The sequence below is a fragment of the Phenylobacterium sp. J426 genome (genome assembly GCF_024699945.1).
Lineage (GTDB): Bacteria > Pseudomonadota > Alphaproteobacteria > Caulobacterales > Caulobacteraceae > Phenylobacterium.
Map to the genome: position 1 here is coordinate 2268999 of NZ_JAJOMY010000001.1, position 56051 is coordinate 2325049.

Here is a 56051-nt window from a genome sequence, read left to right on the forward strand (position 1 = left end):
GGCCTCGGCCGCGCCCAGCGCCTGCCGCAGCGCCTGGCCGCTCAGCGCCTCGTGGGTGTCGTGTTCGTGTTCGCAGTGCTGATGCGACATGGCTCTTGAGCTAACCCGGTTCCGAAGGGGCGGCAATGGCTTGACGGCTCGTTATGTTATTTCATAACAGTGCAACCTTGTTTCAAGTCGAGGTGTTTCTTGCCGATGTCGCGGACGTTCCTTCTCGCCACCGCCGCCGCCCTCGCGATCGCCCCGAGCGCCGTCGCCCAGACGAAGGAGGTGCAGGAGGTCGTGGTCACCGCCGCGCCCTACGCCGTGACTCTGGACTCCGCCACCACCAGCGTCGACATCCTGAAGCGGGACGAGCTGGACCAGGCGCCGGCCGGCGGCCTCGGCGACGTCCTGGCGGGTGTCGCAGGCGTGCGCTCCAGCGCCTTCGGGCCGGGCGCCAGCCGCCCGGTGATCCGCGGTCTGTCGGGCCCGCGCGTCCTGGTGCTCTCGAACGGACTGGGCCAGGTGGACGCCAGCGCGCTGTCGCCGGACCACGCGGTCGCCACCGATCCCCAGGAAGCCGAGCGTATCGAGGTGCTGCGCGGGCCGTCCGCGCTGGCGTACGGCGGCTCCGCCATCGGCGGGGTGGTGAACATCATCGACGATCGGATCGCCGATGCGCCCCTCGCTGGCGTGCAGGGTCGGCTACTGGCGTCGGGCTCCAGCGTTGACGACGGCTGGCAGACCTCGGGTGCGCTGCGGGCCGGTGTCGGCAACTGGGTGCTGAGCCTCGACGGCGTCCGGCGCAAGACAGAGGACTACGAGGTCCCGACCGCGCCGGAGTCGCGGCGGATGACCGAGTCCGAAGGTGAGGCGTGGGGCGGTCCCGTGTCGGGCAAGGTCGAGAACACCTTCACCGACCTAAAAGTCTATGGCGCGGGCGTGTCCTACGTGGGTGATCGCGGCTACCTGGGCCTGTCGGTCAAGCGGACCGAGACGGATTACGGCGTTCCGGGTCACGCACACGAGCATGATCACGCGCATGACGGGGAGGACGAACATGACGAGGCCGAAGAGGCCGCTGTCGCCATCGACCTCAAGCAGACCCGCTATGACCTGCGCGGCGAGTACCGGATCGACCTCGGCCCGTTCGAGACAGTGCGCTTCGCCGGCGGGTACGCGGACTATACCCACAAGGAGCTGGAGGACGACGAGATCGGCACCCAGTTCTCCTCCGAGGGCTGGGAAGGCCGCCTCGAGCTGATCCAGCCGAACCGCAACGGCTGGCAGGGCGCCTTGGGTTTCCAGGCGCTCAAGCGGGACTTCGAGGCGGTCGGCGAGGAGGCTTTCGTGCCGCCGACCAAGACCACGGAATTCGGCGTCTTCACGCTCCAGCGTTACGACCAGGACCGTTGGGGCATGGAAGGCGGCCTGCGGCTGGAAACGCGGAAGCTGGAAAGCCCCGGTGAGGAGCGCGACTTCACCGCCATCTCGGGCTCGCTCGGCGGCTTCATCCGGCCTGCGGACGGCTGGTTCTTTGCGCTCAGCGGTTCCCGGACCGAGCGGGCGCCGTCGCAGGAAGAACTGTTCGCCGACGGCCCGCACCCGGCGACGCGGGCTTATGAGCGCGGTGACGCAGACCTCGACGCCGAAGTTTCGTACTCCCTTGATCTGACGGGCCACTACGGCGCAGGCGCGTGGGACGTGGACGCCCATGTTTTCGCGGCCAAGTACGAGGGCTTCATCGACCTGCGGCCAACGGGCGATGAGGACGAGGACTCCCACCTGCCGATCCACCAGTTCGTGCAGACCGACGCCACCTTCTACGGCGCCGAGCTCGAGGGCTCGTACAGGCTCTGGGAAGACGGCGCCCGCAGCTTCCGGCTGGAAGCGAGCGCCGACTATGTCCACGGCAAGACCGACCTCGGTCCGCCCGCGCGCATCCCGCCCTGGTCTGTGGCCGGGCGGGGCGTGTTCGAAGGCGGCTGGTGGACGGGGCGGCTCGAGGTGCGGCGCGTCGGCGGTCAGAACCGCGTTGCCGAGTTCGAGCTGCCGACTGACGGCTACACCATGCTGAATGCGTCGCTGGCCTTCCGGCCGCTCAAGGACCGGGACTTCAGGGTTTTCGTCGAAGGCCGCAACCTGACGGACGTCGAAGCGCGCGAGCACGCCTCGTTCCTCAAGGACATCGCGCCGCTGCCGGGCCGCAACGTGCGGGTCGGCATGGGCTATCGCTTCTAGAAGAAGAGACGACCCCAAAAGAACTAAGGGCCGGCGTAACCCCAGCCGGCCCTCTTTCCATGTTCACCGCTTTCGATCGGGGGGCTTAGGCCCCCTCAGTCTCGCCGCCAGGGGCCTCGCCCGCTTCGAAGCTGCGTGGACGACGGCGTCGGCGCGCGGGGCGCTCCTCGCCTTCAGCGGCTTCTGGACGCGGCTCCGGCCGAGCCTGCAGGAACGCCGGCGCGTGACTCTCGCCGCCCTCGGCGTCGCGCAACACGGCGCCGCGTTCCTCGCGCGTTTCGACGCGCGGGCTATCGCCCTGCGGTTCGATCACGGTCAGCGGATCCCGCTCGGGACGGTCGCCGCGATCGTTCCGTTCGCCGCGTTCCCGCCGGTCCTCTCGGTCGCGACGCCCCTCACCCTCGCGACGCTCCTCGCCTTCGCCGCGCGGGCGGTCGTCACGGTCGCGACGATCACGCCAACGGTCGCGACGACCTTGCCGGCCCTCGCCGTCGCGGCGTTCGCCGTCACGGTCACGGGCCTGCCACTCGCCCCGATCTCCGCGGTCGCGATCACGGTTGTCCCGCTCACGGCTGTCACGATCACGGTTGCGGTCGTCGCGACGCTCGCCGCCATCGCCGCGGGCGTCAGCCTGGCCTTCGCCGGCCTCGTCAGCGGCCTCGGCCTGGGCCTGGGCGCCTTCATCTTCGAAATCGATGTCGTAGCCCGAGGCGAACTGGTCCCGACCCAGGATTTCGGCGGCGGGGCGCTGCGGCTGCAAGGCGCGCAGGAGGCGGAAGTAGTGTTCCGCGTGTTGCAGGTAGTTCTCGGCAAGCACCCGGTCGCCGGCCGAGGCGGCATCGCGCGCCAGTTGCTGGTACTTCTCGAAGACGTGCTGAGCGTTGCCACGCACCTTCACGCCATCCGGGCCGTTCGAGTCGAACGCGCGATTCGCGTTCTGCGGCTTGTTCCCGCCGCCGCCGCCGCCGCCGCGGTTGCGACCGCGCTGACGCTTCATACCCTTGAAATCTCTCATATTCGAAACCGTTCGGCTCTTCCTTGAGCGCCCACCGGCGACCTTCGCCTTCGGAAACGGGCGTCCGCCCGGCTCGAGTGTTGATGACGCTGTTTTTCCCCGTCTTCCGCCCGGAAGCTTTCAGCGAGAGGCTTTGGCAAGCGTCGCGCCTGCCGGGGGCGGGCGGCCGTCCTTCATCGGGACGCGTCTGCCTTTACACCGGCGATTTGGGTGGAGACGTCCAAGGATGTAGCGACTCGGAACCTAGTTTCCAAGGGCTTTCTTCGCACCTGCGACAACCCTGTCGCGATCGGACAGGTCCCGGATCGTCCTAACGTCGTCGGCGCCGGCCGCGTGGAACAGAGCCTCGACGGCCTCCTTCTGGTCATGGCCGATCTCGACGGCGAAGCGGCCGCCGGGCCTGAGCACCCGCAGGATCTCGGGCGCGAGGATGCGATAGGCGTCGAGGCCGTCGGCCCCGCCTTCCAGCGCCAAGCGCGGCTCGAAGTCCTTCACCTCAGGCTCCAGGGTCTCCAAGACGTCGGAGGCGATGTAGGGCGGATTGGAAACCACGAGGTCGAAAGCGGCGTCGGCGAGCCCCGCGGTCCAGTCGCCGCGCAGAAGGGCAGTGCGGCCGGCCAGCCCGAGGGCGGCGGCATTGTCGCGGGCGACGGCGAGCGCCTCTTCCGAGGCGTCGATGCCGAGGCCCTTGGCGGCCGGGCGCTCGGCGAGGAGCGCCAGCAGGATGGCGCCAGAGCCGACCCCGAGGTCGAGGATTGACCACGCGGCATGTTCGGGAAAGTCGCGCAGGGCATACTCGACGACGGTCTCGGTGTCGGGGCGTGGGGTGAGCACGTCGGGCGTCACCTGCAGCATGATCTTCCAGAAGCCCTTGCGTCCGAGGATATGACTCACCGGCTCGCGCCGCTCGCGGCGGGCGAGGTAGTCGGCGAGGGTGGCCTCCTGTTCGGGCGTAAGCGGACGGTAGGGATCGGTTACGATATCGGTGCGGGTTGCGTCGGCGGCGGCCTCGACCAGCAGGCGGGCGTCGATGACGGGGCCCGCGAGGCCCGCGGCCTCGAGGCGCTGCTTGGCCTGGCTCCAAGCCTGGACGAGATTCAGGCCCATTCTGGTTCTCTCGCTGGGGCTTCGGTGGCCGGAGCGGTCACGGCGTCGCCGAGAGCGACGCGGCCGGCCGAGGTGATGTGGACATAGATGCCGCAGTTCATGTGGCCGTAATTGTCGAAGAGCGCCTTCACGACATCCAGGTCCCGCTCCGCCGTCGTCGGGTCGACGTGCGTGGCGGCGCAGCGGACGATCGGCTTGAATACGGAGGCCCGGGCGAAGCCGGCCATCAGCGGCTTGCCGCTCCACCCGTTCTCGATCCAGGCCGGCCAGCCATCGACGTAGAGGTTGGCGCGGAAGCGCAGCGGATCGATTTCGACGCCCATCTTCGCCGAGAGGTCGCGGACGCTCGCCAGATTGATGATCGAGACCTCCCCCTTCGGATGATCGAAGAAGCGGAAGGCGCCCGTCGCCTCGACGACATTCAGGGGACCGCGGATGTCGTCGCCGAGCAGATCCGTGAGCCAAGCGGCGAAGGATTCGCGGCCAGCCGGGGTTTTCAGCGATCCGGAGAAGGCGGGGGCCCCGGGGGCTTCGGCGGTCAGCGCACCCGTCGTGTCATCGTAGCGCGTGCGCGCGGCGGCGACCTTGGCCAGGTTCATCAGCACGGTGAACTTGGTCTTGGGCAGGAACGCCGGCGCCGCCGGATCGTACCCCGAAGGCCCGTTCTCAACGGCGAAGATGCGGTCGCACGGCACGCCGGCTCCTGGCGTCAAGTCGACGTGATCGAGGCGCTCGGGCGTGAAGCCCTTCACGGGATGGCGGTAGATCGCCGCGACATGTCCGGTCATGCGGCTGCTTGTGGCCAACGCTCTGCAGACTGGCAAGGCGGAACGGCGTCGCGCCCCCCGTGTTCAGGCTTAGCTTGGGGCGTTGGAGGATCCGAGGCGTTGGCGTTGGCGGAGAAGAAGCCTGGAGGCATGGCGCGGGCGGCCGTAGCGCTCGCGCCCTGGGCCGTGACCGCGGCCGTCGCGGCCGCCTGGCTCTCCACCCAGCCCCGGAAGCTGCCGCCGCCGCCGCCGCCTCCGCCCGAGGGACCGCCGCCACCGGGCCTCAGCGAAACCCTCGTCACGACGCCCGAGCACTTCGACGACCTGGAACCCGGTCGAGGCCGGGCGGCCCCGACGCCGCATCACATCCCATGGCGCGGCTGGAAGGACGTGCTCTGGCGCACCTACCGGGAATTCCAGGCCGACAACCTCATGTATGTCGCCGGCGGCATCACGTTCTTCACCCTGCTTGCGATCTTCCCGGCGCTGGGTGTGTTCGTTTCGCTGTATGGCCTGATCGCTGACGTCGCGGCGGTGCAGCAGCAGATGGCCCAGATGGCCATCGTCTTCCCGCCCGACGCGGTGCGGTTGATCGGCGATCAGATGCTGCGCCTGGCCACGGAAAGAAGCTTCAATCTGTCGGCCGCCTTCCTGGTGAGCTTCGTCTTCTCGATCTGGACCGCCAACGCGGGCATGAAGGCGCTCTTCGAGGGCCTGAACATCGCCTACGACGAAGTCGAGAAGCGCAACTTCTTCTATCGGACGGCCCTGACCTACGCCTTCACCTTCGCCTTCCTGACCTTCCTGACGGTCGTGACCGCGATCATGGTTGCGCTGCCGATCGTCGTGCGCGCGGCGGGACTGCCTGACTGGATCCTCGCCGGTCGGTGGCTCCTGCTGTTCTGCGTGGTCGCGGGGTCGTTCGCCATCGCCTATCGGTACGGCCCCTGCCGACGCCGGGCGCGCTGGACGTGGCTCTATCCAGGGGCCCTGGTGGCCGCGTTTATCTGGATGGGCGGCTCGGCCGGCTTCTCCTGGTATATCAACAACGTCGCGCACCTGCAGGTGACCTATGGCTCCCTGGGCGCGGTCATCGGCTTCATGCTGTGGGTCTGGTTCTCGGTCCTGATCGTGCTGATCGGCGCCGAGCTGAACGCCGAGGTCGAGCATCAGACGGCGATCGACTCGACCGTGGGGCCGGACAAGCCGATGGGCGAGCGGGGCGCGGCCATGGCCGACACCGTGGGATTGCCGTTCATCGGCGTGCGCAAGGGCGCGAAGATGCTGTGGGGGGCGTCGCGCCGGCAGGTCGGCAACCTCGTCCGGCACAAGCGGCGTCCGGACGGCTCGCGGCCAGGCTAGCCGAACTCGTCCTCGAGCGCGGCCAAGCGGGCGGCCTGGTCCTCGGCGATCAGCGGATTGATCACGTCGTCGAGCGCCTCGCCCTCCATGACCTTCGGCAGGTTGTAGAGCGTCAGATTGATGCGGTGGTCGGTGACCCGCCCCTGCGGAAAATTGTAGGTGCGGATGCGCTCGGAGCGGTCGCCGGAGCCAACCTGGCTCTTGCGCGCTTCGGAGCGGGCGCTGTCCAAGGCCTCGCGCTGCATGTCGTACAGCTTGACCTTCAGCGCCTTCATGGCTCGGGCCCGGTTCTGGTGTTGCGACTTCTCGGACGACGTCACGACGACGCCGGTGGGCAGGTGGGTGATGCGAACGGCCGAGTCGGTCTTGTTGACGTGCTGGCCCCCGGCCCCGGACGACCGGTAGGTGTCGATGCGCAGGTCCTGGTCTCGAATCTCGATCTCAACGTCCTCGGGCTCCGGCAGCACCGCGACGGTGGCGGCCGAGGTGTGGATGCGACCCTGGGCCTCGGTGGCGGGGACGCGCTGGACGCGGTGCACGCCGCTCTCGAATTTCAGGCGGCCGAACACGCCCTCGCCGGTGATCGAGGCGATGATTTCCTTGAACCCGCCGGCATCGCCCTCCGAGATCGAGTCGACCTCCACGCGCCAGCCGCGGCTCTGGGCGTAGCGCTGGTACATGCGGAACAGGTCGCCGGCGAAGAGGGCCGCCTCGTCCCCGCCGGTGCCGGCGCGGACTTCCAGGATCGCTGAGGCGTTCTCGTCCTTGTCCTTGGGCGCGAGCAGCAGCGCCACCTCATGCTCGAGCTCGGGCAGTCGCTCCCGGAGGGCGGCGAGCTCGTCACGGGCGAGGGCGGCCATCTCAGCGTCGCCGGCCTCGGCCATCTCCTCGAGCTCAGGCCCCTCGGCCCGGGCGCGTTCCAGCGCCTGCACGGCGTCGGCGACAGGCTTCAGTTCGGCGTGCTCCTTGGATAGCCGGACGATCTCGGCCCCGTCGGTCGCCGCGCCCATGCGCGCCTCGATCTCGCGGAAGCGGTCGAGCACCTGATCAAGCCTGGCCTGGGGAAGTCGCAAGTCTGGGGGTCCCGTTCGCGAAGGGCCGCTTCTGTAGCGGAGCCGGCGGCCTTTTCCAAACGCGAAGCCAAACTCCGCCGTGCGCGACGGAACGCGGTTCCCGATCCGCTCGTTTGGGGCGGCGTGGCCTTGAGGAGACTATGAAATGGCAACCGAACGAGTCACCGAGACCAGTGACGGCCTGACCCGCGAACGGGTCATCGAGCGCGACGCCGGCGGCGGCACGACCTATGTGGAGCGCGGCGGCTCGGGCATGGGCGGCGTGATCATCGGGATCGCCGTCCTGGCGCTTGTGGCGATCGTTGCGTTCTTCCTGCTGCAGTCCAGCCGCAACGACGCGATGCGCACCGACGCGGTCGCCGGGGCCGCCTCGAGCGTGGCGGAGAGCGCCAGCAGCGCCGCCGATAGCGTGGGCGACGCCGCCCGCAGCGTCACGCCGAACCCCTAGTCTGTTTCCGCGGACAGGAAAAAGCCCCGGCCGAGAGGCCGGGGCTTTCGTGCGTCAGGCGCAGGCAAGAGCCTTAGACGCGCTCGCCCTTCAGCGGCGCATTGCCGAACGCGCCGAGCTTGACGTTACCGGTCATGGTGTCGCCGGACACCGTGGCCTCGAACTCCAGCGTCATCGGCATCGGGCTGGTGATGGCCGAGCTCCAGGTCAGCTTGTCGCCGTCCACCTTGCCGGTGATGTCCTGCGAACCCATCGGGCTCTTGGTCGTACCGGTGAAGGTGTCGCCGCTCGTGGTGATGTTGGCTTCCACCGTCTGGGGCCCATCGGCGTGTTGATGGTGATCTTCCAGTTGCCGTCCGCGGACATCATGTCCCTCCCATGGAATGGAGCGCCACCTAACCGCGTCGAACGGCTCGCGGCAAGAGTGACGCGGGCGTCAAGTTTGCGCCGAGCCCTTCAGGCGTGCAGCAGGGCGCTCAGCGTGCTGATAAGGTGGGGCGCGGATACCGGCTTCTGGAAGCGTGGAATGTCCCGGTAGGTCTCGACGATCGCCCTCTGGTCGTAGCCTGTCGCCAGCACCACGGGGATCTGGCGCTCCCGCAGTTTGTCCACGATCCCGTAGCTGAGCTTGCCTGCCAGGTTCAGGTCCAGCAGGGCGAGGTCGACCCCCTCGGTCGCATCCAGCGCCGCCATCGCGGCGTCGACGGTGGCGAAGGGGCCGATCACCTCGGCGCCCGCGTCACCGAGCTGGCGCGCCAGATCATCGGCGATGAAGAACTCGTCCTCGAGGACGAGGATGCGGCGGTCGTCGAGACGTCCGGGCGGAGTTTCAGCCATCAACCGGCTCGCCGGCGCCCCGGCTCTGTCGGCGAGAGCTGAAGCGCGTAGCCGCAGGCCTCGGCGAGGCTCGTTCGGTCGGGCAGCCCGATGCTGCCGGCCCGGTAGGTCAGCAGGCCTTCGCGGCGGAGCTGTTGCAGGGTTCGGTTCACGTGCACGATCGAGAGGCCGAGCAGGTCGGCCATGATCTCCTGGGTGATCGGCAGCTGGAAGCCGTTGGCCTGGGCGAGCTTCACGCGAACCAGCCGCTCATGGAGCTCCAGCAGCAAATGCGCGGTGCGTTCGTAGGCCGACAGCCGGCCCAGCCGCACGACATGATCCAGAACGGCGCGCTGCTCCATCCGGCGGGCCTCGGCCCACGCGGCGTGCAACGCTGGGGCGGCCCGCGGATCGCCGAGCCGGCTTAGCAGCGCGGTCGCGTCGAGAGTGCGCGACGGCGCCAGGGCCGAGATGACGTGATTGGCGGTGTAGCCGGGCGTCAGGATATCGCCGGGCAGCCGCAAGGCCACGATCTGCCGCCGCCCATCGCTCAACAGCCGCGCCTCGCCCACAAGACCTGCCGTGACCAGCCGCGTCTCGCCCTGGCCAAGCGACAGCTCGGCCCCAGCGGCATGGGCGTGATCGTCCGCGCCCAGCTCGCTCAGCGGTGCGAGATCGTCCGCCTGGAGGGGACGGAAGCTCGACAGGCGCCGGGCCAACAGCTCGGACGGCGCGCAGGCTGGCTTGGCGGCGATATTCAAGTGCTCGGCGTCCTGGGCGTATCTTCTAGTCTTTCCGCGATCTAAGCATGACCCCTGCGGCGCCGCTCCGCACATAGGTTAAATTCAGGGCGCTTTCGCTGGCGCGTCCGGCGGCCCGGCCGCGTGATCCAGCGGGATCGCGATCTGGGCGACCACCCCGCCCGGTCGAAAATCAAGCGTCGTCTGTGCGCCAAGCTCGTAAGCGAAGGCCTGTTCCAGCAACCTTCGGCCAAAGCCCATCCGCGTCGGCGCCAGATCCAGCATCGGGACCCCGCTCTCCTTCCAGGTGAGCACGAGAGTCTTGTCCTTGCGTCCCTTTACGCGCCACCGCACCGAGACCCGCCCGCGCGGCGTCGACAGGGCTCCGTACTTCAGCGCGTTGGTGGCGAGTTCGTGCAGGCCAAGGCTCAATGTCTCGGCGGCCTTACCGGTCAGCCGCACCTCGGGACCGCCGAGGTCGACCTGGTTCTCCTGGGCGGCGACGGACAGGAATTCGTCGTGCAGCATCTCGGCCAGATCGACCGAGACGTCCGCACTGCGGCTGGTCGCGGTCTGGGTCCGCGCCATGGCGGCGATCCGGCCCTGGAAATGGGCGAGGAAACTCTCGAGGTCTTCGCTCGTCTCCGATGTGCGCGATGCGATACCGCGGACGACGGCCAGCATGTTCCGCGTTCTGTGCTGCAGTTCGGCCAGCAGGATCTTCTGGCGTCCCTCGGCAGCTCGCCGGCCATCGACGTCGATGTTCATCCCGACCCACTTCAGGATCGCGCCGTCGCTGTCGCGGATCGGGGTGGCTCGGACGTTGGTCCACCGCCAGCTGCCGTCGGCGCGGCGGATCCGGAACTCGGCGTCGACGTCGCGGTCGGCGGCGACCGCCGCGCGCCATTGTGTCTCTGCGTGGGTTCGATCGTCCGGGTGCACGGCGTCCAGCCAGCCGTAACCCAGCCATTCGTCGAGGGACTGCCCCGTGTAGGCGCGCCAGGAGGGGCTGTCGGTCACGATCACGCCGGCGGGATCTGTTTCCCAGACAGCCTGCGCCAAGCCCTCGAGTAGTTGCCTGGCGCGGGTTTCGGCTTCGCGGAGCGCAGTCTCGGCTCGAGCCCGCTCCGCGGCCTCCCAGGTCCGCTCCGCGACCTCCTGCAGATCCCCCGGCCGCGCCCGACGGCCAGACATGCGGTTGCGCGCTCGCGGCGGTCATCGTCGCCACCAGAACGCCGCCCTTAACGAGCGGCGCACAGATGAAGGCGCGTATCCCTAGCGGCCTGTAGGCCTGACGCTGAGTTTCGGTGAAGTGCGGATCGTTTTCGACGTCGTCGCAGACCATCGGTCGGCCGCGTGTGAGCGCCTCCAACGGCTGGGGAAAGCTCTCCAAAGGATGTTCGCCAACCGCGCTGAGCCCCCCGGCGGGACATGGTCGCGGGTGACGACGAACCGGCCTCGCGCATGGTCGACGTCGGCGTAGTAGGCGCGTTCGGCGCCCATGCGTTCGGCGACAAGTCGACAGGCGGTGACCTGGACATCGCCCGGCGCGCGGAGCGGGCGCAGCGCGTCGCTCAGGCGCAGCATGAAGGCCTGTCGCGACTGAGCCCGCAAGCGGGCGGCTTCGGCGCGGATCCGGTCGGTGGTCTCGAAAAGGGTGACCAGCACGCCGGACACGGCTCCGGTCTCGTTCCGCAGCGGGCTGTAGGTGAGGGTGAACCAGACGTCCTCCAGGGTCCCGTGCCGGACGAGCGGATAGAGCGCGTCCTCGAATGTCACGGTCTCCCCCGCCCAGACGCGCTCGTAGATCGGCTCGTTGATGTGCCAGACCTCCGGCCAACATTCGCGCGTCGCCTGGCCGAGCCCTCTCGGATGCTGGGCGTCCATCACCTGGCGATAGCCGTCGTTGTAGATCTGGATGAGGTCCGGGCCCCACAGCACGATCATGCCGAACCCGTTGGCCAGGGTCAGATCGACCGCGGTCTTCAGGCTCTGGGGCCATCCGGAGACCGGACCCAGCGGTGTTCTCGACCAATCGAACTCGCGGATGCGGCGGGCCATCTCGCCGTCGCCGGCAGGCCACTTAGATCGCTCCGGCGCACTTTGTTTCATCGATCCAGCAACGCTCAGACCTCCCGAAGGCTCAAGCCGCTTTCCGATCGCGCTATTCCGCGGCCTGGAGGTTCGCCTTCACCGCCTTGTCGGCCTCGATCTGGGCGGCGCGAGCCTCGACCAGCTCGACGATGTGGTCGACCATCCGGTCGTTGTCGATCTTGTGGTCGGGCTTTCCCGCCAGATAGACCATGCCCGCCCCCTTGCCGCCGCCGGTGAATCCCACGTCGGTCATCAGCGCCTCGCCGGGACCGTTCACCACGCAGCCGATGATGGACAGGCTCATGGAGGTGGAGATGTGCGCCAGACGCTGCTCCAGCTTCTCGACCGTCTCGATAACGTTGAAACCCTGACGCGCGCAGGACGGGCAGGCGATGATGTTGACGCCACGGTGGCGCAGGCCCAGGGATTTCAGGATGTCGAAGCCGACCTTGATCTCCTCGACGGGGTCGGCGGCGAGGGACACGCGGATCGTGTCGCCGATGCCGGCCCAAAGCAGCGATCCGATGCCGATAGCGCTCTTCACCGTGCCGGTGCGCAGGGCGCCGGCCTCGGTCACGCCCAGGTGGAGCGGGCAGTCGATGGCTTCGGCCAGCTGCTGGTAGGCGGCCACCGTCATGAACGGGTCCGACGCCTTCACGCTGATCTTGAACTCGTGGAAGTCGTGGTCCTGCAGGATGCGGGCGTGGTTCAGAGCGCTTTCGACCATGGCTTCGGGGCAGGGCTCGCCGTAGCGCTCGAGGAGCTCGCGTTCCAGCGAGCCGGCGTTGACGCCGATGCGCATGGAGCAGCCGTGATCGCGGGCGGCCTGGATGACTTCCCGCACCCGGTCGGGGCTGCCGATGTTGCCGGGATTGATCCGCAGGCAGGCCGCGCCGGCCTGCGCGGCCTCGATGCCGCGCCGGTAGTGGAAGTGGATATCCGCCACCAGCGGGACCCTCGCCTCGCGGGCGATGGTCCGGAACGCGGCCGTGGACTCCTCGTCCGGGCAGGAGACGCGGACGATGTCGGCGCCGGCCTCCTCCAGCTGGCGGATCTGGCCGAGCGTCGCCGCCGCGTCGGCGGTCAACGTGTTGGTCATCGACTGGACGGTGATCGGCGCGTCGCCGCCCACCTCCACCGGACCGACGCGGATCTTGCGCGAGGCGCGGCGGTGGATCGCCCGCCAGGGACGGTGATGGTTCGGATCGGCGCTCATGGCGCGCGGAAAATAGGCTCTTCGGGCGGAAAGCCCAAGTGCGCTAGGGCCGCGGCGGCGTCGATGGTCCGGCTGGCGCGGCGGAGGCAGGGGGCGCGGGAGCGGTGGCGGGCGGAGCGACCGGCCGGGGCGCGGTGAGCACCGGGGCGGCGACGGGCGCGGCGGCCAGTTTGGAGGCCAGAACCTGACGGGCGGGCAGCACGCCCTTGGACTGGCCGCCCACGAAGACCTGGAAGTCGTAGGGCTCCGAGACGTCGATGGTCAGGCCCGCGACGTTGGGCACCTTGTAGGCCTCACCGGCGGCGAGCTGGCGAGCGAAGTAGACCGACCCGTCGCCGCCCCGGATGATCAAGCCGCCGCCCTTCAGCGCCTGGATCGTCAGGACCGACCCGGGAGAGCCGCCGCTGTCATACACTTGGCCCTTGGGGGGTGAAGGTGGGTCGCAGGGTCGCAAGGTCGAACGGAAGCTCGGCCGGGAGTTCGTTGATGTTGGAGGGCGGCGCCAGGTTGCCGCGGCCATCGGCGCCCGCCTCGGAAAGTCCCGGCGTCTCGTAGAGCGGCGGCGTGGTGGATTCCACAGGGGCGGGCAGAGGCTCGCCCAGGATCACGGGGGCAGCCTTTTCTTCGGCGAGCAGCTTCCAGGCCACGTCTTCCGGCGCCTTGGGCGGCGGCGGCGCGCTGGCGTTCATCGCGCGCTGGGCGACGTTCCAGAGGACGATCGCCGCGACGATGATGATCGCCCCGGCGATGAAGGCCGCGATCCGCGGGTCACGCTCCTCGGGCACGCCGATGGGCGCGCGGAGCGGCTCGTCGAGCACCGGCTCGTCCGCCTTGAACCGTTCAACGGCGGCTTCCGGATCCAAGCCGAGCGACAGGGCGTAGGCGCGGACATAGCCGATGGTGAAGGGCCGCGAGGGAAGCCCGTCGAGGCGCATCTCCTCCAGCGCCTCTAGATAGGCTCGGCGCACGCGCGTCTTTTCGGCCAGTTCGTCGAGCGTCAGCCCGCGCTCCTGGCGCAGGGCGCGCAGGGCCGCTCCGATCGAGGCGTGCGCGTGCAACGGATCGCCGCTCGTCGGCTCGGGGCCGTCGAAATCGGTAAAGCCGGCCGTATCGAGCGGCATGGCGGCGGCTCCTGCATCCGGCTTCTGCCGGCGACGGAAGGGGATGACTCGGGAGGAGCGTGGCACGTGACCCGGATACCGCCAATGCGTTGTTCGGTCACGTCGGAGCGACGAATTCGCCTAGACGGCCAGGTACAGTTTACGCGCCAAGGTTTCGATCTCGTTGCGCACGGACCCCGCGCTGGACTTCAGCAGCGCGGAGACGCCGCGACGGGCGGCCTCGCGGTCGCAGGACAGCACCATCTGCTTCACCGGTCCGATGCCGGCGGGCGACATCGACAAGCGCTCGAATCCGAGGGCCACGAGGGTGAAGGCCTCCAGCGGGCGGCCCGCGAGTTCCCCGCAGACGCTGACCGGCGTGCCCGTTTCGGCGCAGGCGCGCTGGATCGCTTCGAGCGCGCGCAAGGCCGGGGGCGAGAGCATGTCGTAGCGGTCGGCGACGCGCGGGTTTCCCCGGTCGGCGGCGAAGAGGTACTGCATCAGGTCGTTCGTCCCGACGCTGACGAAGTCGGTCATCGGCAGCAGGGCGTCCAGGTGCCAGATGAGCGACGGCGCCTCGATCATCGCGCCGACATCCAGACGCGACGGTGCAGGGCGGCCGCGGCGTAGAGCCCAGGCCACTTCGGTGTCCACGAGCGCGCGGGCGGCGCGGAACTCGTCGCAGCTGGCGACCAGCGGGAACATGACGCGCAGCGGCCGGCCGCGGGCCGCGGCGATCAGGGCGCGGAGCTGCATGCGCAGCAGCGCCGGTCGATCCAGTCCCATGCGGATGGCGCGCCACCCCAAGGCCGGGTTGTCCTCGCGCTCGGCCTCCAGGTACGGGAGCACCTTGTCGCCGCCGAGGTCCAGGGTGCGGAAGGTCACCGGCCGGTCGCCGGCCGCATCCATCACGCGGCCGTAGAGCTGTGTCTGGGCGGTCAGCCGCGGCATCTCTTCCGAGACCATGAACTGGAACTCGGTGCGGAAAAGGCCGATGCCCTCGGCGCCGGCTTCGTCCATCGCCTCGAGGTCGACGTCGAGGCCGGCGTTCATCAGCAGGGTGACCTTGACCCCGTCGCGCGTGAAGGCCGGCGTATCACGCAGCTTGGCGAACTCTGCCTTGCGCAGCCGACGGACGTCGATCCGCGCCTGGATGGCCTTCACGACATCGGCGCGTGGCCGAAGGTAGGCCTCGCCGCTCTCGGCGTCGACGACAACGCTGTCGCCCTCGGACACGCGGTCGCGCAGTCCGGGCAGGCGACCGACGCAGGGGATGTCCAGCGCCCGGGCCACGATCGCCGCGTGGCTCGCGGAGGAGCCTTCCTCCAGCAGCAGGCCGCGGAGCCTGGTGCGGTCGTACTCCAGCAGGTCGGCCGGGCCGAGATTTCGGGCGATCAGGATGGCGTTCTCGGGCAGGTCCCGCGCCACATGGCCGTCCCCCGCCAGGTGTCGCAGCAGGCGATCGTTGAGATCCTCGAGATCGTGCAGCCGCTCGCGCAGATACGGGTCGCGGGCCTGGCCGAGGCGCGCGCGGTGTTCGGAGCGGACGCGTTCCACAGCCGCCTCGGCTGTCAGCCCGTTCTTCACCGCGTCCTCGAGGCTGCGGTTCCAGCCGCGGTCGTGGGCGAACATGCGGTAGGTCTCGAGCACCTCGTACGAGGCGTCGACGAGCCCGTGCTGGCCCTCCAGCATGTTGTCGATCTGCTGCTTGAGCGCGGAGAGGGCGGTCGCGAGACGGGTCTCCTCGGCGGCCACGTCATCGGACAGCAGCTGAGACGGCGCGACGGGCGGCTCGTGCAGCACCGCCACGCCATAGGCGAGGCCGTCGGCGAACTTCGAACCCTTCAGACGGTCGGGACGGTGGGGCGCGAGCTCGACGCCCTTCATCTCCTCGACGCCGAGCAACTCGCCCGAGGCCACCATCTCGGACAGGACCATCGCGATGATCTGAAGGTCCTCGACCTCGTCCTCGGTATAGACGCGGGCGGTGCGGTTCTGGACGACGAGCACGCCGATCGCCCGGCCGCCGCGCAGCAACGGCACGCCCAGGAAGGCGTGGTAGGGGTCTTCGCCGGTTTCCGGGCGATACGAGAAGGCCGGATGCTCGGGGGCGTCGGCCAGGTTCAGAGGCCGGCCGAGGCGCATGATCTCGCCGACCAGGCCTTCGCCGGGCTTCATCCGAGTGACGTGCACGGCGCCGGGGTCGAGGCCTTCGGTGGCGAACAGTTCCATCTCGCCGTTTGCGCGGCGCAGGTAGATCGAGCAGACCTCGGCCACCATCGACAGGGCGATGATGCGCACGACCATGTCGAGGCGCGCCTGGGCCGGACCGCCGCCCGCCAGCGCCTCCCGGATCTGCCGAAGCAGGCTCCGTTGTCCTCGTATGGCCATGCTCGGCGCCGGCATCTGTGCCGTGTTTCCTCCGCTCCCTAGCGCGCTGAGTACCAGCTTTATCTTCCCGTTCCGAGACGGGAAGAGCCGTTTGCGACGAAGCGCGCGTCCCGTCCTCTAGATAGGCGCGAGCTTGAGCTTTCGAAGACCCGGGCGCATCGTCCGCTCAACGAACAGGCGCCCACGCAGGCGCCGGCGCGGCTCGGGCCGAGGTCTGGGGGAGGCTCAACATGCGGAAATGGCTCGTCTTCGCGCTGGCCTGGGCGCTGATCCTCGGCGGCGGCTGGCTGGCGCACGCGGTGCAGACCGCCGGCGGGGTCAGGATCTCGGAGGTGCGCATCCCCACGCCGGAAGGCGCGACGGTGAGCGGGCTGCTCTACGTCCCGCCCACGGCGACGCCCGCGCGACGCGCGCCGGCGGTGCTGGCCAGCCACGGCTACATCAACACGCGCGAGATGCAGTCGCCGTTCGCGATCGAACTGTCGCAGCGCGGCTACGTCGTGCTGGCGATGGACATGACGGGCCACGGTTACTCGGGCGGGGTGGTCGGTACGGCCGACTACGGCGGCCCGGCGGCGCTGGCCTGGCTACGGGCGCAGCCGTTCGTCGATGCGGAGCGGATCGGCCTGGAGGGCCATTCGATGGGCGGCGCGCCGATCCTGGCGGCGGCGGCGGCCTATCCCGACGGCTACCGCGCCATTGTTCTGGAAGGCTCGACGCCCGGTCTGCTCGGGGCCAAGGCGCCGGACTTCCCAAGAAACATCGCCGTGGTGTTCGGCCGCTACGAGGAGTTCGCCGAACTCATGTGGCAGGCGCCGACCGGGGCCGAGGTGGTGAACTCTGAACGGCTGATGGCGCTGTTCGGGACGGCCGAGCCGGTCGAGCCGGGGAAGATCTACGGCGCGGTCGTCGACGGGTCGGCGCGCCGGCTTTACACGCCGGCCGTCACCCATCCGGGCGAGCACTTCTCGGAGGCTGGCGTCGATGCGGCGCTCGACTGGTTCCACCGCACTCTGAATCCCGGAGAGCCGTTCAGCATCCAGCCCCAGACCTGGATCTGGAAGGAGATCGGCACGCTGCTCGCGTTCGGCGGGCTGTGTCTGCTGATCCTGGCGACCTTCGATGTGCTGCTGGACCTGCCGCTGTTCGGGCGGCTGGCGCAGCCGGCGGAGCCGGCCAACGTCCGTCGGGACGGGCGCTGGTGGCTGGCCTTTGCGATCACGGCGGCCCTGCCGGCGCTCACGTATTTCCCGCTGATGAAGGCGGGGCAGTTGTTCTTCCCCCGGGCCGGCTTCCCGCAATGGGTCCACAATCAGCTTGTCATCTGGGCGTTGGGGACCGGCCTCATCACCCTCGTCATCGGCCTTCTGCTGCGGACCAGGGCGCGCTTCAGCAACCGCTGGGGCCTGTCGATCCCCGCAGCCGCGGCGACCCTGGCGATGGCGTTCGCCGCCTCGTACCTCCTGGACGCGCTGTTCAAGGCGGACTTCCGGTTCTGGGTGCTGGGCCTGAAGCCGCTCAGCGCCGAACGCGCGCTGATGATGCTGCCGTACCTTGCGCTGTGGTCGGTGTTCTTCCTGGTGGCGATCCGGGCGCTGGCGGCCAATCTGGCCGTTCAGGGGGAGAGCTTCGTCGCCCATACCGGCTGGGCCAAGGCGGCCATGAGCCTCGGCTTCGTGGTTCTGGTGGCCTGGGAGTACGCGATGCTCTTCGCGACCGGCCGGCTCGCCACCCCCACAGAACCGCTGAACACCATTGTGGCCATCCAGTTCGTACCGTTGCTGGCGACGGTGGGGGCGATCGGCGCCTGGACCTATCGGCGAACCAACTCCTATGTGCCGGGCGCCCTGATCTGCGCCGGACTGATCGCCTGGTACGTGACCTCAGGCACGGCGGTCCACTGGGCGCCGGGCTACGAATCGCCGCTGCTGGCCGCCGTTCGGAGGTGGTGTAGCGCGAAGGTGGCTCCGCGGGCCGACACCGCCTATGTCAGCCGCGCATGGCGACCGCCCAACACACGGACAAAGGGCCTACCGGCTGGGGCGACCTGCTGGCCGGCGGCCGGTGGCCCCAGTTCGCGCTGATCTGCCTCGGCGTCTGGCTGAACGCCGCCGATGCCCTGGTGACCGCCACCATCATGCCGAGCGTCGGCGCCGATCTCGGCGGCTACGCCTACTTCTCCTGGGCGACTGCCGGCTTCCTCGTTGGAGCCATCCTGGCGGGCGCCAGCGCAGGTCGTGTGTCGGAGCTCTTCGGCCTGCGCAGCGCCACCGCACTGGCGGGCGGGGTCATGCTGGTCGGCTGCGTGATGAGCGCCGCCGCGCCGAACGTGGAGCTGTTCCTCGCGGGGCGGCTGGTCCAGGGCCTGGGGTCGGGCTGGATCTCGGGTTTCGCCATGGTCGCGATCGCACTGCTCTTCCCCGAGCGACACCTGGCGCGCGTCTTCGCCAGCGTCACCTTCATCTGGGGTGTCGCCACCCTTCTGGGACCGCTGCTGGGCGGCGTCGTGGTGGAGCACGGGCACTGGCGCGACGTCTTCTGGCTGTTCGCCACCCAGTCGGCGATCTTCAGCCTCGCCGCCCTCGTCCTGCTGAAGAAGAGCGGGCGCGGATCGGGCGGTCCGGGGATTCCCTGGGCGCAACTCGGGGTGCTGGGCCTCGGCGTGGCCGCGATCGCGGCGGCCGATGTGATCCACGTCCCGGTGCTCTCCATTGGCCTGGTGCTGGCGGGCCTCGCGATCCTCGCCCTCGTGGTGGCGATCGACCCTCGGGCTCGGGTGCGTCTGCTGCCGCATCGGGCGGGCGACCTCCGCACCGTCTGCGGCTCGGGCTATTTCGCCATGTTCGCCATGACCGCGGCCTCGATGGGCTACGCGATCTACGGCCCGCCGATCCTGCAACAGCTCTGGGGGTTCTCGCCGCTTTGGGCGGGCTACGCCATCGGGGCCGAGTCGCTGGCCTGGACGCTCAGCGCCCTGGCGGTGGCTGGCGCGACCGGCGTCTGGGACGCGCGCTGGACCCGGCTCGGCGCCGTGCTGCTGGTGGCGAGCCTCGTGGTCCTGCCGCTGACCCTCGCCGACGGACCGCTGGCGCTGGCCATCTTCGGCGGCGCGCTGATGGGCGCCGCGTTCGGCTTCTCGTGGGCGTTCATGAGCCGGCGTGTGCTGGCGGCCCTCTCGGAAGAGGACAAGGCGATCGGCTCGTCCGCCATCATGGCGGTGCGTCAGGCGGGCGCTGCGGCGGGGGCCACGATCTCGGGGGTGGCCGCGAACCTCGCCGGGTTCTCCGGCGGCCTAACAGACGCCAGCGCACGGGCCGCGGCCGTGTGGGTGTTCGTGGCCGTGATTCCCCTGGCCATGGCGGGCGCGTGGGCGACCTTCCGACTGACGGGCGGGGCCGAGACGGCTCAGAAAGACGTCTAGAGCTGATCCAGGCCATAGGCCGCGTGTAGGGCGCGCACGGCCAGTTCGGTGTAGGCGGCGTCGATCAGCACGCTGATCTTGATCTCCGAGGTGGAGATGACCTGGATGTTCACGCCCTTGTCGGCCAGCGCCTTGAACATCGACTTGGCGACGCCAGCGTGGCTGCGCATGCCGACGCCGATGACCGACACCTTGGCCACGTCCTCGTCGACCCGCACATCCTCGAAGCCCACCTGCGGCTGGACGGCGCGGATGATCTCCAGCGCGCGCTGGGCGTCGCGGCGGCCGACGGTGAACTCCATGTTGGCCGTGTCCGCGGTGCGGGCGTGGCTCTGGACGATCATGTCCACGTTCACATTGGCGTCGGCGAGGGCGCCGAAGATGGTGGACGACACGCCCGGATGGTCCGGCAGGCCGAAGAGGCTGATCTTCGCCTCGTCGCGGCTGTAGGCCACGCCGCTCACGATCCGCTTCTCCACGATCTCCTCCTCGTCGCACACGATGGTGCCTTGGCCGGGCGCTTCGCCGGGCTCCACGAAACTCGAAAGCACCCGGACGGGCACGTGATAGGCCATGGCCAGCTCGACCGAGCGGGTCTGCAGCACCTTGGCGCCCAGCGAGGCCATCTCCAGCATCTCCTCGTAGGAGATCTTGGCCAGCTTCTTCGCCTTGGACTCGATGCGCGGGTCCGTAGTGTAGACGCCGTCCACATCGGTGTAGATGTCGCAGGCGGCGCCGATCGCGGCCGCGATGGCGACGGCGCTGGTGTCGGAGCCGCCGCGGCCGAGGGTGGCGATGCGGCCGTCCCGCGTCACGCCCTGGAAGCCCGCGATCACCGCGACCTCGCCGGCGTCCAACGCCGCGGCCAGCTTCTCGGGCGGGATGTCGTCGATCCGCGCCTTGCCGTGCGCGTCGTCCGCGATGATCGGAACCTGCCATCCGAGCCAGGAGCGGGCGCGCAGCCCCATGTTGCGCAGCGTCATCGCCAGCAGACCGGCGGTGACCTGCTCGCCGGAGGCGACGACCACGTCGTACTCGTCGTCGGACGAGGGAATGCCCTGGGCGGCGGCGCCGGCGCCGTCGGTCCAGGCGACCAGCTCGTTGGTCTTGCCCGCCATGGCCGAGACGACCACGGCGACGTCGTGCCCCGCCTCGACCTCCGCGGCCACGAGGCGCGCAACCCGCCGGATGCGTTCCAGGTCGGCCACCGAGGTGCCGCCGAATTTCATCACCAGCCGGGACATGCGCGTACGCCCGTCGCCCCCAAATTGTTGCGCTGCGGGAAGGATGGGCCTTCTAGCGAGGGTTCCCATGGGTCGCAACGGCAAGAGTCTTTCGTTTCCCCGTGGGCCGGCGGTAGAAGGGGGCATGACTTCCCAACCGTCCGCGCGTTCGAGCATCGATCCTGCCGAGGTCGAGCGGTTCTCGCGCATCGCCGCCGAGTGGTGGGACCCGAACGGGAAATTTGCGCCGCTGCACAAATTCAATCCCGTGCGGCTGGCCTTCATCCGCGACCACGCGCTCTACCGCTTCGGCCGTGACGGCGGCCAGCGGCGGCCGTTCGAGGGGCTGCGCCTCCTCGACATCGGCTGCGGCGGCGGCCTGCTGTCCGAGCCGATGGCCCGCCTCGGGTTCGATGTGACCGCCGTGGACGCCTCCGAGCGCAACATCGCCACGGCGTCGACGCACGCGGCCGAACAGGGCCTGTCGATCGACTACCGTTGCGCCACCGCCGAGGCCCTGCTCGAGACCGGCGAGCCGCCGTTCGACATCATCCTCAACATGGAGGTGATCGAACACGTGGCCGACCCGGGCGAGTACCTGCGGACCTGCGCGCGGCTCCTGAAACCGGGCGGCCTGATGATCGTCGCCACGCTGAACCGGACGCTGAAGGCGATGGCGCTCGCCGTCGTCGGGGCCGAGTACATCCTGCGCTGGCTGCCGGCGGGCACCCACGACTGGAGGAAGTTCCTGAAGCCCGCCGAGATCCGCGGTTTCCTGGATGGTGAGCCGGTCACCGTGGACGGCCCCTACGGGGTGGTGTTCAATCCGCTCACCGGTCGATGGAGCGAGTCCGTCGATGCGGACGTGAACTACATGATGACGGTCGTGCGCGACGCGGCCTGAAGGAGGTCGGGGGACCTCCTGTTAGGAGTTGGGATGCCATCGCTGCGGGTGCTGGGCCACGCCTTCCGGGCCTGGCGGCGGAACCTCCGCTGGGCCAAGCACGAGCCCGAGACGCCGTACCTGGCCGACCTGCTGTCGGGCGCGCCGGTCTGTCTGCATGTGGGCGCCAGTGACGGGCGGCATTCCTACGTCATGACCCAGGTGGCCCCGAAAGCCCGTATTATCGCCTTCGAACCCTCGGCCTTCGCCTATGAGGTGCTGAAGGTGACCACCGCCTGGCACGGCATCCGCGACCGCGTCACGCCGATCCACGCCGCGGTGGCGGACAAGCCGGGCGAACTCCTGCTGGTGACGCCGAAGAAGACCTCCGGCCGCATGGGGCGTGCCTATGCCTATGTGACCGAGACCGCCCCGGAAGGCCCCGCACGCCCGGACCTGCAGGACCAGGGCATGGACCTGCAGCCGACGCCGGTGGTCACCCTGGACGGCTTCTGCGCCGAGCATGGCGTGGATCAGGTCGACTTCATCCGGATGGACATCGAGGGCGCCGAGCTGAAGGCGCTGCACGGCGCGCTGGGCATCCTCGACCGGGACCGGCCGCATGTGCTGATCGAGATCCATCCCGCGATGCTGGAGGCCCGCTTCGGCGCTTCCGGCGATGCAGTCCTGGAGATCTTCCGCGAGCGCGGCTACCGCATGTTCGCGCTCAACGGCGACCGGCTCGAGGAACGCACCGATCTTGTCGAAGGCGTACCGTGGAAGGACTATTTCCTGATCCACCCTGCCAAGGCCGCCCGCCTGCCCGACGGTGTGTTCAAGGCCCGGATGGCGGCGTGAGTCCGCGCTAAGCCGGCTCCACCCCCAGCGCCGCCATGGCCTCGGCAAGGTCGGCGTTGCGGAACGGCTTTGTGAGGCGGGGCAGGTCGGGGGCGACGCCCTCGGCCTCGGCATAGCCGGAGACGAGCAGGGTGCGGACGCCCGGATGTGTGCGGCGCAGTTCGCGGGCCAGGTCCGTGCCGGTCATGCCGGGCATCAGGTGGTCGGTCACCACGAGTTGGGGGTCGAGGCCTTCTCCCAGCAGGCGCAGCGCCTCCTCGGCGGAGGCCGCCTCGACCACCCGGTAGCCAAGGTCGGTCAGCATGTCTGAGGTGCTGATCCGCACGACCTCCTCGTCGTCCACCAGCAGGACCGTGCCCAGGAAGGACCGCCTCTCGGCCGCTCGGGGAGCCGCTTCGGGCTGGATCGCCTCGCGGGAGACGGGGAGCCAGAGCTCGATGTTGGCGCCGAGCCCCGGCGCGCTCTCGATCGTCAGGGCGCCGTTCAGCTGCAACGCCAAGCCGTGCACCATCGACAGGCCCAGGCCGGTGCCGCGGCCGATCCCCTTGGTGGAGAAGAAGGGTTCGATGGCTTTGGCCTGGGTTTCGGCGTCCATGCCGACGCCGGTGTCGGCGACGGAAAGGCGGATGTAGTCCCCGGCGGGGAGCCGACTCCGGTGCGCACCGCGAAGCGTCGCCAGCTCGGCCGACAGCCGCAGGACGCCGCCGTCCGGCATGGCGTCGCGGGCGTTCACCGCCAGGTTCAGGATCGCCATCTCCAGCTGGTTTCGGTCCGCCTTGGCCGGCGGCAGGTCGACTGGTGCGTTCACCGCCACGCGGATCTGGGGTCCCGTCGTGCTGCTGATGAGGTCGCCCATGCCTTCGAGCAACTGGGGGACATCAACGGCGGTGGCTTGCAGCGGCTGCCGACGCGCGAAGGCCAGCAGGCGCTGGACCAGGACGCGGGCCCGCTCGGCCGACTGGAGGGCGCCGTCGATCAGGCGTTGCTCGCGAGCGCCCCCGACGCTGCGCCTCTGAAGCATGTCCAGAGCGCCGACGATCGGCGTCAGCAGGTTGTTGAAGTCGTGCGCCACGCCGCCGGTCAGCTGGCCGATGGCCTCCATCTTCTGCGACTGGCGAAGGGCGTCCTGGGTCTCTGTGAGGCGGCGCTGGTCCTGCAGCCGCTCGGTGACGTCGTAGACGAACTGGTAGGCGGCGACGAACTGCCCCTGCGCGTCGCGCAGCGGCCTGAACTTCATCTCGTACCAGCGCCGGTCACGCTGGGTGTCGCCGAACTCGGCGGTCTCGGTGAAGGCCTCGCCGGTCAAGGCGCGCGCCCAGATCGCCCTGATCGCCGCCTGATGCTCGGGCTGATCGGCCAGGAGCTCGATCAAGCTGGCGCCCACCTGCGGGCGGATGCCGAAGATGCGGTGGAATTCATCGGCGGCGGCCTTGTTGATCGCCAGCCATCGGAAGTCGGGGCTGACCACCTGCACGAAGGCGTCGGTGCCTTCCACGATGTCCGCCAGCAGCTTGCGTTCGGCGAGCGCCTGATCGATCCGCCGTTCCAGGGCCTCGTGCGACTGGCGGAGCACCTCCTCGGCGGCGCGGCGCTGGCTGATGTCGATCACCGAGCCCACGAAGCCGAGGAAATCGCCCCTGGGGCCGAAGCGCGGTGCGGCGGCGTCGATAGCCCATCGGTAGCCGCCGCTCACGTGGCGCAGCCGGTACTCGACGTAGAAGGCCTCCCGCCGTGCGTTCCCGGTGAGGAACGTCTCGGTGGCCAGATCGGTGTCGTCCGGGTGGGTGGCGTCGGTCCAGCCCAGGCCCAAGGCCTCGGCCTCGGTCTGGCCCGTGAAGTCGTACCAGGCCTTGTTGAGATAGATGCAGTTCCCGTGCGGGTCGGTGACCCACATGATGATCGGCGCATGTTCGGCCATGTTGCGGAAGCGGCTCTCGCTCTCCCGCAAGGCTTCCTCAGCGCGCTTGCGCTGGGTGACATCGTAGTTGACGCCGACGACGCGTTTGGGGACGCCATCCGGCCCCGGCTCTTCACCCTGGGCGTGGGCCGCAAGCCAAATCACTTCGCCGTCCGTACGCCGGATCCGGAACTCCGCGTCAAAACGTTCGGTCTCGCCCCGCAGCACCCGTTCGCAGACCGTCCGCAGGTCTGGAAGATCCTCCTCCAGCACATAGGCGAAGAAGTCTTCGCCGGTACGAGGCAATGCCGCTTGCGGCAGACCCAGCATCGCCTGGAACTGCTCGGACAGGGTCGTGGCGTCGCTCTCCACGTCCCAGGTGAAGTCGCCCAGCTGCGCGGCCCTGTGGGCGAGCCGAAGCCGCCCCTCCGAAGCGGACTGAGCGTCCTCGGCGAGGGCCTGGGCGTGGGCCGACCACGTGCGTGTCGCGACGTCGCCGACCAGCGAGACCTCGTCGGACGTCCAGCGGCGCGGGGCGGCGGCGTGGGCGTAGAGGATCGCCGACAGCTCGCCGTCCCTGAGCAGCGGCGCGACGATCAACGCCCGCGTCCCGATGCCCCGCCAGGTCTCGAGGTAGGCCTCGTCGGCGGTGCGCGGATCCCGCTCGCAGTCTTCGACCACGACGACGCGTCCCGCACGGAGTTCGGCGATGACCTGCGGGCCGAACCCGTCGAGCAGCCGCGCCTCGCCGGCCAACGACCGAACGCCCTCGGCGGTCCAGTCCTGGTCGACACGCACCACCTCGCCGTGTTCGACGACCTCGCCGTAGCCGGCGCGGCTGACGTCGAGTTGGCGCCCGAGCGCCTCGGCGGCGGCGATCTTCACCTCCAGGGGCGTGCGCGCCGCCTGAAGGGAGTCCCCCAGCTCGACGAGGAAGCTGAGACGGCGCTCGGCCAGCACCTTCTCGGTGGTCTCGGCGCAGGCGCAGAACATGCCGACCACGGCGCCGCTCTCGTCGCGGACGGGAGAGTAGGAGAAGGTGAACCAGGTCTGCTCGTCGAAGCCCTTGCGGCGCATCAGCAGCGGCAAGTCGTGGCGGTAGCTCGCCTGGCCCGCGAGGGCGGCGTCGATCAGCGGGCTGATGTCGGGCCAGATCTCGGACCAGATGGTCTGGAAGCGATCCCCAAGGGCGCTCGGATGCTTGTCGCCGAGGATCTCAGCGTAGGCGTCATTGTAGAGGAAGCCGAGCTCGGGGCCCCAGGCGACGAACATCGGGAACTTCGAGGTCAGCATCAGCCCGACGACGGTTCGCAAGGACTGCGGCCAACCGGCCGGGCGACCGAGCGGCGAGGCCGACCAGTCGTGAGCGCGCATGAGGGCGCCCAGCTCGCCGCCGTCGGCGAGGAACGGTTCGTCGACTGGCGGGCGTTCGAACGTCACTCTGGTCCCTGGTCCCGGCTCCTCGGACGGGAGGTTAGCGGCTGTCGACGCCGCCGTCCGTCGGAATCCAACCTTAGGACCTGCGCGGCGACCGTGTTCCTGCGGGCACATCCTCGGGGCGCTCTCAATTGATGGATCGGTCGCCGCAGAACCGACCCTCGCACCGTGCGTTTGCAGCTCCAGGTGACCGACGACGAGGAGGCGAGACGTGCCGCGCAAACGGCCCAGAGGCGTGCTGGCGATGGGATGGGCCTGCATCGAGGCGGCTGCGACGGGTCGCACCGAACATGCGCCGACGTCTTCGGAATACCCTGACACCGTCGTGCGAAGGACGAGCTTCATCGCCGGCGGCGGGCACCGCTGGCGCATTTCGGCGCTGGAGACCCCGCGCCAGGCGCCGCCGCCCTGGAAGATCGTCGTGATCACCGGCGCGCCGTCCTGGGCTGAGTACTGGGCCGAGACGCTGGCCGAGCTGCCCGAGGACCGTGAGATGATCGTGGTCGACCGGCCGGGCTACGCCGGGTCGGAGCCGCTGCATCCCGTCACCGACATCCGTGTGCAGGCCGAGGCCCTCGCCCCGGTGCTGAATGCCGCGCGCGGCCAGAAGGTGCTTTTGGTGGGCCAGAGCTACGGCGCAGCCATCGCCTCGATCATGGCCGATCAGAACCCTGGCAAGGTGGCGGGCCTCGTCCTGCTCTCGGGCTTCTTCGGCGAGGCGGGACCGACGGCGAAGTGGCTGCTCGACATGGGCTCGAAGGCCCTGAAGGTCATTCCGCGCGACCTGCGCAACGCGGTCATCGAGGTGACCGGACAGCGGCCGCAGCTACGCCACGCCAAGCGCGCCCTGGCCCGGGTCAATGTGCCCATTCACATGATCCACGGCGACAAGGACGACTTCGCCCCCCTGGAGACCGCCGAACGGCTGGCGGCTGAAACCGTGACCCGCCGCCCGATCCGGGTGGTGCGCACGGAAGGCGCAAACCACTTCCTGAACGACGGTCCGGCCGAGCAGCTGATCGCCGCTCTGGAGAGCTGCATCCCGCAGCAGACGGCGTGGACCTTCCGCTGGCCCAAGCTGCCGACGCTGTGGCCCGCGCGGCTGCCCCGGCCCGAAGGCGTGGTCGCTCAGGTGCGGGCGGCCGGCGCCAAGGCCGGGCAGGCCGCGGCCGGCGTGGTGGATCCCGGTCGGCCCGCCGCCGCCTAGAGCAGCGCGCCCGTCGCCGTCGCGAAGCCCAGCACCACCAGCCAAGGCGGCAAGCGCGCGACCTGCAGGAAGACGAAGGCGGCCGCCAGCAGCGCCCAGTCCGACGGCCGGCCGATCGTGGTGCTCAGCACAGGGTCCCACAGCGCCGCGGCCAGCAGGCCGACGACCACCGCGCCCACGCCGGCCAGGGCGCCGCGCGCCCACGGCTCGCGCTTCAGCCGGTCCCAGAACGGCAGGACGCCGACCACCAGCAGGAGGCTCGGGAGGAAGATGGCGAACAGCGCGATCAGGCCGCCCACGACGCCCCGGGGCCCGAAGGTCTGGGCCGCGCCCACGAACCCCGCGAAGCTGAACAGGGGCCTGGCAGCGCCTGGACCATGCCGTAACCGGCGAGGAAGAGGTCGGGATCGATCCAGGCGCGGTGGACGACCTCGCGCTCCAGCAGCGGCAGCACCACGTGGCCGCCGCCGAACACGAGGGCGCCGGTCCGATAGAAGACGGCGGCGAGGCCCAGGCCCGGGTTCTGGAGCAGAGTCGCCAGTAGCGGCAGCGCGAGCAGGAGGCCGGCAAAGAGGGTCAGCGCGATCACGGCGCTTCCGGTGTCGACCGGCGGCAGTGCGTCCTCGGGCGCTTCGGTCCCGCCGACGTCGCGCAGCAGGGCGAAGCCGAAGGCTCCGCCGGCGAGGATGGCGCCGACCTGGGCGACAGGTCCCTGGGCGATCACCAGCCCCGCGGCGGCCCTCAGGGCCATGCCGGCGCGTATCGGACCGCGCGCCAGGGCGCGGGCCATCTGCACCAGCGCCTGCAGCACCACCGCCGCGGCGGCGATCTTGAGGCCGTGGATCCAGCCGGAGCCCAACGCCAGCTCCAGCCGGGGCGCCAGGAAGGCGAAGGCGATCATCAGCGTCGCCGCCGGCAGGGTGAAGCCGGCGAAGGCCGCCAGCGCGCCGGCGAGGCCCGCCTGCCGCAGCCCGATCGCCATCCCGACCTGGCTCGACGCAGGACCCGGCAGGAAATGGCAGAGCGCCAGCAGGTCCGCATAGGCGGCGTCCGAGATCCAGCCCCGGCGCTCCACGAACTCGCGCCGGAAATACCCAAGGTGCGCGACCGGGCCGCCGAAGGCGGTGAGGCCCTGCTTCAGGAAGGCCAGGAAGACGTCGAGCGGAGTGACGGCCTTGGGCGGCGGAGCGGCGTCCATTGCGCTCTAGATGGAAGGCGCACGCGCGCCTGTCGACCTGTTTCCCGACGAGAAGCCTCTTCCCACGCCCTGCGGAACGACGATAAGGCTGTTTCAAACGCCAGTATGAAGGGGAGACCGCCATGAAGGCCGCCGTGCTTCGGGAAGTGGGCAAGCCGCTCCAGATCGAGGACGTGCAGATCAGCAAGCCTGGTCCGCACGAGGTGCTGATCCGCACCGCCGCCGCCGGCGTCTGCCACTCGGACCTCCACTTCGTGGAAGGTTCCTATCCGCACCCGCTGCCGGCGGTGCTGGGTCACGAGAGCGCCGGCGTGGTCGAGGCGGTGGGTTCGGAAGTCCGCACCGTGAAGCCGGGCGACCACGTGATCACCTGTCTCTCGGCCTTCTGCGGCCACTGCAACCACTGCATCACCGGCCACATGGCCCGCTGTGTGTCGCCCGACACCAAGCGCGGCAAGGACGAGGAGCCGCGTCTGGCCTCGCAGATGGGGCCGATGATGCAGTACCTGAACCTGTCGTCGTTCGCCGAGCAGATGCTGATCCACGAGCATGCGTGCGTGGCGATCCGCAAGGACATGCCGCTGGACCGCGCCGCCCTGATCGGCTGTTCGGTGATGACCGGCGTCGGGGCGGTCATGCACACCTCGAACGTCCGCCCGGGTGAGACCGTCGCCGTCATCGGCTGCGGCGGCGTAGGCCTGTCGGCGATCAACGGCGCAGCCATCGCCGGCGCCGGCCGCATCATCGCCGTCGATGTCGTGGCGGGTAAGGAGAATTACGCCCGGGCGTTCGGCGCCACCGACTTCGTCAACGCCGCGGAAGTCGATCCGGTGAAGACCATCATCGAGATGACCCAGGGCGGCGTCGACCACAGCTTCGAGGCGCTGGGGATGGTGAAGACCGCCGAGCAGGCGTTCAACATGCTGGGCCGCGGCGGCACGGCCAACATCATCGGCATGATCCCTGTCGGCCAGTCCATCAGCCTGATGGGCGCGGCCTTCCTGGGCGAGAAGCGCATCCAGGGCTCTCTGATGGGCTCGAACCGCTTCCCGGTCGACATGCCGCGGCTCGTCGACATGTACATGGCTGGCAAGTTGAAGCTGGACGACATGATCTCGCGCCGCCTGAAGCTGGAGCAGGTGAACGAGGCCTTCGAGGAGATGAAGACGGGCTCGATCGCCCGCTCGGTCATCGTCTTCGACGCCTAAGGCCTCAGCGCGCCCGTCCGCCGGGTCTGGATGCTGTCCAGGTAGAGGATGATCGATCGGACATCCTCCTCCCGGAACCGAAACTCGGGCATCATCGGATGGCCGGTGAGCAGGCCCTCCGCGAGGGCCTCGGCCAGCATCTCGGGCTGATAGCGGCGATGCAGCTCCCGGAAGGCCGGGGCGGCCGGTTCGGGGCTCGCGCCGCTTGGCCCCGCGGCGTGACAGCCGCCGCAGTGGCGCTGGATCAGCTCCCGGCCGCGCGCGGGGTCGGGTTCGGCCGAGGCGGCGCCGGCGAAGGCAAGGACGACAGCAGCGAGGGCGAGGGGGCGCAGCATCGCGCCAGGAAATCACGTCCTGACATCGTCACCTTGACGTCGATCAAGCCGCCTTCGGTCGCATCACCAGCCAGGGGGTCGGGCAGCCGCGCCATTCCCAGACGGCCAGAAGCTGATCCAGATGGCCCAGAGCCTTCAGCCAGGGCGGCAGGTCGCAAGTCTTGCCGGCGGTGTCGATCCGTTCGATGTCGTGGGTGGCCGTGAAGCGCTGCACCAGCGCCTCGAGCGCCGCGGCGCTGTGGGTTTCGACGATGAGGCGCATCCCGCCCAAGGCCGGGGCCAAGTCGGGCCGAAGCAGCTCGGTCTCCGCGCCTTCGACGTCCATGATGACCAGCGCGCGCCGGCCGGCGAAACGCTCGAAGTCCTCTGGGGCGAACCGCTCGCCGATCGACACGCGGTCAGAGACCCCGTTGCGCTCTGCGAGATCGGCGCATGCGGCCCGAGCCTTGGCCGCGATGTCATAGGCGTAGATCACGGCGTCGGGCAGCATCCGGGCGAGGCCGACCGCGTAGAACCCTTCCGCGCAGCCGACATCGATCACGCAGTCGATCCGCTCCTGCCGAAGCGCTTCCAGATAGGGGTGCAATTCCGACTCATAAGTCCCGAGCAGGCGGGGCATCAGCGCGCCTTCGGCCGCCCGGCCGACGTAGGCCATCCCGGCGAAGGGCCCAGAGAGGACGCGGGCGCCGTGGTGCTTGAGGAAGGTGTTCACCAGCATCTGCTGGCGCCAGAAGCCCAGCAGCCGGAGCAGTTCGTTGACGTGCGGGACGTCGGCGTCCTCAGGCCAGGCCGCCACGTCGTTGCGCACGCATTGAATCGTCGTGGCGGTGAGCTGCCCCATCGACGTTTCCCCGCTGTCGGGGCCATGAAACGCCCCGATCCTTGGGAAATCAATGTCTTAAGCTTGGCCTTGGTTGCTTGCGGCTTCTACGGGGTCGTCAGTCAGCAGAGGCCAGCTGGCGTGAAGGCTCGGCCCCACCGTTCGCCAGCAGGCGCTGGATGCGATCTTTCTGGGCCCGGAAACGTGCGAGCTCTGCGCCGGCCAGGACAGTGCCCTGAGGCACCTTGGCGCCCACCGGATTCACCCGGCGCCCGTTCTGCCAGACTTCATAGTGCAGGTGCGGTCCCGTCGAGAGACCGGTCGAGCCCACGTAGGCGATCACCTGGCCCTGGCGGACCCGCGCGCCGGGGCGAATGCCGTTCGCGTAGCGGGAGACGTGGGCGTAGCCGGTATCCCATCCGCCCGTGTGGCGCAGCTGGACATAGTTGCCGTAGCCGCCCCAGCGGCTGGCGCGGACCACCACGCCGTCGCCGGCCGCCAGGATCGGCGTGCCATGGCCGGCGCCGAAGTCGACGCCCTGGTGCGCCCGGGCGTAGCCCAGCACCGGGTGGCGCCGGAGGCCGAAGTTGGACGTCATCCGCGCGCCGTCGATCGGCGTGCGGAGCAGGAAGCCTTTGATGTTCTTTCCGGTCTCGTCGAAGTACTCGACGCCGCCGCCGGTCCGCTCGAACCGGTAGAACTTCACGCCTTTCAGCTCGGCGTACTCTAGCTCGCCTACGTCGACCGTGCGGCCGCTCGCCGTGACCTTGCGGTCGAAAACCAGCTTGAAGTCGTCGCCCGCCTGCATCTCGCGGAAGTCGATCTTATGCGCGAAGAGCTTCGCCACCTGGCCGACGATCTCGGGGGTCGCGCCCAGCTTGGACGCGCTCTCGTACAGCGAGCCGCGGATTTCGCCGTCGGCGACCGTCACCTCGTTGCGGACCTCTTCCTCGAGTGCGCGGAGACGCAGCGCCCCGTCGAAGCTGCGTGAGAGGGTGAGCGCGCTGGCAGGGCCGGTGCGCATCGACAGGCCGATAAGCCGCGCCGGGCCGCGCTCGGCACGGGGCTTGGCGATGGCGGCGTCGAAGGCCATTCCGGCCTTGATGTGGACGGTGTCCATGGCCTCGGCCAGGGCGGCTACGGCCTGGCGGGCCTCTTCCGGGGCGACGCCGGCGCGCTGGACCGCCTGTTCAAGGGTCTCGCCGCGCAGGACCTTGAGCGGCACGTTTTCGGGGCGGTCCCAGCCAGGTTGGCTGACGGCGGCCTGGGTGAAGGCGGTGTGCTGGAGGGCGGCGACGGCTTCGGGCGCCAGCGGGGGCGCCGAGGGCGCCGTGGTGGTGTCGGTGAATTTCCAGGCGACGAACAGCGCCATCAGCGCGCCGCCGCCGACCATTACGCGCGGCGCAATCCGGAACGAGAACCGTCGCGGGTCGAATTCTGCCATCACGCCCCCGTACTAGCCGATGCACGGTTAAGGCATCGGCTACGCAAAGCCAACTTGTCAGCGTCCCCCGCGGAGCCCCTCAGCGAGGGCTGCTCCCCGGCGCATGAATACCGGAAAAGCGCAGCTGCGCCACCGGCCGAATTGTCACGGACTCCCTTAGAGCAGCGTGAGCACCAGTTCCGCCGGGCGGCAGAGCGCGGCGCCCTTCGGTGTGACCACGATAGGGCGATTCACCAGAACCGGCTCGATGATCATGGCCGCGATAAGCGCCTCGTCCGAAGCTGCGGGATCAGAGAGGCCGAGTTCGTCGGCGCGGGTGCCTTTCACGCGCAGGATGTCGTGGGCTGACGCGCCCATCTTCTGCAGCAGATCCTCCAGGCCTTCCTTAGTCCACCCCTCCTTCAGGTACTCGACGACCTTGGGTTCGACCCCCTTCTCGCGGAGGAGGGCGAGCGTGTTGCGGGACGTGCCGCAGTTCGGGTTGTGGTAGATCGTGACGTCGGTCATCCCGCTCGGATACCCGCTCGGGCTCACCAGGTGAAGCGGCGCGATCCGGTCACGATCGTCGAGTCCGAGGTGTGGAACGGCGCGATGTGCGTGGGGCGCAGCGGCAGCGGCTTCGCGGCCGCGGGCCAGCGTTCCAGCGTCGCCGCATAGCGGAGGTCGAGCGCCGCCCCCGGCGGGGCGCGGAAGGCGACGGCGACGCCGGCCGGTTCGGCCTCCCACCAGATGCGGTTCCACTTGCCGGCCCTCAGCACCAGCGGCTTCGGTCCCAGCCCCTCGAGGGGCAGGTCGACGGAGGGGCGGAGCTGCAGCGAGAGGATCCGGGCGCCCGGCGGCGGGACGGCCCGGAGGCTGAAGCGCCCTTCGCCCTGCGGCGCGAAGGTGATCTCCGGCGGGCTCTCCTGCACCATCGCCGCCGGCGCCGCCCGGTAGGGCTGCGGCGCCATCCAATGCCTGGTTTCAGAGATCGTGCCGCCGTCCGCGGCGAGCACGGTGCGGGTCCATCCGCCGTCCGTGGAGGTTTGGCTGACCCGCCACGCGCGGCCGGCGTCCTGGTCGACGTGGTACTGCACGTAGGACAGCTGGGGATGCCTGGCGCTCCAGGGTTCGTCGAACCGCACCCACAGGGTGACGCCCGCGCCGGCCAGCAGCAGCAGGGGCCCGAGCAGCCGAGCGGGCGGCGCCCCTTCCACCGGCTGCGCGAGCGGCCATAGCACCAAGGCCGCCATCAGGATCGGCAGCGCCTGCAGGGCCATCACGTCCAGGCTGAGATAGGCGGTGTGGGCGTAGCCACCGGCGAACGCGAGGCCCACTGCGGCCAGGAGCGCGAGCAGCGCGAAGGCCGGCGCCCCGCGGCGTACGCCCATGTCGGTCGCGGCGGCGCCGATCGCGCCCAGCAGCAGCGGCCAGGCCGCGACATAGGCGATGGTCGGCGCCAGCGCCTGCAGCGCCATGGCGATCACGCCGCTCAGGATCAGCACGCCCGCCCAGGCCCCTGGCCGCCCGGCGGGTTTCCAGTAGGCGAAAAGCCCGACGAGCCCTGCGGCCATGCCGGCGATCAGAGAGACGCGGTCACTGCGATCCAGGGCGAAGGCGCCGAGGCCAGCGGCCAGAGGCAAGGCGGCGATCAGCCAGCGGCCCCGAGCGGCCGTCGCCGCCGCGAGGATCAGGAATCCCAGTCCCAGCAGCAGCACCGCCGTCTCCCACCGGCCGGCCTGGGCCAGGAGGTAGCTCTGGTCGAAGTAGCCGGCCCCCGCGCCGGTGGCGCGGCGGGCGAAACCCAGGACGGCGACGGCGCCGGTCAGCGCGAAGAGCAGGGCGGCGGCGCCGCGCGCGACGTCCATCCAGCGCAGCTCCCCCGCGTGTCGGGCGCGCCAGGCTCCAAGGCGAGGAGACCTGCGGCGACGGCGAGGACCGCCCAACCCGCGAGCGGCGGGTAGGCGATCAGCCAGCCGCCGGGGACCTGGCTGTAGACGAGGTCCGGTGCCTTGGCGGGTAGGACGGGCGCGGCGACCGCCGTCGCGGTTGCGGCGAGCACCTGGTCGCCCATCTCCTGCAACGAACCCTTCTCCAGATTGGCGGGGGTCGAGGTCGGCGAGTGGTAGTCGAACTGGCGGCCGATGAAGGCGAAGTTCAGGCCCTGCAGTCCGGCGTCCTTCGGCAGGGTGAAGTCGGTGCCGTTCGGCATCTGCTCGTAGATGAAGGTCGACAGCGACGAGGCGCTGGGATTGCGGACGGCGGCGTGGAAGAGCCGCACGCTCTCGCCGTTGCCTCGGCCGGTCTCGAACATCTGCACGCGGCCGCCATTGCCGCGCGCCTCCATGTTCAGGACGAAGCCGATCCGTTTGGCGAGGGGGTCCTGATCGAAGAAGGCGCGGGCGCCGTGCAAGCCCGCTTCCTCGCCGTCGGTGATCACGAGCATCAGGTCTCGACCCGGACCGCCGCGCGCCTCGATGACGCGGGCGATCTCGAGGGCGGCGGCGACGCCTGTGGTGTCGTCGGCGGCGCCCGGCGAGTTGGGGACGCTGTCGTAATGCGCCATCAGTGCGACCGCGGGCAGGCTGCGGTCGCGACCTGGCAGCACGCCGATGACGTTCTCGACGGTCGCCCCCGAGAGGCGCAGCTCGCCGGCCCGCTCACGCGTCGTGAACGTCGAATTCCGGCGGACGTAGGTTTCCAGGCCGAGGGCGCGCATCCGTGCGACGACGTGATCGCGGACCTCACGGTTCGCGGCAGAGCCCACCGGATGCGGCCGGGCGGCGATCGCTTGCACGTCGGCCATGGCGCGGCCGGCTGAGAAGATGGTCGGCGGGGCGTCGGAGGGCTTCGGCTCCGGAAGCTGGGCGCCGCGCCACGCCAGAAAGGCGCCAAGGACCAGCGCGACGACCAGCGCGATCAGCCTGCCCATGAACGTCCCTCCCGACGCGCGCTTTTGTCCGAGGCTAGCCTGCGGCGGCGGAAACGAAAACGCCCGCCGGTGAAGGCGGGCGTTCCGTAACTCTCCTCGAACTCAGACCTTCGCGGCCTCAGGCGGCGATGACGCCTTCCTGCGGGTCGCGGAGCACGTAGCCGCGGCCCCACACGGTCTCGATGTGGTGCTTGCCGTCGGCGGCGGCGGCCAGCTTCTTGCGCAGCTTGCAGATGAAGACGTCGATGATCTTCAGCTCAGGCTCGTCCATGCCGCCGTAGAGGTGGTTCAGGAACATCTCCTTCGTGAGCGTCGTGCCCTTCCGAAGCGAGAGGAGCTCCAGCATCTGGTATTCCTTGCCGGTCAGGTGGACGCGGATGCCGTTCACTTCGACCGTCTTGGCGTCCAGGTTGACCGTGATGTCGCCGGTCTTGATGACCGACTGCGCGTGGCCCTTCGAGCGCCGGACAACGGCGTGAATGCGGGCGACCAGCTCGTCCTTGTGGAACGGCTTGGTCATGTAGTCGTCGGCGCCGCCCGAGAAGGTCTTCACCTTCGTCTCGATCTCGGCGGTGCCCGACAGGATCATGATCGGGGTGTTGATCTTGCCGACGCGCAGCGTGCGCAGAACGTCCATGCCGCTCATGTCGGGCAGGTTCAGGTCGAGCAGGATCAGGTCGTAGTCGTAGATCTTGCCGAGGTCGACGCCTTCCTCACCGAGATCGGTCGTGTAGACATTGAACCCCTCGGACTTCAGCATCAGCTCGATGCTTTGGGCCGTGGCGCTGTCGTCCTCGATCAACAGTACGCGCATTCGCCTCTCCTAACGACTACCCGCAAGACCCCGCGAATTCTTCGAATCCGCCCCGAAACTCGCCCGCAACCTTGCCAGCGAGTTAATTTAAGACTGGTTAATAGGAACTGGCCCGTCTGACCGAATCGTTAATCTGATTTGAGAATCCGACTCAAGCGGGATGTTCCGGGCTACGAGTCGCACCCCCGTTGAATCATTTGTGAGTGGACGCGCCGCCCGAAACAGGGGCCGGGAACGCGCCTTGGCCTTGGCTGTTCTAGGGAGGGAACCCGAGGTTAGGAAATGATGGACGACGCCACTCCAACGACCTTCGCCGATGGCCGCGCGCCGCTCTTGAGCCGCGAGAACCTCAAGCGCGTGACGGCCGCAGCCCCGCTTGTACGCTACGTCCCGAAGCACCCCGCCTTCCTGCTGGGCGCGGTGGCCGTCGGCGTGCTCGGGACCCTGGCCTGGCGCAATCGCCAGACAATCGCCGAACGCGCCCGGCCGATGATCGACGACGCCCGCACGCGCGCGCGACCGATGCTGGAAAGCGCGGCGGCGCGTGGCGAGGCGCTCCGCGAGAAGCTGCCGATGGGGCGTCGGCCGGAGTCCGCCGATCCGGCGGCGTCGATCTGACGGGAACAGCCTCAGCGACCCGGCTGTTGAGGGCCTGAACCCCAACAGCCGGAGAGACGCCATGGGCGCGAAGCTGAAGCCGCTCGACCAGCAGGTCGTCGTCGTCACGGGCGCGAGCTCGGGCATCGGGCTCGCCACCGCGAGGGCCTTCGCCGCGGCGGGGGCGGCCGCCGTGCTGGTCGCCCGCAACGAGGTGGCGCTGCGCGACGCCTGCGCCGAGATCGAGGCCGCGGGCGGCCGCGCGCACTTTGTGGCCGCCGACGTCGGCATCGCCGAAGAGGTCGCGCGCGTGAGAGAGGCGGCCATCGCCCGCTTCGGCGGCTTCGACACCTGGGTCAACGACGCGGGCGTCGGCATCTACGGCGACAGCCTGGAGGTCAGCCTCGAAGATCACGAGCAACTGTTCCGCACCAACTACTTCGGCGTGGTCCACGGATCGCTGGAGGCTGCGCGCCACCTGAAGGACCGGCCGGGCGGCGGCGCGATCATCAACATCGGCTCGATCCTCTCGGACATGCCGTCACCGCTGATGGGCCCCTACGTTGCCTCCAAGCACGCGGTGAAGGGCTTCACCGACACTCTGCGGATCGATCTGCAGCGGCAGGGCGCGCCGATCCAGGTGACGCTGATCAAGCCGGCGAGCATCGGGACGCCGTTCCCGGACGACGCGAAGAACTACCTCGACACCGCCGCGCGCGTGCCGCCGCCGGTCTATGCGCCTGAAGTCGTCGCCAGGGCGATTGTCCACGCCGCGACCCATCGGGTGCGCACCCTGACGGTCGGCGGCGCCGGGCGCGCGCTGGTGGCGACCTACAACGCGGCTCCTGGGCTCGCGGACCGCCTGTTCGGCGCCGCGATGCCGCCGCTCTCCCGGCGCAAGGCGCCCAAGCCCGCGGCCGACGCGCTGCACACGCCCGGGCAGGACGGGCAGGTTCGAACGGACGCCTACGGCAGCCGGCCGTTCTCGATCTACACCGAGGCGCAGAAGCGGCCTGCGGTCATGCTGGGCTTCGCCCTGGTGGGCCTCGCTGCGGCCATGGCCTGGCGCAATCGCGAGGCTCTGCGGGAGCAGGCGGGGCCCTGGATGCGCCAGGGCATGGACCGCATCCCCTGGAGCCGCTGGACCGGCACGCCGGCCGGCCTGCAGACCACCCTGCACTGAGGCCGCGGTAGGCAAATTCTTCACCCCCTCTTAACGGCGAAGCGCCGACGCTTCGGGCGGCTGATTTGGGGGTTGTGTGCAGAGTCTGGTCGCCGCCGTTGAGCGGCTCGATCCGCTGACCGTGTCCGGTCGCGTCGCGGCCGTGAACGGGCTTCTCATCGAGGCCCGCGGCGGACTGACGCGATTGGCCGTCGGGGCGCGGGCCGAGATCGTCCGTTACGGCCACGAGCCCCTCGCGGCGGAGGTCGTCGGCTTCCGGGACACGCGCGCACTGCTGATGCCCTTCGGCGCTGTGGAGGGCGTGGGCGCCGGGGGCCGAGATCCGCATCGAGCCGCACGGCTCGGCCGTGCGGCCGACCAAGGCATGGCTGGGCCGCATCGTCGACGCCTTCGGCCAGCCGATCGACGGCAAGGGACCGCTCCCGGAGGGGCTGGCCGCCTATCCGCTGCGCGCGCCGCCGCCGGCCGCCCACGCCCGCGCCCGGGTGGGCGAGCGCCTGGACCTGGGCGTGCGGGCCATGAACGTCTTCACGACCTGCTGCCGGGGGCAGCGCCTCGGCGTGTTCGCCGGCTCAGGCGTCGGCAAGTCGGTGCTGCTCTCGATGTTGGCCAAGAACGCCGACTGCGACGCCGTCGTCGTGGGCCTGATCGGCGAACGGGGCCGCGAGGTGCGCGAGTTCATCGAGGAGACCCTCGGCGAGGAGGGCCTGAAGCGCGCGATCGTGGTGGTCGCCACCTCGGACGAACCGGCGCTGAAGCGGCGCCAAGCCGCCTACATGACCCTGGCCATCGCCGAGTACCTGCGCGACCAGGATCTGGAGGTGCTCTGCCTGATGGACAGCGTCACCCGCTTCGCCATGGCCCAGCGCGAGATCGGCCTGGCCGCGGGCGAGCCGCCGACCACCAAGGGCTATACGCCCACCGTCTTCACCGAGCTGCCGAAGCTGCTGGAGCGCGCGGGGCCCGGCCCGATCCGCCCGGACGGCACGCGCGCCGGACCGATCACAGGCCTTTTCACCGTGCTCGTGGACGGGGACGACCACAACGAGCCTATCGCCGACGCGGTCCGAGGGATCCTCGACGGCCATATCGTGATGGAGCGGGCGATCGCCGAGCGCGGCCGCTTCCCGGCCATCAACGTCCTGAAGTCGATCAGCCGGACCATGCCGGGCTGTCAGGAACCGCATGAGCGAGAGGTCGTGAAGCAGGCCCGCCAGGCGCTGTCGGCCTACGCCAACATGGAGGAGCTGATCCGCATCGGGGCCTATCGCGCCGGCGCCGATCCGCTCATCGACCGAGCCATCCAGCTCAACCCGTCGCTGGAGGCCTTCCTGAGCCAGGACCCACATGACGCAACGGGGCTGGAGGAGAGCTTCGCGGGCCTGGCCATGATCCTGGGCGCCGGGGCTGAGGCGCACGCAGCATGAGCCGGTGGACCCAGTCGCTGATCAAGCTCGCCTCCTACGAGGTCGAGACGCTGCAGAAGCGGCTTTCGGATGTCGTGGACCGGCGCATGGCCACGCAGCTTCGGCTGACCCGCCTGCTGGCTGAGGCCGATGCCGAGATGGCCAACGCCGCTCAGGACGACGACGCGGCCATGAGCCTGTCGGCCTATCTCGACGGCCTGCGGGTGCGGAAGGCCGCGATCCAGAGCGAGATCGAGACCATCCTCATCGAGGAAACCGGCGCGCGCGATGCGTTGGCCGAGGCGTTCGAGGCGCAGAAGAAATATGAGCAGGTCGCCGAGTCCGCCCGTGTGCTCCAGGTGAAGGAAGCCGGCCGCCGCGAGACGGCCGCCCTGGACGAACTCGGCCTGCGCAAGGCTCGCTAGAGCTTTCCTGGACCGGGCGGCGCCCGATCCAGAGGAAGAGGCTTATCTCGAACCTGGAGCGCGCCAGGCGGCGGAAGCGGGCCCCGCTTCCGCCAGCGCGCGCTAGAAGATCCAGCCGTCCGGCAGCGAGGACAGCTGCACGCCCTGAAGGATCATCCGACCGTCGGCCACGTCGATGGCCACGCCCTGATCGGTCTGGCTGAGCCAGTAGTGGCCCTGGACGTCGACGCGATCGCCTTCCCAGTAATTGAAGTCCAGCACCAGATCGGTGTTCGAGCCTTCGAAGAGGTGGAACGTGTCCGCGCCGGCGCCGCCCGAGATCGTGTCGGAGCCGCGGTCGCCTGAGAGCCAGTCGTTGCCGGCCCCCCGGAGATGCTGTCGTCACCTTGGCCGCCACGCACCACATCGTCGCCCGCGCCGCCGTTCACCGTATCCGCACCGAGGTTGCCGAGCACCACGTCGGCGCCGTCCTCGCCGAAGAGCAGGTCATTGTCCTGGCCCCCGACAACCCAGTCATCGCCGCCGCCGCCGTAGATGGTGTCGTTGCCGGTGTTGCCGTGCAGGTCGTCGAAGCCCCAGCCGCCCTGAAGGCTGTCGTCGCCGGCGCCCCCCGCGCAGCAGGTTCTCCCCCTCCGCCGCCAGAGATCGTGTCGGCGCCGGGGCCGCCATAAAGGTGATCGACGCCGTCGCCGCCGACGAGGACCTGGCCGGCGGCGCTGGTCTGGACGGGCGTTTGAGCGCTGCTGGACACGCCGCTGGAGACGCCGGAGAAGGGCGTGTCGTAACCGCCGAACTTGCCGACGTACTGCGACACAGGGGTGCCGTAGGGGTCGCGGGTGTCGATGGCCCCGCCGCTTTCCAGCCAGGACTTCAGGTTCCAGACGCCCACCAGGTGCGCGCCGGCGAGCAGCCCGGAGGCGCTGACCTGCACGCCGGCCACCCATTGGCCGATATAGCCGGGGAGGCCGAGTGCGGTGGCGTCCTGCCATACCTGCTGGAACCAGGCGTTCTGGGCGGCGTCCTGAGCCGCCGGGTTCGCCAGGAAGCTCGCCTTGTCCCAGACGCCCAGGCTGTGGGCCTTGGCGGTCCAGCCGCCCACGAAGTCCAGCGCGTGGGTGCCGTCACCGTGGTAGAAGCCGATGGCCTGCAGGGCCTCCTCGCTGAACTGGAACCGGCCTAGATAGCCGACGCTGCTGACGAAGCTGTAGTTGTTGCCGGACCTCGTTCTGACCCAGCGCGCGGAGCAGGTCCGCGTAGTTTCCAAGGCTCATGCTGATCGTCCCTGACTTGGAGTCCCGAAGCCGTCGCCGTGCGCGCAGGTCGTCGTCTTCCGGCCCCGGCCAGGGTCGTAAGCTCGCGCGTGCGGTGACAGGCTTGGGTGACGCCCCCGTTGCCGTTCCCGGGCGTACTGGTGCCGTGCGCCGCGAGGCGAGAATGCGGCGCGTTTGAGGTTATCCGCGTTCAGCGTGGCCGTAGCGCCGAGGCGTCAGAGTGGGTCGCCCTAGGGCGGCGGCGGCAAGGCTTATGGGGGGTGCGACGAAACGCGCGCCAGGCGCCCGAGCAGGCTCAGGCGTAGCCAACGTTCACGTCTTGAGGTTCAGGCCCGGCCCTGGCGGCCGCGCTCTTCCTCGACGTCGCGGCGAAGCACAGCCAGGTCTTCGCTGATCTTGAAGATGGCGACGTAGAACTCGCAGAACGAGCGCCACAGCAGCACCGCGGCGCCGACGCCCAGGATGCCGACGCCCAGCACCGCGAGCGCCAGGACGACGCCCAGGATGCTGCCCTCACGGATCGCCACGCCGACGGTCGCGCCCAGCACGCCGAAGGCCATGATCGAGATGACGCCTAGACCGGCCCAGTACACCAGGTGGATCACCTGGTTGGTTATCAGCCGCTCGAAGGAGAGCAGGTCCCAGAGGAACTGGGGGCCCGCGCCTTGGGGACGTTCGAGAGGTCTGCGCATCCGGAACCTGAGAACCTTCTGACTTGGGTCGAACCGCTATCAGCGCCAGCGGCCGGCTGCAACGGCGAGGATTGCGGCGCTAGATCGCGCCCACGGTCCGCAGGCGCGCGCGGGGGTGGATTTCGTTCTGGCTCATCACCGGCGTCTGACCGCGGAAGCGCTCGATGATCGAGCGGACGTAAGGACGGACCGCGGGGCTGGTCAGCAGGACGGGCGACTCGCCGGCCAGCGCGGCCCGCTCGAAGCTCTCGCGGACGCCGCGGATGAAGTCCTGCAGCCGGGATGGCGCGAGCGCGAGCTGCTTCTCCTCGCCGCCTCCGACGAGGGCTTCGGCGAAGGCGTTCTCCCACTCGCCCGACAAGGTGATGATGGGCAGGGCGCCGTCATCGCTGCGGTAGGCGTAGCAGAGCTGCCGGCCGAGGCGGGCGCGGACCTGCTCGACGAGCAAGGTGATCGAGGCGGTGTGCGGCGCGGCTTCGCCAATGCCCTCGAGGATGGCGCCGAGGTCGCGGATCGAGACGCGCTCCCGCAGCAGGGCCTGCAGCACCCGCTGAATGGTGGTGACCGTGACGACCGACGGCACGAGATCCTCGACGAGCTTCTTCTGGTGCTGCGGCAGGTCGGACAGCAGCTTCTGCACCTCCGCGTAGGAGAGCAGGTCCGGCATGTTCTCCTTGAGGATCTCGGTCAGGTGGGTCGTCAGGACCGTGGCGGGATCGACGATGGTGTAGCCCCGGAAGGTGGCCTCCTCGCGCAGGCCGTCGTCGATCCAGGTCGCGGGGAGGCCAAAGGCCGGCTCCTTCACGTGCTCGCCGGGCAGTTCGACCTGACCGCCGCGCGGGTCCATCGCCATCAGCTGGCCAAGGCGCACCTCGCCGCCGCCGGCCTCCATCTCCTTGATACGGATGGAGTAGCCCTGGGACGGCAGGCGCATGTTGTCCAGGATCCGCACGCTAGGCATCACGAAGCCGAAGTCGGCCGCGAGCGTCTTGCGCAGCGCCTTGATCTGATCGGTCAGGCGGCGGCCCTCGAGGTCGTTGATGAGCCCCAGCAGGCCGTAGCCCAGCTCGATCTTGATCTCGTCGATCGCCAGCGTCTGGGCGATCGGCTCCTCCTCATCCGCCGGGAGGTCGGAGACGATCTCCACCGGTGGCGGCTCGGCGGCCTTTTGCGATCGCCGCCATGCGAGCGCGCCGGCGCCGATCGAAACCAGGGCGAACGGGATGATCGGCATGCCAGGGATGAACGCGATGATCCCGGCCGAGGCGGCCACCATGCCCAGGCTGATCGGGTTCATGGCCAACTGGGTGACCAGCGCCTTGTCGGCGGCGCCTTCGACGCCCGCCTTCGACACCAGTAGGCCAGCGGCTATGGAGATGATCAGGGCGGGGATCTGGCTGACCAGGCCGTCGCCGATGGTCATGATGGTGTAGCTGGAGGCCGCCTGCGAGAGCGGCACCTTGTGCTGCATCACGCCGATCAGGATGCCGCCGATCACGTTGATGGCGACGACGATAAGCCCGGCGATGGCGTCGCCGCGGACGAATTTCGAGGCGCCGTCCATGGCCCCGAAGAAGGTGCTTTCCTGCTCGAGCTCCTTGCGGCGCTTCTTTGCGTCTTCCTGGTCGATCAGCCCGGCGGACAGGTCGGCGTCGATGGCCATCTGCTTGCCCGGCATGGCGTCCAGGGTGAAGCGGGCGGACACCTCGGCGATGCGGCCCGAGCCTTTGGTGATGACGACGAAGTTCACCAGCACCAGGATCGCGAAGACGATCACCCCGATCACGAAGTTGCCGCCCATCATCAGGCGGCCGAAGGTCTCGATGACTGCCCCCGCGCCATGGGCGCCCTCGTGACCGTGGCCGAGGATCAGGCGGGTGGACGCGATGTTCAGGCCCAGCCGATAGAGCGTGGTGACCAGCAGCACCGTCGGGAAGGCGCTGAACTCCAGCGGCTTCTTGATCAGCAGCGCCGTCATCAGGATCAGCACCGCGGAGGTGATCGACAGCGCCAGGAGCACGTCCAGCAGGAACGCCGGCACCGGCAGGATCAGCAGGACGACGACGCCCACGATGCCGATCGCCAGGCCCACCTCGCCGCGCGCCACCCAGCCCCACATCTCCTTTGCGGAGGGAGCGTTCGCCAGCCTGCCGGAGACGCCGGTGTCGGCCATCAACTCAGCCTTTCACGGACGATCCGGCCAATTTCGGCGTGGACCTGGTTACGCACGTCCATCGGGACGCTGGTGCCGGTCATATACGACGCCACATAGATTCGCGGACCCTTGGGCGGCCAGAACACCGCGACGTCGTTGGATGAGCCGCGGGCGCCGTTCCCGGTCTTGTCACCTGCGCGCCAGCCGGCCGGCGTGTCCTTGCGTAGCCGTTGCAACCCTGTGGAGGCGCCGATGAGCCAGCCCTCGAGACGTCGGCGGGAAGCCTGGCTCAGCACCTTGCCGTCGAACAGCCGCCCGTAGGTCTGCGCCATGGCGCGCGGCGTTGTGGTGTCGCGCGGATCGCCGGGCAGGGCCTCGTTCAGCTCCAGCTCGTAGCGATCTAGGCGCGTGATCCCGTCGCCGGTCCGGCGAAGCCAGGCGGTCAGCGCCTGCGGGCCGCCGATCGTCTTCAGGAGCAGGTTGGCCCCCCGGGTTGTCGCTGACCTCGACGATGGCCTTGCAAAGCGTTTCGACGCTGAGCTGTCCGTCCTCGACATGGGCGCCGGTGACAGGGGCGTGCTCGACGAGATCAGCGGGACCGTAGGGGATCATGCGGTCCAGGCGTTCCCGGCCCGCATCGACGTGGGCGAGCACGCAGGCGGCGAGCAGCGTCTTGAAGGTCGAGGCCATGGGGAAGCGTTCATCGGCGCGATGCGCCAGAGCCGCCTTGCCGTTGGTGGCGTAGACGCCGAGCCGACCGCCCTCCAGCCGGCGTTCGAGCCCGGCGAACTCGGGCGAGGCGAACAGGGGCGCAGGCGCGGCGCCGCCCAGGACGACAGCCGCGCCGCCGGCGAGCGCGGCCCGCCGGGGCATGAGCGGGGGCCCGCCGCCGCTCACGCGGCGCTCGCGCCCATCTGCGGGGCCGGCACCGAAACGCCGGCTTCGGTGTATTCCTTCAGCTTGTTGCGCAGGGTGCGGATCGAGATGCCCAGGATGTTGGCCGCATGGGTCCGGTTGCCCAGGCAGTGCTCCAGGGTGTCGAGGATCAGCTGCTGCTCCATCTCGGCGACCGTTTGGCCGACGAAGGAGCGTTGGGCGCTCTCGGCCGCGAAGGAGGCGGCCTGGGCGGCCCGCGCGTGCGGATCGGCCGGCGCCAGCGGCTGGCCGTCGGGCAGGCGGATGGCGGTCTCGTCGACCTCGGGACCGCTCGACAGAAGAACGGCGCGGTGGATGGCGTTCTCCAGCTCGCGCACGTTGCCCGGCCAGCGATGGGCGGCGAGCCGGCGCTTGGCCTCCGCCGAAAGCGGCTTCTCGGGCATCCCGTTGGCGGCGGCGTACTTCTTCACGAAGAACTCGGCGAGCGCCACCACGTCGCCCGGACGCTCGCGCAGCGGCGGCAACCGCAGGTTCACGACGTTCAGCCGGTAGAGCAGGTCCTCGCGGAAGACCCCTTCCTTCACCGCCTGGGCAAGGTCGCGGTTCGAGGTGGCGAGGATGCGGATGTCGACCTTCACCGGCTTCGAGCCGCCGACCCGGTCGATCTCGCGTTCCTGCAGCGCCCGCAGCAGCTTGGCCTGCAGCCGCGCGTCCATCTCCGAGATTTCGTCCAGCAGCAGGGTCCCGCCGTTGGCTTCCTCGAACTTGCCGATGCGGCGCGCGAGGGCGCCGGTGAACGCGCCCTTCTCATGTCCGAAGAGTTCGCTCTCGAGCAGGTTCTCGGGGATGGCTGCGCAGTTCACCGAGATGAACGGCTTGGCGGCGCGCCGCGACTTCTGATGCACGTATCGGGCGATGACCTCCTTGCCCGAGCCGCTTTCCCCGGTGATCAGGATCGAGGCGTCGGAGCCCGCGACCTGATCGGCCAGGCCGATGACCTGCTGCATCGCCGGGTCCCGGACCACCATTGGGCGGTTGTCGTCGGAAACCGCCGACAGCACCGCCGCGATCAGCTCCGCCTCGGGCGGCAGCGGGATGAATTCCTTGGCCCCCGCGCGGATCGCATCGGCGGCGCGCTTCGGGTCCGCGGCGACGCCGCAGGCCACCACCGGCACCCGGATGCGCTCGGCCTCGTTGGCCTCGATCAGGCCGGCGATGTCGAGCTCGTAGTCGACCATCAGGAGGTCGGCGCCCTGGCCGGCGCGCAGGGCATGGGTGGCGGCCAGGATCGTCTCCACATGGCTCACCTTGGCGCCTGCGCTCATCGCCATCTTCACGGCGGTGGAGAGCTGTCCGCTCAGTTTTCCGACGACCAGAAGCCGCATCGGGATACTCCTTCAGGACGCCGGGCCTCAGGCCTGGGCGTCGCCGTCCTTGATGATTTCCGTCATGGTCACGCCCAGGCGCTCGTCGACGATCACGACTTCGCCGCGCGCCACCAGGCGGTTGTTCACATAGATGTCGATGGCTTCGCCCACCTTGCGGTCGAGCTCGAGGACGCTGCCTTGGCCGAGCTGCAGCAGCTGGGCGACCGAGAGGGTCGAACGCCCCAGCACCGCCGAGATGCTGACCGGGACATCGAAGACCGGGGCGAGATCGCCGGCGCTCTTGTCCTCGTCGAAGCCGCCCGTGTCGGGCAGCCCGCCTTCCTCGGGACCGAACTCGTCGAGCTTCAGATCGTCTTCGGACATGGCTTAGCTCTCGCTGCCGGGAATGAGGGGCTCGGCGTGCAGACCCTCGGAGGCCAGTGCGGCCTCGAGGGCTTCCGTCACCCGAAGCGCGGCCTGGGCCGGGTCGAAGGTCGCGGCGCCGTCGCCGAAGTCGAGGGTGAAGGCGTGTCGGCCGAAGCCTGGCTCGGCCTTGACGACGATCGCGCCTTCGAAGCCCACCGCACGGGCGGTGTCGTCGAGCACGCCCTGCACGGCTTCGCAGAGCTGGGGCTCGGCGGTCACGACCAGCCGGGGCTGGGCCTCGATTTCGCGGGCGAGGGCGGCCAGCGCGGCCTGCACAGGCGCTTCGGGGAAACGCTCCAGGGCCGCATCGGCGATCCCGCGCGCGCAGGCCAGCGCCAGCACGGCCGAGCCGGTGCGGTGCTCGTGCGCCACTTCCGCCAGCTTCGGCAGCGCCTGGGCGCAGGCGGCCGCGATCACGGACAAGGCCTGGGCCTGTTGGGCTGCGATGCTCGCCATCGCCTGGGCCTGGCCCTCGGCGTAGGCCTGCTGGCGCAACTGCTCGGCCTCGTCGGCAGTGAAGGTCCGCTTCGGGCGCGGCGCCTGGAAGGCCACGCCGCCGCCGGCGTCGAACTCGGTGTCGAAGGTGAACTTCTCGAGGCTGGTCATCAGTACACCAGCTCGTCGTCGCCGCCGGCGCCGGCCAGCATGATCTCGCCCTTGTTCGCCAGGTCCTTGGCGACCTGCACGATGGCCATCTGGGCCTGGTCGACGTCACGCAGGCGGACGGGACCCATCGTCTCCATGTCCTCGCGCATGATCTTGGCGGCGCGTTCCGACATGTTCGAGAAGAACATCTCCCGCAGCGCGTCCGAGGCGCCCTTGAGCGCGAGGGCCAGCTGGTCCTTCTCCACTGAGCGCAGCAGGGTCTGGACGCCCCCGGGATCGAGCTTCGAGAGGTCCTCAAACACGAACATCAGGGCGCGGATTCGCTCGGCCGCCTCGCGGTTGCGCTCCTCGAGGGCGGTGATGAAGCGGGCCTCGGTCTGACGGTCGAAGGCGTTGAAGATGTCCGCCATCATCTCGTGGCTGTCGCGCTTGGAGGTGCGCGCCAGATTCGACATGAACTCGGTCCGCAGCGTCTGCTCGATCTTGTCGAGGATCTCGCGCTGGACGGGCTCCATGCGCAGCATCCGCATGACGCACTCGAGCGCGAAGTCCTCGGGCAGGGCGGCCAGCACCCTCGCGGCGTGCTCGGACTTGATCTTGGAAAGGACGACCGCGACGGTCTGCGGGTACTCGTTCTTCAGATAGTTGGCGAGCACGGCCTCGTTCACGTTGCCGAGCTTGTCCCACATGGTCCGGCCGGCGGGCCCACGGATCTCCTCCATGAGCTGGTCGACCTTGTCCTGCGGCATGATCGAAGCCAGCAGCCGCTGGGTCTGCTCGAAGGAGCCCATGATCGCCCCAGTCGACGACATGCCCGAGACGAACTCGACCAGCAGGTCCTCGACGACGCCCGAGTGAACCGTGCCCAGGCTGGCCATGGCCTGGGAGATCTCCTTGATCTCGTCCTCGTCCAGTTGCTGCCAGACGTGGGCGTGCTCCTCGCCGAGCGCCAACAGCACCACCGCGGCCTTCTCCGGCCCGGTCAGCTTCGAGGGATCGGCGACGCCCTTGCCTTTCATCCGGATCATGGCGTCACGTCGTCTCGTGCAGCCAAGCGCGGAGGATCGAGACCGACTCCTCCGGATGCTTCTCGACGAATTCCGAGACGCGCTTCACCGAGCTGGCCTTCACCTGGCCCTCGATGCGGGCGATGTCGATCTTGGCCTCGAGTTCGCTGTTGGCGGGACCCGGCAGGGCGAGCTGACCATCCATGCCGGCGGGGATCTGCAGCTGCTGGCCGTCAGGGGTCGTGACGATGCGCGTCACCTGCGGTCCGCCCAGCATCGCCATCGGCGCGCCGCCACCGCCGCCGCCGCCCGTGGCGGCCTTCAACAGCGGCCGCGCGACGAACAGCAGCATCAGGATGCCGACCAGGGCCGTCACGGCGATCTCGGCGGCGCGCATGATGTCGTTCTTGTCGAAGCCCATCAGGGGATTGGCGGCCTCGACGCCGCCGGTGTCGGCAGGGGCCGGAAAACGGACGTTGATGACGCTCACCTGGTCGCCGCGCTCCTGGTTGAAGCCGACGGCGGTGCGCACCAGCTGTTCGATCCGCTGCATCTCCTCGGCCGTGCGGGGGGTGTATTCCCCCGGCTTGCCGTCGGCGCCAGCCGCGGTGGCGCCGTCGACGGCGACCGCGACGGACAGCCGCTTCACCTGGCCGGGCTCCTGCACCTCGGTGCGCGTGGTCTTCGAGATCTCGTAGTTGGTGGTCGATTCCTGCCGGCCGCTCTGAGAGCCGGTTGCGCCACCGCCGCCCAGGGCCGCGGCGCCGGGGATGTTTGCGGCGACGGAGGTCTGGCCGGCGCCGTCCTCCTGGTTCTCGCGGCTGTTCTCGTCGGTGGTCGATTCCGAGCGGATCACCTGTCCATCGGGATCGAAAGTTTCTTGCTGGACGGTGACGCGGGCCAGCTCCAGGTCGGCGGTGACGTTCACCCGCGCCTTGCCGGGCCCGACGATGCCCTCCACCAGGCCCTTCACCTGCTTCGCGATCCGGCTTTCCACCTCCGACTTCCGCCCGTCGGCCTCGGCGGCCATCCCGGTCTCGCCGCCGGACAGGGTCTTGGCGTGCTGGTCGACGACGGTGACGCGGTCGGGACGCATGTTTGGCACGGCCCCGGCCACCAGATTCTGCATGGCGCGGACCTGTTCCGCCGTGGGCTCGCGGCCGCCCACGCCGATATTGACCGACGCGGAGGGCTGCTCGGCGGCTTCCTCGAACAGCTGACGCTTGGGCAGCACCAGGTGGACGCGGGCCGAGGTGATGCCTTCCAGGCCGCGGATGGTGCGGGCCAGCTCGCCTTCGAGCGCGCGCTGGCGGTTCAACTGCTGGACGAAGTCGGTCTGGCCCAGGGAATTGGCCTCGTCGAAGATCTCGTAGCCAACGGAGCCTGCGGTGGGCAGGCCTTTCGACGACAGCATCAGCCGGGTGGAAGCGACGCGATCGCGCCCGACCATGATCGTCGAGCCGTCGCCCTTCACCTCGTACTTCACCCCCGCCTGGTCGAGGGCCTGGGTGATGGAGCCCGCTTCCTTGAGGTCGAGGTTGGAATAGAGCAGGGCCTTGGGTTCGCCGAGGTTCATGGTCAGCGCCAGGAGCACCGCCGCAACGCCGGCGCCGATGCCGAGGATCGCCGCCAGACGGCCGATCCCGAACCTCTGGATTGCCGCGAGCAACTGGTTCAACGCGGGCGTCCCTTCCCCCAAACTCGCGGAAGGCGGCGCGGCATGCAGAACCCGCCCTCAGCTAGGCAGGATTTACCCAGTGGTTGGTAAACGCGGCCTTAAGGAACGGCCGTCGGATCAGGCGCTCCAGGGGGCGAGGAGGCCCCACAGGGCCAGCACGACCGTGAACGCCAGGTAGATGGCGACGGTGATCGTGAACAAGAGCTTTCGCAGGGTGCTCCACGAGTCCACCCGCCGGCCGCCCTGCCAGACCGCCGGCAGCACGGCGAGGGTGATCAGCGTCAGCGCAGCGGCGACCAGGGCGCAGGCCGAGGCGGTGACCAGCAGCGGCCCAGGCCATTCGTAGAACACCGCGGCCTGGTCGGCGGCCCGGGCACCGAACGCACCGACCAGCCCAAACCCCGCCAGCCACAGCCCCGCCTGTATGTTCTGGGCAAGAGCCGCGCGCGCCTGGATCTGGTTCTCCCGCACGTCGCGGCGATTGCGCAGGAAGACGCCCATCAAGGTGGCCACCGCGGCGAACCCGGTCAGCGCAGCCAGCCCGCCAAGCACCACGGGGCGCATCCAGAACGCCGCGCGCTCCTTGCGGTCGGCGTTGAAGCCGTCTTGGAAACCGGTGGCGCGGCCGTTCTTCATCCGGAAGGCGATCCGCCGGTCACCGTCGGCGGCGATGAACCGGCCGTCGGAGGCCGGGCCGTCAGGAACCCACAAGCGGGCGTCCTCGCCGGCGCCGGTCAGGAGCCGCCCTTCCGGGGTGACCCGGACGGGGACGCCCCCCATCAGCAGGCCGACGAAGCCTTCCAGCCCGCCATGAGTGCGGCGGGTGGTCATGTAGTAGCCTTCGTAATTGGAGGCGGCGTCGATCAGGTCGCGCGAACCTGCGCGCGGAAAGACAACGGGCGGGGAATAGAACTCACGCACCACCGCCTCGGCGAAGCGCCCGCTCAGCCTTTGGCCTTCCTCGCTGTTGGTGGTGATGAAGACACCCAGGTCGAGTTCCGGGATCACCACCAGGCTGGAGTGAAACGACAGCGTCGCTCCGTCGTGGCCGTAGCCGCGGCGGCCCCCCGGCATGTCGTAGACGATGAAGCCGTGGGCCCAGCCGTTGAGGCCTGGAGCCGTCGCCTGGATCGGCTGGCGGAACGCGCGCGCCGCGGTCGGGCCATAGACGGTCACGCCGTTCCAAGACCCATTCCCCAGCAGGGCGAGCATGTAGCGCGCCATGTCGCCAGCCGTGGACGACGCCGAACCGGCCGGCGCGATCTGGCCGACGTACTCGTACGGCCGGGCCTCGTACCCGTCGCGGCCCCAGCGGTAGCCGACCGCGGTGTCGGCGCGAAGGGCCGCGGGCATCGGACTGGGCAGGCCGCGCCGCTCGGGCCGCGGCTCGCGGAAGGTGGTGCGGCTCATGCCCAATGGGCCGGTGATTTCGGTCTCGACCAGATCCTCGAAAGGTCGGCCGTTCAGGTTCGCGACGGCGAGGCCGGCCAAGCCCACGCCATAGTTCGAATAGCTGGAAAGCACGCCGGCGGCTCGAACACGCTTCGGGCGCTCCTGGCGCAGGTAGAGGTCGAGCGGGCGGACGCGTCCGGCGTCGCGTTCGAACAGCTGGCCGAGCGCGCGGTCCTCGAAGCCCGGCGTGTGCGCCATGAGGTGGCGGAGCGTGACGTCGCGGCGGTAGCCTTCGTCCCGGATCCGAACCCGTTCCGGCAGGTAGCCGTTGATCGGTCGGTTCAGGTCCATCCGCCCCTTCTCGACCTCGTTCATCGCCAGGATCCAGGTGAAGGTCTTGGAGATGGAGCCGATGCGGAACAGCGTCCGGTCCGGGTCGACGGGCTTGCGCGGATCCAGGTCGGCGAACCCGTAGCCCTTCTTCAGCGTCACCTGTCCACCCTGGACGACCGAGACGGCGGCGCCGGCCACATGCTCCCGAGCCATGGCCTGCGTCACCCAACCGTCGACGAAGGCCGCCAGTTCGGCGGCGGGGATCGGCTGGTTCGAGGCAAGGCGCGCGCCGCTGACAAGCGTCGGCGCCGACGGGGCGAAGGCGGGCGCGCCGGCGGTCGCGGGACCCACAGCGGCCGCGGTGCTCGCGGCCGGCGCGGGGCGGGCCTTCGCGGCAGGGCGCTGAGGCCGGACCTGGGCGTAGGGGATGGGGGCATCCGGAAGCGCGACGGCGGCGGCCGGCGGCGGAGGCTGAGCCGGCGGCTCCTGCGCCCAGGCCGGCGAGGACACCAGGACCGTGAGCACCGCCACGGCGGCTTTCAATCCGGTTCGCATCGCAACCGCCCCAAGCTCCTGCCCCACCCGCCTCAGGTTGTAGGACCGAACATGAGTCCCTCAAAGCGGGGCCGTGGCGATCTTGCCGGGGATCAGAACGCGTAGAGCGGGAGCACCGGCCGAAGCTCGGGCCCCACGAACACCTGCGGCTCGGACGGCGGACTGACCTTTTCGGCGATCTCCCGCCGCCGCACGCACTCCCGTGTCGCCGTCGCCAAGGCCTGGAAATGCGCACTCTGCCCGATGGTCGAGAGGAAGCAGTCGTCGAAATAGGGGTACTTGTCCGTTTCCCCGCAGCCGAAGGACGTGCGGTCGGGGCGCGCGGCGGTCAGCACCATGCGGTTGGGTCCGGCGAGCTGAGGCACGAAGACGCCCGAGAAGCAGGCCGACACCACGACGACGGTAGGCCGCTTTCCGCAGGTGCGATCGAGCATCGCCGCCAGAACGCCGGGGGCGAGGATGTGCTTGTCCACCACCGCGCCCTGCGGCGTGCCGTGGGTGGTGATGTAGAACAGGCAGCCGCCGGTGGCCTTGGGTGCGAGCGCCTCGAGCGCGCCGTAAATTTGCTCGAGCTCGGCCTTGGCCGGTGCGGTGTCGCGATAGCGTTCGGGGCGGGTGGAGAACTGACGCAGGTTGCCCGGCTGGAAACCCACCCGGGTCAAGGCCTGGGCCACGTCGCGACGGGCGTTGTCGAACGCCTCGGTGGCCCCGCCGCCGGAGCCGCGCCAATCGCCGGCCACGATGACGGCTGTCCAGTCGCCGAATGCGCCCGCCCTGGCCGGCGCGCCCGAAAGCATCAGCAGCAGACCCGTGATCGCGATGATCAGGCGGGTCGGCATCGCAGGCTTACTTCTTGTAGTTGGCGAACGGCGTCGGGATCGCCGTTCCAGTGGCCTTGGCCAACAGGCGGCCTTCGGGATCGAAGAGCTCGCCCTCGGTGAAGGCGACCTGCCGGCCCCACTTCACAACCCTGCCGACCCCGCGGATCTTGCCGGGCATGCCTGGCCGGAAGAAGCTGGTTTTCATCTCCAGCGTCGGCGCGACCGCCGTCATGCCGGAGGCCACCATGCAGGCCACGCTCATCGCCTCGTCCAGCATGGCGCAGAGGTAGCCGCCCTGGATCTGCTTCATCGGATTGAGCAGCAGTTCGGCCTTGGCGTCGAACTCCACCTCGACCGACTTCTCGGCCTGGCTCACCGCCACCATGCGGAAGCCGAGGGTCTGGGAGCCCGTCGGCTGATTCTTCGAACGCAGGAAGCGCTGGAGGATGGCCTCGTCGGTCAGCGCTTCTGGCGCGTTGGCGGCGGCGGAATCGGCCATCTGGCTATTTCTTCCGGAACTGATCGAGCGAGACGATCTTGGTCTCGCCTTCCCCCTCGGACGGGGGGGCGGTTCGGAAGGCGGCTCGGCCGGCGCCGAGATCGCCTTGGTGTCGGCGGGCGCGGCCGGCGGCGGCTCGAACTGGAGCAGGAATTGAACCGATGGATCGTAGAAGCGGGTCACTGCAGCGTAGGGGATGCTGAGCCGCTTGGGTTGCCCGCCGAACTGCAGCGTGACCGAGAAGAACGTCTCGCCAGGGGCCAGGTCCCAGTACTGGTGCTGCAGGACGATCGTCATCTCGTCCGGGTACTTGGACAGGAGGTCCACCGGACCCGAGACGCCGGCCGCGTCGGTCTTGAACGTGATGTAGAAGTGGTGGGCGCCGGGCAGACCACCGGGCGCGGCGGCGCGCTTCAGCGCAGCCTTGACGACACCCCGCAGCGCGTCCTGCGCCAGGGCCTCGTAATTCATCAGATCCTGGGCCGGCGGCTCCTGGGCCATGCCATCTCCGAACGCGGGGGAAACTCGTTGTGTCAAAGGTAACGTCCCGCGGCGCCGAAGCAAGGCGCGAGGCGGCCACACATCGCCGGAATCGTCATGATGTTGAAGGGGGGACCGACGGGGTGGGCGCCTCCGCTGGGCGGGCCCGGATAGGTGGGAGGCTTCTGTTGCCAGGCGCCTCCCGGGCCCCGCCTAGGGATCTGAACCCCTAGGACTTAGGTCGGATGACTACCGAACCGCATTACGCGGCCAGGCGGACTTCCTCAGCGAAGTTATCGTTCGCATTTAGTTTAAGACCCGGAACGGTGGGTCAGGCCGAGAGAAAGCAACGCCTTTAGACGTCTGTCGATGCTGATCGGCCCCGCACTTGCCCGGCGATAACCCGGAGGAAGATTTGGTGGAGCCGCCGGGAATCGCACCCGGGTCCAGTCCGCTTATTACGCGCGCGTTTATCCCCATAGTCGGGCGAACCCGACGCCTTCGAATATAGGCGAGCTCGGGCCGGATTCAAAGGACCCGCCGTTCACGAAGCGCGGATCGACAGCTTCCATTCGCGAACGCGCGCCGGGCCTTCGCAGGCGGGTTGGCGGGGCGGCGACCGCGTTGGCTAGCCTTCACCATCGATTTGATGGAGCCTTTAGATGCGCGAGCTCGCCTACGCTTTCCGCCCGCTGGCCAACGACCTCGGGTCAAGCCTGCTGTTCGCCCTGCTGCTGATCGTCGGTGTCGACGCGCGATCCGCGACCCTCATCGCCATCGCCTTCGGCCTCGCGCACGCGGGGCTCTGGCTGGCGCTGGGCAAGCCGGTGGCGCTTCTGCAGTGGGCCAGCCTGGCCCTGGTGCTGCTCTTCGGCACGGCGGCGCTGTTCACGGATGACCCGCGTTTCCTGATGGCGAAGCCGACGCTCGTCTACCTCGTGATCGCCGCGGTCATGCTGAAGCGGGGCTGGATGCTGCGCTACCTGCCGCCGATCGCCGCCGGCTACGGCGAGCGGCTGATGATCGCCTTCGGCTATGTCTGGGCGGGGCTCATGCTGGTGTCCGCAGCGGCCAATCTGGCCTTCGCGCTTCGCTTCCCGGAAGCATGGCCGCTCTACAAGGCCACCTTCCCGATCGGGTCCAAGCTGGTGCTCTTCGCCATCCAGTTCACGACCGTGCGCGCGGTGGTGCGCGCCAAGCTCATGGCCGAGGCGCGCCTGCGGGCGCTGCCGGCCGAGTGACTGGGTCGGGTTCCGGCTCCGGTTGTGGTTCCTGACCCGGCGGCCGGAACCGGGACTGGGTGTCCGGCTTCAACTGGCCGCCGCTTTCGATGAGCTGGCGATAGGCCGTCCGGGCGGCGCTGAAGTCGGCGCCGCCGCGGAAGATCAGGTCGTAGCGGGGATCCTGCCCGAGGCTCGCCCCAATCACCGCCTCCAGCACCTCGGAGCCTTCGCCCACCTCCGCCAGGTCGCAGGCGCGGCGCACGGTGCGCGCGCCCTGCGCGGTCAGCAGGGTCATGTCGTAGGCCACGCCCTCCACGCAGACGGCCTCCGCCGCGCCTGCCTCGGCCACCCGCACGTCACGCGGTGACTTCCAGACCCAGTGGTTGCGCAGGCTATGGAAGCGGTCGGCCGAGCCAGCGGGCAACTCGCGGTCGAAGCCCAGGCGGCGGCCGATGCCGGCCTCGCAGCACGCCAATCCGGCCCGGCCCTGGACGAACACGCGGTCGTCGCCGCGCACCGACACCCGCGTCACCGTTTGACGGACTGTTGCGGTGGGCCGGGTCCACACCTCCAGGATCATCTCGTCACCCCGCAGCAGTTGCCACTGCAGCGGCATCAGCCCCCAGAGGCGATAGGTGGAGGCGTCGACGCCGTTGTCGATGCTCGGCAGCCGCTCGCCGCGGCGGACGCGCCGCCCGCCGAAGGGGTCGGCTTCCTCGCCGGCCTTGGGCCACTTCTCGTCCCACCAGCTCTTCGGGTCGGGCGGCGGGAAGGGCCACACCTCGGCCTCGTACGGAGGCGTGTCCTTCGGCGGGCCGATCTCGATGACCCGGCGGCGAAAGAACTGGGCGTCGGCCGGCGTCGCGAAGGCCAGCACGAGCATCCCGGTGATGATGCGATGGATCGCGGGCAAGCGGGCTCTCTCCTGCTCCGCCCCCCGGAGAGAAGAGACTATCGCCTCCAGGTGTTCCCCTGAAGGGGCCTCAGAAGACGTCAACCCCGCGCGAGATCGACAGCACGCCCGTGCGGGAAACTTCCACCAGGCCGAGTG

The 56051-nt window shown here is 69.5% G+C and carries 49 protein-coding genes, 1 other RNA gene and 9 pseudogenes (2 of these 59 cut by a window edge); 14 read left to right on the plus strand and 45 right to left on the minus strand.

All coding sequences use genetic code 11. The features are described from left to right. A protein-coding gene (locus tag LRS10_RS11940; protein WP_257837447.1) for a Fur family transcriptional regulator crosses the window boundary here: on the minus strand, nt 1-90 show its 5' portion. 393 nt of this gene lie to the left of the window's left edge; 90 of the gene's 483 nt are visible here — the first part of the coding sequence; the start codon lies at nt 88-90; its stop codon lies off the left edge, out of view. 105 nt (nt 91-195) lie between these two features. Between LRS10_RS11940 and LRS10_RS11945 the strand changes: the two genes are divergently transcribed. After that, a complete protein-coding gene (locus LRS10_RS11945; RefSeq protein ID WP_257837448.1) occupies nt 196-2223 on the plus strand; it encodes a TonB-dependent receptor in 2028 nt (675 codons plus the stop codon). 85 nt (nt 2224-2308) lie between these two features. Here LRS10_RS11945 and LRS10_RS11950 read toward each other — a convergent pair whose 3' ends face one another. The 3 genes from LRS10_RS11950 to LRS10_RS11960 form a co-directional block, all read right to left on the minus strand. Continuing rightward, entirely contained in the window at nt 2309-3238 is a 930-nt protein-coding gene (locus tag LRS10_RS11950) for a DUF4167 domain-containing protein (protein WP_257837449.1), read from the minus strand. Nucleotides 3239-3481: 243 nt separating this feature from the next. Next, nucleotides 3482-4345, minus strand: coding sequence for a peptide chain release factor N(5)-glutamine methyltransferase (gene prmC / locus LRS10_RS11955; protein ID WP_257837450.1), 864 nt, complete (start codon nt 4343-4345; stop codon nt 3482-3484). Further along, nucleotides 4336-5133, minus strand: coding sequence for an MOSC domain-containing protein (locus tag LRS10_RS11960; RefSeq protein ID WP_257837451.1), 798 nt, complete (start codon nt 5131-5133; stop codon nt 4336-4338). Before LRS10_RS11960 ends, prmC begins: the two co-directional genes overlap by 10 nt. Nucleotides 5134-5262: 129 nt before the next feature. Between LRS10_RS11960 and LRS10_RS11965 the strand changes: the two genes are divergently transcribed. Then, complete coding sequence (locus LRS10_RS11965) at nt 5263-6474, plus strand: YihY/virulence factor BrkB family protein (protein WP_257837452.1); 1212 nt, start codon at nt 5263-5265, stop codon at nt 6472-6474. On the opposite strand, the gene prfA is transcribed toward LRS10_RS11965, so the two are convergent. Next, entirely contained in the window at nt 6471-7547 is a 1077-nt protein-coding gene (gene prfA / locus LRS10_RS11970) for a peptide chain release factor 1 (protein ID WP_257837453.1), read from the minus strand. The genes LRS10_RS11965 and prfA overlap by 4 nt on opposite strands. Nucleotides 7548-7692: 145 nt before the next feature. Here prfA and LRS10_RS11975 point away from each other — a divergent pair, with 145 nt between their 5' ends. Beyond that, a complete protein-coding gene (locus LRS10_RS11975) occupies nt 7693-7995 on the plus strand; it encodes a hypothetical protein (protein ID WP_257837454.1) in 303 nt (100 codons plus the stop codon). Between the two features lie 73 nt (nt 7996-8068). Here LRS10_RS11975 and LRS10_RS11980 read toward each other — a convergent pair whose 3' ends face one another. From LRS10_RS11980 to ptsP, 10 genes and pseudogenes are all read right to left on the minus strand, one after another. Then, the gene (locus LRS10_RS11980) at nt 8069-8305 is read right to left on the minus strand and encodes a hypothetical protein (RefSeq protein WP_257837455.1); all 237 of its coding nucleotides are present in this window, start codon (nt 8303-8305) and stop codon (nt 8069-8071) included. Between the two features lie 146 nt (nt 8306-8451). Then, nucleotides 8452-8832 (minus strand): response regulator, encoded by a 381-nt coding sequence (locus tag LRS10_RS11985; protein ID WP_257837456.1) that lies wholly within the window; start codon nt 8830-8832, stop codon nt 8452-8454. Then, complete coding sequence (locus tag LRS10_RS11990; RefSeq protein ID WP_257837457.1) at nt 8832-9572, minus strand: Crp/Fnr family transcriptional regulator; 741 nt, start codon at nt 9570-9572, stop codon at nt 8832-8834. The genes LRS10_RS11985 and LRS10_RS11990 overlap by 1 nt, the downstream gene beginning before the upstream one ends. Nucleotides 9573-9656: 84 nt before the next feature. Then, entirely contained in the window at nt 9657-10745 is a 1089-nt protein-coding gene (locus LRS10_RS11995) for a sensor histidine kinase (RefSeq protein ID WP_257837458.1), read from the minus strand. A 52-nt stretch (nt 10746-10797) separates the two neighbouring features. Continuing rightward, nucleotides 10798-10896: pseudogene (locus LRS10_RS25125) on the minus strand (hypothetical protein); the annotation flags it as partial. Between the two features lie 299 nt (nt 10897-11195). Next, nucleotides 11196-11663: pseudogene (locus LRS10_RS25130) on the minus strand (PAS domain-containing protein); the annotation flags it as partial. 52 nt (nt 11664-11715) lie between these two features. Then, nucleotides 11716-12861 (minus strand): flavodoxin-dependent (E)-4-hydroxy-3-methylbut-2-enyl-diphosphate synthase, encoded by a 1146-nt coding sequence (ispG, locus tag LRS10_RS12005; RefSeq protein WP_257837460.1) that lies wholly within the window; start codon nt 12859-12861, stop codon nt 11716-11718. Nucleotides 12862-12904: 43 nt separating this feature from the next. Next, entirely contained in the window at nt 12905-13276 is a 372-nt protein-coding gene (locus tag LRS10_RS12010; protein WP_257837461.1) for a hypothetical protein, read from the minus strand. Next, the gene (locus LRS10_RS12015; protein WP_257837462.1) at nt 13269-13982 is read right to left on the minus strand and encodes a RodZ family helix-turn-helix domain-containing protein; all 714 of its coding nucleotides are present in this window, start codon (nt 13980-13982) and stop codon (nt 13269-13271) included. Before LRS10_RS12015 ends, LRS10_RS12010 begins: the two co-directional genes overlap by 8 nt. Nucleotides 13983-14102: 120 nt before the next feature. Beyond that, entirely contained in the window at nt 14103-16367 is a 2265-nt protein-coding gene (gene ptsP / locus LRS10_RS12020) for a phosphoenolpyruvate--protein phosphotransferase (protein ID WP_257837463.1), read from the minus strand. A gap of 215 nt (nt 16368-16582) precedes the next feature. Here ptsP and LRS10_RS12025 point away from each other — a divergent pair, with 215 nt between their 5' ends. Beyond that, entirely contained in the window at nt 16583-18436 is a 1854-nt protein-coding gene (locus LRS10_RS12025; RefSeq protein ID WP_257837464.1) for a S9 family peptidase, read from the plus strand. Then, nucleotides 18352-19773 carry an MFS transporter gene (locus LRS10_RS12030; protein WP_257837465.1) on the plus strand — a complete coding sequence of 474 codons (1422 nt, stop codon included), beginning with the start codon at nt 18352-18354 and terminating at the stop codon, nt 19771-19773. Before LRS10_RS12025 ends, LRS10_RS12030 begins: the two co-directional genes overlap by 85 nt. On the opposite strand, the gene LRS10_RS12035 is transcribed toward LRS10_RS12030, so the two are convergent. Continuing rightward, nucleotides 19770-21017, minus strand: coding sequence for an aspartate kinase (locus tag LRS10_RS12035; protein ID WP_257837466.1), 1248 nt, complete (start codon nt 21015-21017; stop codon nt 19770-19772). The two genes, LRS10_RS12030 and LRS10_RS12035, sit on opposite strands and share 4 nt — an antisense overlap. A gap of 124 nt (nt 21018-21141) precedes the next feature. Between LRS10_RS12035 and ubiG the strand changes: the two genes are divergently transcribed. Further along, complete coding sequence (ubiG, locus tag LRS10_RS12040) at nt 21142-21900, plus strand: bifunctional 2-polyprenyl-6-hydroxyphenol methylase/3-demethylubiquinol 3-O-methyltransferase UbiG (RefSeq protein WP_257837467.1); 759 nt, start codon at nt 21142-21144, stop codon at nt 21898-21900. Between the two features lie 33 nt (nt 21901-21933). After that, the gene (locus LRS10_RS12045) at nt 21934-22737 is read left to right on the plus strand and encodes an FkbM family methyltransferase (RefSeq protein ID WP_257837468.1); all 804 of its coding nucleotides are present in this window, start codon (nt 21934-21936) and stop codon (nt 22735-22737) included. A 7-nt stretch (nt 22738-22744) separates the two neighbouring features. Here LRS10_RS12045 and LRS10_RS12050 read toward each other — a convergent pair whose 3' ends face one another. Beyond that, nucleotides 22745-26074, minus strand: a complete 3330-nt coding sequence (locus LRS10_RS12050; protein ID WP_257837469.1) for a PAS domain S-box protein — start codon at nt 26072-26074, stop codon at nt 22745-22747. 208 nt (nt 26075-26282) lie between these two features. Here LRS10_RS12050 and LRS10_RS12055 point away from each other — a divergent pair, with 208 nt between their 5' ends. Next, a complete protein-coding gene (locus LRS10_RS12055; protein ID WP_257837470.1) occupies nt 26283-27278 on the plus strand; it encodes an alpha/beta fold hydrolase in 996 nt (331 codons plus the stop codon). On the opposite strand, the gene LRS10_RS12060 is transcribed toward LRS10_RS12055, so the two are convergent. Then, nucleotides 27275-27577, minus strand: a complete 303-nt coding sequence (locus tag LRS10_RS12060; protein WP_257837471.1) for a chromate transporter — start codon at nt 27575-27577, stop codon at nt 27275-27277. The two genes, LRS10_RS12055 and LRS10_RS12060, sit on opposite strands and share 4 nt — an antisense overlap. Next, complete coding sequence (gene chrA / locus LRS10_RS12065) at nt 27565-28476, minus strand: chromate efflux transporter (protein ID WP_257837472.1); 912 nt, start codon at nt 28474-28476, stop codon at nt 27565-27567. Before chrA ends, LRS10_RS12060 begins: the two co-directional genes overlap by 13 nt. Before the next feature lie 122 nt (nt 28477-28598). On the opposite strand from chrA, the gene LRS10_RS12070 reads away from it, so the two are divergent. Next, nucleotides 28599-29684, plus strand: a complete 1086-nt coding sequence (locus tag LRS10_RS12070; protein ID WP_257837473.1) for a Zn-dependent alcohol dehydrogenase — start codon at nt 28599-28601, stop codon at nt 29682-29684. Here the strand turns inward: LRS10_RS12070 and LRS10_RS12075 are convergent. From LRS10_RS12075 to ctrA, 7 genes are all read right to left on the minus strand, one after another. Next, entirely contained in the window at nt 29681-30019 is a 339-nt protein-coding gene (locus LRS10_RS12075) for a cytochrome c (RefSeq protein ID WP_257837474.1), read from the minus strand. The genes LRS10_RS12070 and LRS10_RS12075 overlap by 4 nt on opposite strands. Before the next feature lie 43 nt (nt 30020-30062). Continuing rightward, nucleotides 30063-30860: a hypothetical protein gene (locus tag LRS10_RS12080; RefSeq protein WP_257837475.1), complete on the minus strand. Its 798-nt coding sequence runs from the start codon at nt 30858-30860 to the stop codon at nt 30063-30065. Between the two features lie 97 nt (nt 30861-30957). Beyond that, entirely contained in the window at nt 30958-32283 is a 1326-nt protein-coding gene (locus tag LRS10_RS12085; protein WP_257837476.1) for a peptidoglycan DD-metalloendopeptidase family protein, read from the minus strand. Nucleotides 32284-32439: 156 nt separating this feature from the next. Beyond that, complete coding sequence (gene arsC, locus LRS10_RS12090; RefSeq protein ID WP_257837477.1) at nt 32440-32790, minus strand: arsenate reductase (glutaredoxin); 351 nt, start codon at nt 32788-32790, stop codon at nt 32440-32442. Nucleotides 32791-32813: 23 nt separating this feature from the next. After that, a complete protein-coding gene (locus LRS10_RS12095) occupies nt 32814-34130 on the minus strand; it encodes a hypothetical protein (RefSeq protein ID WP_257837478.1) in 1317 nt (438 codons plus the stop codon). After that, nucleotides 34088-35194: a M20/M25/M40 family metallo-hydrolase gene (locus LRS10_RS12100; RefSeq protein WP_257837479.1), complete on the minus strand. Its 1107-nt coding sequence runs from the start codon at nt 35192-35194 to the stop codon at nt 34088-34090. Before LRS10_RS12100 ends, LRS10_RS12095 begins: the two co-directional genes overlap by 43 nt. A gap of 118 nt (nt 35195-35312) precedes the next feature. Beyond that, complete coding sequence (gene ctrA, locus LRS10_RS12105; protein ID WP_257837480.1) at nt 35313-36008, minus strand: response regulator transcription factor CtrA; 696 nt, start codon at nt 36006-36008, stop codon at nt 35313-35315. 285 nt (nt 36009-36293) lie between these two features. On the opposite strand from ctrA, the gene LRS10_RS12110 reads away from it, so the two are divergent. From LRS10_RS12110 to LRS10_RS12125, 4 genes and pseudogenes are all read left to right on the plus strand, one after another. Continuing rightward, entirely contained in the window at nt 36294-36626 is a 333-nt protein-coding gene (locus LRS10_RS12110; RefSeq protein WP_257837481.1) for a hypothetical protein, read from the plus strand. A gap of 61 nt (nt 36627-36687) precedes the next feature. Then, a complete protein-coding gene (locus LRS10_RS12115) occupies nt 36688-37788 on the plus strand; it encodes an SDR family oxidoreductase (protein WP_257837482.1) in 1101 nt (366 codons plus the stop codon). Nucleotides 37789-37864: 76 nt separating this feature from the next. Further along, nucleotides 37865-39215, plus strand: a pseudogene (gene fliI / locus LRS10_RS12120) (flagellar protein export ATPase FliI). After that, nucleotides 39212-39619: a flagellar export protein FliJ gene (locus tag LRS10_RS12125; RefSeq protein WP_257837483.1), complete on the plus strand. Its 408-nt coding sequence runs from the start codon at nt 39212-39214 to the stop codon at nt 39617-39619. Before fliI ends, LRS10_RS12125 begins: the two are co-directional and overlap by 4 nt. Before the next feature lie 102 nt (nt 39620-39721). Here the strand turns inward: LRS10_RS12125 and LRS10_RS12130 are convergent, their stop codons facing one another. The 17 genes and pseudogenes from LRS10_RS12130 to ssrA form a co-directional block, all read right to left on the minus strand. Next, a complete protein-coding gene (locus LRS10_RS12130; RefSeq protein WP_257837484.1) occupies nt 39722-39880 on the minus strand; it encodes a hypothetical protein in 159 nt (52 codons plus the stop codon). A gap of 39 nt (nt 39881-39919) precedes the next feature. Then, a pseudogene (locus LRS10_RS25135) lies at nt 39920-39973 on the minus strand (hypothetical protein); the annotation flags it as partial. 47 nt (nt 39974-40020) lie between these two features. Next, nucleotides 40021-40194 (minus strand): annotated as a pseudogene (locus LRS10_RS25140) (calcium-binding protein); the annotation flags it as partial. Between the two features lie 62 nt (nt 40195-40256). Beyond that, a pseudogene (locus LRS10_RS12135) lies at nt 40257-40718 on the minus strand (hypothetical protein); the annotation flags it as partial. Nucleotides 40719-41216: 498 nt separating this feature from the next. Further along, complete coding sequence (locus tag LRS10_RS12140; RefSeq protein WP_257837485.1) at nt 41217-41582, minus strand: DUF4282 domain-containing protein; 366 nt, start codon at nt 41580-41582, stop codon at nt 41217-41219. A 79-nt stretch (nt 41583-41661) separates the two neighbouring features. Continuing rightward, nucleotides 41662-43755 (minus strand): flagellar biosynthesis protein FlhA, encoded by a 2094-nt coding sequence (gene flhA, locus LRS10_RS12145; RefSeq protein WP_257837486.1) that lies wholly within the window; start codon nt 43753-43755, stop codon nt 41662-41664. Further along, nucleotides 43755-44610, minus strand: a pseudogene (gene bla, locus LRS10_RS25145) (class A beta-lactamase). Before bla ends, flhA begins: the two are co-directional and overlap by 1 nt. Nucleotides 44611-44630: 20 nt before the next feature. After that, the gene (locus tag LRS10_RS12155; protein ID WP_257837488.1) at nt 44631-45998 is read right to left on the minus strand and encodes a sigma-54 dependent transcriptional regulator; all 1368 of its coding nucleotides are present in this window, start codon (nt 45996-45998) and stop codon (nt 44631-44633) included. Between the two features lie 27 nt (nt 45999-46025). Next, nucleotides 46026-46364, minus strand: a complete 339-nt coding sequence (fliN, locus tag LRS10_RS12160) for a flagellar motor switch protein FliN (protein ID WP_257837489.1) — start codon at nt 46362-46364, stop codon at nt 46026-46028. Between the two features lie 3 nt (nt 46365-46367). Then, nucleotides 46368-47012 (minus strand): flagellar assembly protein FliH, encoded by a 645-nt coding sequence (locus LRS10_RS12165; RefSeq protein ID WP_257837490.1) that lies wholly within the window; start codon nt 47010-47012, stop codon nt 46368-46370. After that, entirely contained in the window at nt 47012-48031 is a 1020-nt protein-coding gene (gene fliG, locus LRS10_RS12170) for a flagellar motor switch protein FliG (RefSeq protein WP_257839149.1), read from the minus strand. Before fliG ends, LRS10_RS12165 begins: the two co-directional genes overlap by 1 nt. Nucleotides 48032-48044: 13 nt before the next feature. After that, nucleotides 48045-49697 (minus strand): flagellar basal-body MS-ring/collar protein FliF, encoded by a 1653-nt coding sequence (fliF, locus tag LRS10_RS12175; RefSeq protein ID WP_257837491.1) that lies wholly within the window; start codon nt 49695-49697, stop codon nt 48045-48047. A gap of 117 nt (nt 49698-49814) precedes the next feature. Then, nucleotides 49815-51977: a serine hydrolase gene (locus LRS10_RS12180; RefSeq protein WP_257837492.1), complete on the minus strand. Its 2163-nt coding sequence runs from the start codon at nt 51975-51977 to the stop codon at nt 49815-49817. Between the two features lie 92 nt (nt 51978-52069). After that, nucleotides 52070-52816 carry a C13 family peptidase gene (locus LRS10_RS12185; RefSeq protein WP_257837493.1) on the minus strand — a complete coding sequence of 249 codons (747 nt, stop codon included), beginning with the start codon at nt 52814-52816 and terminating at the stop codon, nt 52070-52072. Nucleotides 52817-52823: 7 nt separating this feature from the next. Continuing rightward, nucleotides 52824-53297: a PaaI family thioesterase gene (locus LRS10_RS12190; RefSeq protein ID WP_257839150.1), complete on the minus strand. Its 474-nt coding sequence runs from the start codon at nt 53295-53297 to the stop codon at nt 52824-52826. A gap of 87 nt (nt 53298-53384) precedes the next feature. Next, nucleotides 53385-53798, minus strand: a pseudogene (locus tag LRS10_RS12195) (SspB family protein); the annotation flags it as partial. Nucleotides 53799-53950: 152 nt separating this feature from the next. Next, nucleotides 53951-54314, minus strand: a transfer-messenger RNA (tmRNA) gene (gene ssrA, locus LRS10_RS12200). Nucleotides 54315-54439: 125 nt separating this feature from the next. Here ssrA and LRS10_RS12205 point away from each other — a divergent pair. Then, the gene (locus tag LRS10_RS12205) at nt 54440-55018 is read left to right on the plus strand and encodes a septation protein IspZ (protein ID WP_257837494.1); all 579 of its coding nucleotides are present in this window, start codon (nt 54440-54442) and stop codon (nt 55016-55018) included. Here the strand turns inward: LRS10_RS12205 and LRS10_RS12210 are convergent. Next, on the minus strand, nt 54978-55913 hold the full coding sequence (locus LRS10_RS12210) for a hypothetical protein (RefSeq protein ID WP_257837495.1): 936 nt from the start codon (nt 55911-55913) through the stop codon (nt 54978-54980). The two genes, LRS10_RS12205 and LRS10_RS12210, sit on opposite strands and share 41 nt — an antisense overlap. A gap of 70 nt (nt 55914-55983) precedes the next feature. Next, nucleotides 55984-56051, minus strand: a pseudogene (gene ilvN / locus LRS10_RS12215) (acetolactate synthase small subunit); it runs 494 nt beyond the window's last position.

Bases quoted from the DNA above. Each gene is read 5' to 3' on its own strand.
- LRS10_RS11945 (WP_257837448.1), top strand. From the start codon at position 196: ATGTCGCGGACGTTCCTTCTCGCCACCGCCGCCGCCCTCGCGATCGCC.
- LRS10_RS11950 (WP_257837449.1), bottom strand. From the start codon at position 3,238: ATGAGAGATTTCAAGGGTATGAAGCGTCAGCGCGGTCGCAACCGCGGC.
- prmC (WP_257837450.1), bottom strand. From the start codon at position 4,345: ATGGGCCTGAATCTCGTCCAGGCTTGGAGCCAGGCCAAGCAGCGCCTC.
- LRS10_RS11960 (WP_257837451.1), bottom strand. From the start codon at position 5,133: ATGACCGGACATGTCGCGGCGATCTACCGCCATCCCGTGAAGGGCTTC.
- LRS10_RS11965 (WP_257837452.1), top strand. From the start codon at position 5,263: ATGGCGCGGGCGGCCGTAGCGCTCGCGCCCTGGGCCGTGACCGCGGCC.
- LRS10_RS11975 (WP_257837454.1), top strand. From the start codon at position 7,693: ATGGCAACCGAACGAGTCACCGAGACCAGTGACGGCCTGACCCGCGAA.
- LRS10_RS11985 (WP_257837456.1), bottom strand. From the start codon at position 8,832: ATGGCTGAAACTCCGCCCGGACGTCTCGACGACCGCCGCATCCTCGTC.
- LRS10_RS11995 (WP_257837458.1), bottom strand. From the start codon at position 10,745: ATGTCTGGCCGTCGGGCGCGGCCGGGGGATCTGCAGGAGGTCGCGGAG.
- ispG (WP_257837460.1), bottom strand. From the start codon at position 12,861: ATGAGCGCCGATCCGAACCATCACCGTCCCTGGCGGGCGATCCACCGC.
- LRS10_RS12015 (WP_257837462.1), bottom strand. From the start codon at position 13,982: ATGCCGCTCGATACGGCCGGCTTTACCGATTTCGACGGCCCCGAGCCG.
- ptsP (WP_257837463.1), bottom strand. From the start codon at position 16,367: ATGCCGGCGCCGAGCATGGCCATACGAGGACAACGGAGCCTGCTTCGG.
- LRS10_RS12025 (WP_257837464.1), top strand. From the start codon at position 16,583: ATGCGGAAATGGCTCGTCTTCGCGCTGGCCTGGGCGCTGATCCTCGGC.
- LRS10_RS12030 (WP_257837465.1), top strand. From the start codon at position 18,352: ATGGCGACCGCCCAACACACGGACAAAGGGCCTACCGGCTGGGGCGAC.
- LRS10_RS12035 (WP_257837466.1), bottom strand. From the start codon at position 21,017: ATGTCCCGGCTGGTGATGAAATTCGGCGGCACCTCGGTGGCCGACCTG.
- ubiG (WP_257837467.1), top strand. From the start codon at position 21,142: ATGACTTCCCAACCGTCCGCGCGTTCGAGCATCGATCCTGCCGAGGTC.
- LRS10_RS12045 (WP_257837468.1), top strand. From the start codon at position 21,934: ATGCCATCGCTGCGGGTGCTGGGCCACGCCTTCCGGGCCTGGCGGCGG.
- chrA (WP_257837472.1), bottom strand. From the start codon at position 28,476: ATGGACGCCGCTCCGCCGCCCAAGGCCGTCACTCCGCTCGACGTCTTC.
- LRS10_RS12070 (WP_257837473.1), top strand. From the start codon at position 28,599: ATGAAGGCCGCCGTGCTTCGGGAAGTGGGCAAGCCGCTCCAGATCGAG.
- LRS10_RS12075 (WP_257837474.1), bottom strand. From the start codon at position 30,019: ATGCTGCGCCCCCTCGCCCTCGCTGCTGTCGTCCTTGCCTTCGCCGGC.
- LRS10_RS12080 (WP_257837475.1), bottom strand. From the start codon at position 30,860: ATGGGGCAGCTCACCGCCACGACGATTCAATGCGTGCGCAACGACGTG.
- LRS10_RS12085 (WP_257837476.1), bottom strand. From the start codon at position 32,283: ATGGCAGAATTCGACCCGCGACGGTTCTCGTTCCGGATTGCGCCGCGC.
- arsC (WP_257837477.1), bottom strand. From the start codon at position 32,790: ATGACCGACGTCACGATCTACCACAACCCGAACTGCGGCACGTCCCGC.
- LRS10_RS12095 (WP_257837478.1), bottom strand. From the start codon at position 34,130: ATGGACGTCGCGCGCGGCGCCGCCGCCCTGCTCTTCGCGCTGACCGGC.
- LRS10_RS12100 (WP_257837479.1), bottom strand. From the start codon at position 35,194: ATGGGCAGGCTGATCGCGCTGGTCGTCGCGCTGGTCCTTGGCGCCTTT.
- ctrA (WP_257837480.1), bottom strand. From the start codon at position 36,008: ATGCGCGTACTGTTGATCGAGGACGACAGCGCCACGGCCCAAAGCATC.
- LRS10_RS12110 (WP_257837481.1), top strand. From the start codon at position 36,294: ATGGACGACGCCACTCCAACGACCTTCGCCGATGGCCGCGCGCCGCTC.
- LRS10_RS12115 (WP_257837482.1), top strand. From the start codon at position 36,688: ATGGGCGCGAAGCTGAAGCCGCTCGACCAGCAGGTCGTCGTCGTCACG.
- LRS10_RS12125 (WP_257837483.1), top strand. From the start codon at position 39,212: ATGAGCCGGTGGACCCAGTCGCTGATCAAGCTCGCCTCCTACGAGGTC.
- LRS10_RS12140 (WP_257837485.1), bottom strand. From the start codon at position 41,582: ATGCGCAGACCTCTCGAACGTCCCCAAGGCGCGGGCCCCCAGTTCCTC.
- flhA (WP_257837486.1), bottom strand. From the start codon at position 43,755: ATGGCCGACACCGGCGTCTCCGGCAGGCTGGCGAACGCTCCCTCCGCA.
- LRS10_RS12155 (WP_257837488.1), bottom strand. From the start codon at position 45,998: ATGCGGCTTCTGGTCGTCGGAAAACTGAGCGGACAGCTCTCCACCGCC.
- fliN (WP_257837489.1), bottom strand. From the start codon at position 46,364: ATGTCCGAAGACGATCTGAAGCTCGACGAGTTCGGTCCCGAGGAAGGC.
- LRS10_RS12165 (WP_257837490.1), bottom strand. From the start codon at position 47,012: ATGACCAGCCTCGAGAAGTTCACCTTCGACACCGAGTTCGACGCCGGC.
- fliG (WP_257839149.1), bottom strand. From the start codon at position 48,031: ATGAAAGGCAAGGGCGTCGCCGATCCCTCGAAGCTGACCGGGCCGGAG.
- LRS10_RS12180 (WP_257837492.1), bottom strand. From the start codon at position 51,977: ATGCGAACCGGATTGAAAGCCGCCGTGGCGGTGCTCACGGTCCTGGTG.
- LRS10_RS12185 (WP_257837493.1), bottom strand. From the start codon at position 52,816: ATGCCGACCCGCCTGATCATCGCGATCACGGGTCTGCTGCTGATGCTT.
- LRS10_RS12190 (WP_257839150.1), bottom strand. From the start codon at position 53,297: ATGGCCGATTCCGCCGCCGCCAACGCGCCAGAAGCGCTGACCGACGAG.
- LRS10_RS12205 (WP_257837494.1), top strand. From the start codon at position 54,440: ATGCGCGAGCTCGCCTACGCTTTCCGCCCGCTGGCCAACGACCTCGGG.